Source organism: Kineococcus rhizosphaerae (assembly GCF_003002055.1).
GTDB classification, from domain to species: Bacteria; Actinomycetota; Actinomycetes; order Actinomycetales; family Kineococcaceae; genus Kineococcus; species Kineococcus rhizosphaerae.
This window is the reverse complement of sequence record NZ_PVZF01000005.1, coordinates 230,232-287,902: the sequence shown is the minus strand read 5'-3', so window position 1 is coordinate 287,902 and position 57,671 is coordinate 230,232. Positions and strand designations below refer to the sequence as shown.

Below are 57,671 nucleotides of genomic sequence, written 5' to 3'. Positions count from 1 at the left end.
GCAGGTCGAGGCGGTCGTCGCCACCGAGGACGGCCACCAGAGCGTGCGGCTGCTCGTCGTCGACCACGGCCCCGGCCTGCCCGGCGCCGCCAAGGAACGCGCCTTCACCCCGTTCCAGCGCCTCGGCGACCGCTCGACGGCCGGGCTCGGGCTGGGCCTGGCCGTCGCCCGCGGGCTCGCCGAGGCCGTCGGGGGCCGCCTGCAGGCCGAGGACACCCCCGGTGGCGGCCTGACGATGGTGCTGGACCTACCGTTGGCCGGTCACACCCACGAACTCGCGGAGGTCCGGCCGGCATGAGCCGAGTGCTCGTGGTCGACGACGAGCCGGGCCTGCGGCGGGCGTTGTCGATCAACCTCAGCGCGCGCGGGTGGGACGTCACCGTCGCCGCCGACGGGGCCTCGGCGCTGGAGGCGGCCGCCGCGACCCACCCCGACGTCGTCCTGCTCGACCTGGGCCTGCCCGACCTCGACGGGCTGGAGGTCATCGCCGGGATCCGCGGCTGGAGCCCCGTGCCGATCATCGTGCTGACGGCCCGCACCGCCTCGACCGACGCCGTCGAGGCCCTCGACGCCGGCGCCGACGACTACGTCACGAAACCCTTCGCGATGGACGTGCTGCTGGCGCGGTTGCGCGCCGCGGTGCGCCGGGGCGCGGTGAGCGACGCCGCCCCCGACGTCGTCGACGTGGGCGACCTGCACATCGACCTCGCCCGCCGCACCGTCACCCGCGACGGCGAGCCCGTGAAGCTCACCCCGACCGAGTGGCACCTGCTGCAGGTCCTCGTGACCAACGCGGGCCGGCTCGTGAGCCAGACCCAGCTGCTGCAGGAGGTCTGGGGCCCGAACTACGGGCGGGAGACGAACTACCTGCGCGTCTACGTCGGGCAGTTGCGGCGCAAGCTGGAGAAGGTCCCCGGCGCGCCCGTGCACCTCATCACCGAACCCGGGATGGGGTACCGGTTCGAGATGTGACGCGTCCGGACGGGCGTGACCGTTCCGCACCGCGACAGCGGTGGGGGCGGGACCGCGGCCGTCGACGCCGCGGGACCGAGGCTCCGCGCACCGGCGTGTTACGTTCCGGGCGTGCCCCTTCCCGAGGTGCCTCGCCTCTGCGGGCTCGACCCGGCCCCGCCGACGTCCTCCCGGCCGGGACGGTGAACTCCGCCGCAGCGGGGCGCCTGGCCCGGCGCGCGGCGCGCTCCCTCGTCGCGATGACGCTGTTCGGGACACCGCTGGTCCTGCTGACGTTCGCGGTGCGCCAGCGGTCGGACGCCGTGGTGGCCCTCGACGACGGCGTGATCAGAGCGGCGACGGACGTCGCGCGGGCTGCTCACCTGGTCGCGCCCCTGGTCGTCGTCCAGGAGGTGACCCAACCGGTGGTGGTCTACGCGGCCTCGACGCTGGTCGTGGTGCGGGTCGCCGTGGCGACCGGGGCCCGCAGGCGCGCGACCTGGGCCTTCGTGACCATGATGGCCGGCTGGGGTCTGGGGGCTCTCGCCAAGCTCGTCGTGAAACGGGCCCGGCCCGTCCTGGACTCCCCGCTGGCGCACCCGCACGGGTACTCCTTCCCCTCCGGCCACGCCCTCAACGCCACCACCGCCGCCGCCGTCCTGCTCGTCCTCGCGTGGCCGCTGATGTCGCCGGCCCGACGCCGGATCGCGGTGGCCGCCGCGGTGCTCGCGGTGCTCCTGGTCGACCTCGACCGGGTGCTCCTCGGGGCGCACTTCCCGTCCGACGTGATCGCCGGACACCTGATCGGGCTGGGTCTTACGCTCGCGTCGTGGACCGCATTCGTCCGGCCGACGGCCGTGACCTCCTCGTCCGAGCCGTCGCCCCCGGCGTCGTCCTCTGGGGGCTGATCGCGGGCTTCGGCCTCGCCCTGACCGGACCGCTGGCCGGGCTCTCCCACGCCGAGGAGGCCGTGAACGACGAACTGGCCGCGGACCGGACCCCCGGCTGGAACACCGTCACGCTCGTCTGGTCGCACCTGGGCAACACCGAGACCGTCATCGGCGTCTGCCTGGTCGTGGCGGGGCTGCTGCTCTGGCGGACCAGGGACTGGCGCCTCGCCGCCGTCCCCGCGATCGCGATCGCGTTGCAGGCGGTCATCTTCGCCACCGTCTCCAGCCTCGTCGGCCGGGACCGGCCGTCCGTGGCCAAGCTCGACGTCTCACCCCCGACCACGAGCTACCCCAGCGGGCACACCGGTGCGTCCACCGCCCTCTACGTCGCGTTCGCGCTCGTCGCCCTGCAGGTCCACCGGACCTGGCTGCGGCGGCTGACGGTCATCGCGTGCCTCCTCGTGCCCCTGCTGGTCGCGTTCGCGCGCCTGTACCGCGGGATGCACCACGTCAGCGACGTCGGGGCCGCCATGGTCATCGGGCTCGGCTGCGCCCTCCTCGCGCACGGCTGGTACCGGCACCGCACCCGGTCGACGACGAGCGGGACGCGGGCTGCCGGCCGGGTCCGGGGGCAGTACAGCTAGCGGGCGGGCGCAGGGCCGCCGCTGGTGGGAGCCGGGGCGTCACCGGTGCCTCGAGGCGTGACACGTACCCGGTCGGGTCGTGGGCACGGGTGTCTGGTTGCCTGGGTCCGTGCTCGTCACGCTGCCGCCGTCACCTCCGCTCACGTGGTCACCGGCCCGGCCGGAGGACGGGCCCGCCCTCGCCGAGCTGCGGGCCACCGTCCTGCGGCCGAGCCTGGAACGGCTCGGCCGCTACGACGACGTGCGGGTGCGCGAACGGTTCCTGTCGGGGTTCGCGCCCGAGCGCACGCAGGTCCTGCGCGGGCCCGCCGGCCCCGTCGGGTCCCTGGCCCTGCGCCCGGCCCCCGACGGCGTGTGGCTCGAGCACTTCTACCTGGACGTCCCGGTGCAGGGCCGGGGCGTGGGGACGGCCGCGCTGAGCGCGGTGACGCGCGCCGCCGACGCGAGCGGGACCACGGTGCGCCTCGACGTCCTGCAGCGCAGCGACGCCCGGCGCCTGTACGAGCGGCACGGGTTCGTGCTCGACCACGAGGACCCCGTCGACGTGTTCCTGGTCCGGGCGCCCCGTCCCTGAGCGACCCGACCGCTCGCCCGGCCGTTCACGCCAGTCCGGCCAGGACCCGCCGGGCCTCGGTGACGTTCCGGCTGCGCCCGCCGGAGGTGGCGAGGTCGGCTAGGCCGGGGACCGGCCGGTGTGGTCCGGTGCCGTGCGCGGCGTCGGCGGCAAGGGCCAGCAGGTCGGACAACCCGTTGCGCCGCAACGGGACCACGGGGGCGAGGGCGGCCAGCAGGTACCGGGCGGTGAACTCCCGGACCCCGCGCCGGTCGTCGTGGGCCAGTGGCGCCAGCGCCCGGGTGAGCCGGACGAGCTTGGCCTCGTCCAGCGTCAGCACCGCACCCAGCGCCGCGCCTGCCGCGGTGGCGTCGAGTCCGCCGCGGACGGCGAAGCCGTGCACGGCGTCGACCGCGCCGAGCCGGACCCGTTCGTCGGCGCTGAGCAGTCCGTAGGCCAGGGCCAGGTGGGTGGCGCGGCCAGTCGGACCGCCGGCCTCCGGCAGCAGCGCGAGCGTGGTGGTGGTCGCAGCGTCGTGCCGGTGCTCGAGGTCGACGAGGGGCGGGAGGAGTTCGCCGGCGGCGACCTCGCGGTGGGAGGGCAGCACGGCCAGCGTGGTGAGCGCGGCCAGCCCGCCCGACCACCGCTCCCGGACGACGCGCTCGGGCAGGTCCGCCCCGTCGAAGCCCCGCTCGACCAGCGGGGTGTCCACGACCGAACCCGTCAGGGACACCAGCGGCCAGTCCTGGTGCTCGGAGGTGTCCTGGTAGCCGTACCGCCTGCCCTGCAGGGCGACGGGGACGGGCTGGACCACCGCCTCCGGCAGGCCGCCGGGCGACAGGTGCTGCGCGAGCCGGTCCGCGGCCGGGGTGCCGACCGCGCGCAGCCGGGCGAGGTGCTCGTCGTCGGCCACGTCCCTGGGGTAGCGCAGCCAGGTCTGCTCCAGGTCCAGCGGGCCGGGGTCGACGCCGGTGGCGGCCGCGCGGCGCAGGTCCGCCAGCACCCGCCCCGGGTCGACGTGACCGAGGGCCGTGTCGGGGAAGGCGAGCAGCGGGGCGGCGACCCCGGCCCGCACCCGCTCCACCACCTCCCGGGCCCGCAGGGCGAGGATCCCGGTCCCGCCCGGCGGGACCGGACCTGGGCGCCCCGGCTTCTCCCCGCGCCAGCGCGGCGACCCCGGCCGCCGGGTGGCCGCGGCCAGGAACGGGTACGGCGCGAAGTGCGCGTCCCGCTCCCACCCCAGGCTGAAGCTCTCGGCGGCCGGGGCCAGCGCCGCGGCCAGCGCCTGGAGGTGCTGGGCCCCGAACCGCGCCAGACCGTCCAGCACCCGTTCGGCGTCGGCCGGGCGCCCGCGTCGCGTGTGCTCGGTGATCGCCACGACCAGGTCGGCCAGGTCCTGCACCCGGGGCGGGTGCGGGGCCGCCGGTGGGGCGGTGGCAGGTTCGCCCGGAGGTGCGGCGGCGACCGGCTCGCCCGGGACGGTCACGCCGGGGCTCCCACCCAGGACGCGCACCGCCTCGTCCTGCAGGTCGCGCGGCAGTTCCGCTGCCCGGTCCAGCAGGTCGGCCCGCACGGTCTCGGCGGCACCGGGCAGCAGCCGCTCCACCGCCGCCCACGCCAGCTGTGCCAGGTCGTGGTGCTCGTGGCCGAAGGCCTCAGAGAGGGCGGGCAGCACGACGTCGCGCAGCGCGGGGTCCTGCGCGGGCAGCCCCGCCAGCCACCGCAGGTGCGCCCGCACCACCCCCTTCTCCCGGCGGCGCAGCGCCTCCGCGGTCGTCTCGACGGCTTCGGCGACCGAGACCGCACCGGCGCCCACCGCCGCCCGGCCCAGCCTCAGCACGACGTCGGCGACCGTTCCCGCCGCCTCGGGCAGCAGCGCGCACAGATCGCGGAACCGCGCGGCTGTCTCCTCCGGTGTGGGGTCGAGGGCACCGAGCAGGTGCGCCAAGGAGTTCTGGTGCCGACCGGACCCCCCGAGCGCGAGCGCCGCGGTCAGGGCGTCCAGCAGCGGGTCACGGGCCAGGGTGCCGTCCGCGACGAGGTCGAGCAGGGCCTCGCGCCACCCGGGGGACCACCACTCCTCGGTGGGAGCCGCACGGGTGATCTGCAGTTCGACACCGATCTCGGGCACGGCCAGGACGGCCACCACCAGCGCGGTCGGGTCCGGTTCGCGGCGCAGCCGTTCGGCCCGGTCGAGCCCGTCCTCCTGCCAGGGCACGCCGAACCACTGGCCCACGGCCCACCGCAGGTACCCGGCACCCGTCGGCCGGGGCAGCGACAGCTCCCGCCGCAACCGCTCGGTCAGCACGTGGCGGCTGTCCCCCCAGCCGCGCACCTCCGCGTCGGCGAGCCGGACGACGAGGTCCGGCAACCAGTCGACCTGCCGCTGCAGCAGGACACGGGCGACGACGACCCACCCCGGGGCCCACCACGAGAACGAACTCGTCGAACCCTCGACAGGCTGATGCCCCCCGGGCATCCACGCCGTCCGCAACCGGCGGGCCACCGCCGCGGCCCCGCCCTCCAGGCCGGCGGCGGCGACCGCCCACGCCGGGCGTCCCAGGCCCTCGCGGTCCACCTTCAGCACGACGCGCAGGGCCGGGCGCTCGCGTTCGGGCACCCCGTCGAGCAGTTCGGCCACCCGTCGCGGGCTCTGCCCGGCGATGGCCTCCCGCAGGGCGTCGGCGAGGTCGCTCACGCCTGGACCGCCCGGTCCGCCGCGACCGCGGCGCGGTCCCGGACCTGCACGGCCAGCACGTGCTTGCACGGTCCCCGACTCCCCGCGTACGCCGTCCACCACGGGCAGGTGCAGGAGAACCCGTCGGCCGTGCGGCGCACGTGCCGGTCGCCGTCGGGGCGGTGGACCACCACGACACCGTCCACCGGATCGGACACGGCGCCCTCGGCCAGCAGGGCGCGGGCGGCCCGCAGCCGGGGGTTGTCGGCCTCGGCGCGGCCGGAGTCGTAGGGCAGTTCCCGGTGGAACCAGGCGCTCGCCGCCAGGTCGTAGCCCACCCGGCCCGACGTCCCCAGCCGGACCAGGGCCGCGCGGACCCGGGCGCCGGTCAGGCCCAGCGCGTCGGCGACGTCCTCGGCGGGCAGCCCGGGCGCCCACGACAGCAGGTCCAGGACCCGCTGCGCGTCTCCGTCGGCGTCCTCACCGCCGTCCGCGAGCGCCTCCAGGACCCCTCCCTCGCCGGAGAAGCCCCGTGAGGGTTCGGGGGACAGGACCAGGGTGTACCGGGCGCCGGGCAGGTCGACCTCCCAGGCGCTCGCGGTGGCGCGGCCCGTCACGGGGGCCGAGTGCACGCGCACGGCGCTCGCCCACCGCAGCAGCGGTTCCAGGGTCTCGAGCCGCCGGGGACCGGCCAGGCACACCGCGCCGGCGCCGGGTCGCGTGGTCACCCGCAGCCCGCGGCCGGCCGGTTCCAGCCAGCGGACGTCCTGGCCCGTCCCGCGCGGCAGATCGCGCAGGAACCGGCGGGCCTCTGCCGGCGCCAGCTCGGCCCGCAGGTCCATCCCGGCCAGCGAGATCGCGGCCTCGGCGAAACCCCGGACCCAGCGCGCCGGGAGGGTGACCTTCGGCTCGACGATCGAGGCGTCGTCCGTGGTGACCCGCAGTTCCTGCGGCCCGACGGCGAAACGCATCCTGTCCCCGTCCCCGACGAGGGCCAGCGCCCGGCGCAGGGGGTCGTTCACGTCGACGTTCGTGGTCCCGCGCTGGGCGGTCGGACCGTCGAGACCGGCGTCCAGCCCGTCGGGCAGCAGGTCGAGCCGGGCGTGGACGCCGCCGCAGGCGGAGAACGACTCGAACCGCAACGCGGTCCCGTCGGCCGTCACGACCGGGTCGTGGAAGGTCCGCGTCCGCGGTGTCCCACAACGGGTACGGGCCACCGCGGCGACCGCGAGCAGCCCGCGGGCGGCGACCGCCGGGTGCCGGACGGACCCCTCGAAGAACCACGGGTCGGCCACCGGGCCGGTCGGGCCGGTGCCGGGTCCGGTCGCCAGCAGCAACCCGTCGGGCGTCAGCGTGGAGACCCGGCGGGTCCCGGAGCGGGTGGGGTCGGCGGAGGTGAGCGCGTTCGGCACGGCGCGACCGTAGGGGCCGGGTCGGACACGAGGGGGTGGGCGCGGGTGGGACGACCCGGACGGCCCAGCGTGCTTCCGTCAGCGTGCCGGGGTGGTCACGCGCATCGAGCCCGCGGCCGCGAACCCCGCGACCATGACGACCGCGATGAGCCACAGCGCCGGCAGCAGCCCCGTGCCCTGCGCCACGAACCCGACGGTGGGCGGGCCGGCGAGGTTGGCGAAGTAGCCGATGGAGGCCACGACGCTGACGCGGGCCGCGGGGTTCGACCCGCTCGCCGCGGCCGCCGACATGCCCAGGGGGAAACCCATCGACACCCCCACGGCCCACAGCAGGACCCCGACCAGGACGAGGGCCGGGTGCCGGCCGAGGACGAACAGCGCGACGCCGACGATCCCGAGGGCCGTCGTGGCCCGCACGGTGGCGACCCGCCCGAACCGGTCGACGAGCGGGCCCCCGAGCAGGCGCGCGGTCATCTCGGCGACGGCGAAGGCCGTGAAGAACAGCGCGGCGGTGGCGGCGGCCAGGCCGTGCCCGTCCTTGGCGGCCAGCGTCAGCCAGTTGTTCGCCGACCCCTCGCCGAGTTCGGCGCCCAGCATGACCAGTCCGATGAGGAGCAGCTTCAGGTCGGCCCAGCCGCGCAACCACGTCAGCACCCGCCGGCCCGGGGACCCCTCCGGGGCGACCTCGCCGGCGCGGGCGCCCACCGGGACGGAGCGCGCGACGAACCCGGCGACCAGCACCAGGAGGACGGCCTCGCCGGTGAACTGGCCGGTGGGGGAGACCCCCAGCCCCGCGCACGCCGCGCCGATGCCGGACCCGAGGGCCGCACCCCCGGACCAGGCCGCGTGCATCATCGGCATGAGCGTCCGGCCGGCGGCGGCCTCGACGGCGGCCCCGTCGATGTTGATCATCACGTCGAGGCAGCCGATGGAGAACCCGGCGACGACGAACGCGACGGCCACCGCCGGCACGGAGTGGAACACCCCGGAGCCGACCCCGACCGCGGCGATGGCCAGCGCCACGAGCACGACGACGCCCGGGATCGCGCGGCGGGCGCCGAAGCGGGCGATGGCGGGGGCGGCGGCCAGCAGCCCGGCGACGGAGCCGACGGTGACCCCGGCGAGCAGGACGCCGAGGCCGCCGGTGTCGAGGTCGAGGTCGGCGCGCAGCGCGGGCAGTCGCGGTCCCCACGTCGACAGGGCGACGCCGCCGATGGCGAAGCAGGCGGTGACGGCACCTCGCCAGCGGTTGAGGGCGTGCCGGTCGAGGGTGGTGGTGCCGGAGGTCATCGTCGTCCTGGTCCGTCGAGGTGGTCCGTCGTGCGGTGGTTGCCGCTGGAAAGTTTCGGCGGACGGGTGACACCGCGTCAAGGAGGCGTCAAGACCCGGCGGGTCGAGTTGCCGGATCGCGGCGGCGGTGGGTCCATGACGAGCGTGACACCCCGTGAGTCGGCCCGTTCCTGGTTGCTGGAGGGCCTCGACGAGCGCCCGGCCGGCGGCGGGGCCCAGCACCCCGGCCCCCACCGTCGACCGCCGGAGGAACCCGAGGGCGAGCAGGGTCGCGAGCACGCGGGCCACCCGTGGTGGAAGGTCGTGTGCCTCACGGGGGTCGACTACTTCTCGACCCTGGGCTACCAGCCCGCCATCGCCTTCCTCGCCGCCGGCGTCATCTCGCCCATCGCCACGCTCGTCCTCGTCCTCGTGACCCTGTTCGGCGCGCTGCCCGTCTACCGCCGCGTGGCCCGGGAGAGCCCGCACGGCGAGGGGTCCATCGCCATGCTGGAGAAGGTCCTGCCGTGGTGGGGCGGCAAGCTGTTCGTGCTGGCCCTGCTGGGGTTCGCCGCGACCGACTTCCTCATCACCATGACCCTGTCGGCGGCCGACGCCACCAAGCACGCCCTGGAGAACCCGTACGTCCCGCAGTTCCTCGAGGGCCACCAGCTGGGCATCACGCTGTTCCTGCTGGCCCTGCTCGGCGCGGTGTTCCTGCGGGGTTTCTCCGAGGCCATCGGCGTCGCCGTCGTCCTCGTCGTGGCGTTCCTGACCCTCAACGCCGTCGTGGTCGTCGACGCCGTGCTCCACGTGGTCGGCCAGCCCGTCTCGGTGCACCGCTGGTGGGAGGCCGTGCTGGCGCAGGGCAGTTCACCGTTCGCGATCGTGGGGGCCGCGCTCATCGTCTTCCCGCAGCTGGCGCTGGGGCTGTCGGGGTTCGAGACGGGCGTGCTCGTCATGCCGCAGATCCGGGGGAGTTCGTCGGGGCCGGGGCTGGTGCAGCGGATCGCCGGCGCGCGGACGCTGCTGACCGTCGCGGCCCTGGTCATGAGCGCGTTCCTGCTCGCCTCCAGCTTCGCGACGAGCGTCCTCATCCCCGCGAAGGAGTTCCAGCCCGGCGGGTCGGCCAACGGCCGGGCGCTGGCGTACCTGGCGCACGAGTACCTCGGCAACGGGTTCGGGACGGCGTACGACGTGTCGACCATCGCGATCCTGTGGTTCGCCGGTGCGTCGGCCATGGCGGGCCTGCTGAACATCGTGCCCCGCTACCTGCCCCGGTACGGCATGGCGCCGCAGTGGACGCGGGCCGTGCGCCCGCTGGTGCTGGTGTTCACGGCCGTCGCGTTCCTCGTGACCTGGCTGTTCGACGCCGACGTCGACAAGCAGGGCGGGGCCTACGCCACCGGGGTGCTGGTTCTCATCACGTCCGCGACCGTCGCGGTGACGTTGTCGGCGCACCGGCACGGGCAGAAGGGGGCGCGCGCGTTCTTCGCCGTCGTCACGGTCGTGTTCGTCTACACGACCGTCGCGAACGTCGTCGAACGTCCCGAGGGGGTGCAGATCGCGGCGTGCTTCATCGCCGCGATCGTGGTCGTGTCGCTGGTCTCGCGGGCGTTGCGGGCGTTCGAGCTGCGCGCCAGCGGCGTCCGGTTCGACGACACGGCACGCCGGTTCCTCGACGAGGCCGCCGCCCGCGGAGCGCTGAACGTCATCGCCAACGAGCCCGACGCGCGCGACGAGGCCGAGTACGACGAGAAGATGTACGACGAACGCCGCGACCAGCACATCCCCGCCGACGAACCCGCCGTGTTCCTGGAGGTGACCGTCGCCGACGCGTCCGACTTCGAGACCGACCTGGTCGTCCACGGCGAGGAGCGGTTCGGCCACCACGTCCTGACCGTCCGCAGCTCGGCCGTCGCGAACTCCGTGGCCGCCGTGGCGCTCGCCGTGCGCGACGAGACGGGGGTCCTGCCCGACGTGTGGTTCGAGTGGTCGGAGGGCAACCCGCTCGTGAACATCGTCCGGTTCCTGTTCCTCGGCGTCGGGGAGGTCGCCCCCGTCACCCGGGAGGTGCTGCGCCGCGCCGACCCGGACCCGGCGACGCGCCCGCGCGTCCACGCCGGCTGAGGTGCGGGCCGGGGGTCCCGCCCGGCGCGGGGTTCAGTGCCGGATCCAGCCGAACGTGCGCTGCACGGCCTGCTGCCAGTCCTCCCAGCCGCGGTCGCGCACCTCCGGTTCCATCGCCGGGCGCCACTGCCCGGCCCGGTGCCAGCGCCGCCGCAGCGCGTCGAAGTCCGGCCAGAAACCCACCGCCAGACCCGCCGCGTACGCCGCGCCCAGGGACACCGTCTCGCTCACCATGGGGCGCACCACGGGAGCGTCCAGCACGTCGGCGACGGTCTGCATGAGCAGGTTGTTCGACGTCATCCCGCCGTCGACGCGCAAGGACGTCAGCCGCAGCCCCGCGTCGGCGTCCATGGCCTCGACGACCTCGCGCGTCTGCCAGGCCGTGGACTCCAGCGCGGCCCGCGCGATGTGCCCCTTGGTGACGTACGACGTCAACCCGATGAGCAGCCCCCGGGCCTCGGCGCGCCAGTGCGGGGCGAACAACCCCGAGAACGCCGGGACGAAGTAGCACCCCCCGTTGTCCGGCACCGTCCGGGCCAGCGTCTCGACCTCCGGGGCGGTGGAGATGAGCCCCAGGTTGTCCCGCAGCCACTGCACGAGCGCACCCGTCACCGCGATGGACCCCTCGAGCGCGTACGCGGGAGGTTCGTCCCCGATCCGGTGCGCGACCGTCGTGAGCAGCCCGTGCGAGGACCGGGTGATCTCCGAACCGGTGTTCATCAGCAGGAAGCTGCCCGTCCCGTACGTGCACTTCGCCTCCCCGGGGGAGAAGCACGTCTGCCCGAACAGCGCCGCCTGCTGGTCGCCGAGGGCGGCCCCGATCCGCGCCCCCGGCACCACCGCCCGCGCCTGCCCGTACACCTGGGAACTCGCGACGATCTCCGGCAGCGCCCGCCGCGGGATCCCGAACACCTCCAGCATCGCGGGGGAGTAGTCCAGGGTCCGCAGGTCCATCAGCATCGTGCGGCTGGCGTTCGTCACGTCGGTGACGTGCCGGCCGCCGTCCGGTCCGCCCGTGAGGTTCCACACCAGCCACGAGTCGATCGTCCCGAACAGCACGTCGCCGTTCTCGGCCCGCCGCCGCAGCCCCGCGTCCTGCCCGAGCAGCCACGCGATCCGCGGCCCCGCGAAGTACGTCGTCAACGGCAGCCCGCACAGTTCCGTGAAGCGGTCCGCCCCGCCGTCGGCGGCCAGCGCCTCCACGAGATCGGCCGTGCGGGTGTCCTGCCACACGACCGCGGGACCCACCGGGTCACCCGTGCGCCGGTCCCAGGCGACGACCGTCTCGCGCTGGTTGGCGATGCCGACGGCCACCACGTCCGCCGGGGTCGCCTCGACCTGCGCCATGGCCTGCGGCACCAGCCGGGCGACGTTGCGCCAGATCTCCGCGGCGTCGTGCTCCACCCACCCGGGCCGGGGGTAGTGCTGCCGGTGCTCGCGCTGGGCGACGGCCACGAGACGGCCCGCGTGGTCGAAGAGGATGCAGCGCGTGGAGGTGGTGCCCTGGTCGATCGCGACGACGTAGCCGCGGTGCTCGGGGCGCTGGTCGCTCACCCTCGCGCCCTCCCGTTCCCGCGCAGCGACTCCGTCGACGACGACAGCCGCGCGGTCCCGCGCGGCGACTGCGCCGGCGCGTTCCCGCGCGCCGGCCGCCGTCGCACCGCTGCGTCGCTCACGGCGCCATCCTGCCCCACGACCGGCGGGCGTCCAGGCTCCCTCACCCGTCCCGCGCGCCGAGCCCGCGCGAGATGGAGCGCGCGGCCTGCCGCACGGCGGGGACGAGCCCGGCGCGGGGCCGGCCGCGGCCGTCGACGATCCGCTCGGTCTCGCCCTCGATCCCGACGGCCCCGACCACGAGCCCCCCGAGGTCGCGCACGGGGGCCGCGATGCCCGCCACCCCCGGTTCGAGCTCCTCGACGTCCAGGGCCCAGCCCTGCTCGCGCACGGCCGCCAGGCTCTGGCGCAGGACGGCCGCCTCGACGACCGTGCGCGCCGTCATGGCGACCAGCCGCCCGCGGGGACGGACCGGGGCCGACGCCAGCAGCACCTTGCCCAGCGCGCACGCGTGGGCCGGCAACGACGTCCCGGTCCGCAGCTCCTGGGCGCTGTCGTCGGGCCGGAACACGTGGTGCACGACCAGCGCCCGCCCCTCCACGAGGGCCGCGAGCAGCACCGACTCCCCGGTCCGGCTGGCCAGGGAGTCGGCCCAGTTCACCGCCCGGGCCCGCAGGTCGTCGACCCCGATGCGCGGGCGGCCGAGGTCGGCGAGGTCGGGGGCCGCCCGGTAGTCCCCGGACTCGTCCTGGACGACGAAACCCACGTCGACCAGGGTGCGGACGATCCCGTGCGCCGTCGTCTTGGCCAGCCCGAGGGCGTTGCCGATGTCGACGACGCCGAGCGCCTGACCCGCACCGGCGAGCAGCCGCAGCACCGCGGCCGCGCGCTCGATGGACTGGATGGGTCCGGGCACCGCGCCATCCTCGCGCACCCGGGACCCGCGGCTGGCAGAGTTCGCCGGGTGCCCCGCTGGTTCCGCGTCGTCTGCGTCGTCGCCGCGCTCGGGAACACCGTGTACGCCCTCCTGGCCCTGTCCAGGGGCGACGCCGTGGCGTTCTTCGGCAACGGCATCACCGCGGGGTTCTTCTGGTGGCCGTTCGTGTCGTGGCTGCGCCACCGCCGGGAGCCGGAGGACGCCGGCCCAGTCGAGGGCGCGCCGGAGGACCTGCGGGCCCGGGGGCGCCGCGGCTGGGTCCTGCCCATCGTCCTGCTCGTGGTCGTCGGGGTCCTCGGGCTGAGCCGGGCCCCGAGCATCCTCCCCGCCTACGCGCTGGTCATCGCCGCCCTCATGGCCTGGATGCTGCGCACCGGGGGCGACGAGGTCGACTTCACCGCCGACGCCCTCGTCGTCCGCCACCCCCGCGGGGGCGAACAGCGGTACCCGTGGCAGGACGTGCTGGAGCTGTCCTGGGCACCGCTGGGCTGGCCCCGTCTGGGGGCCGGGCCGGTCGCCCGCGTGCGGGGCAGCGTCTACGCCACCCCGGGCCCGGCCTCGCCCGCCCAACTGGCCACCGTGGTCCTCGTCGGGGTGCCGGCTCGCCGCTGGGGCCGTCTGCAGGTGCGTCGAGCCGCTGCGCTGCACGCCATCCCGTTCACCGACGACCTCCTGCAGCTCATCGAGACCGGCAAGCGCCGCCCACGGCTGCCCGGTGAGATGTCCTGACCCTCAGCCCAGGACGACGTCCCAGACCAGTTCGGCCGCGCCCACGACCGGACCCTGCGCCCCCAGGGCCGAGGGCCGCACGGGCGGCGGGTCGGCGCGCCGGACGTCCATGAGACCGCGCGCGAACCCCGCCGCGAAACCGGGCGCGCCCACGAGGTCGGTGGCCCGCCCGCCCAGGGTCACCAGGTCGGGGTCGAGGGCGTTCACGATCCCCGCCGTCCCGCGCGCCAGGGCCGCCACCGCCGCCTCGTCCTGCCCGGCCAGCGCCGTCCCCCAGCAGCCGGCGGCCCCGCACCCGCAGCGGACGGCGGGATCGCCGAAGGGCAGGTGACCGAACTCGCCCGTCGCGGTGTGCCGGCCGTCCAGCAGCGAGCCGTCGCGCACGACGGCCCCGCCCAGACCCTCGGCGAGGTGCAGGTGGACGTGCAGCCCCGTGCGCTGCCCGGTCGCAGCGGCCTGGCCGCGCACGGCCTCGGCCAGCCCGGCGCACCGGGCGTCGTTGGCGTGCCGCACGACGCGGGTGGCGAGCCGGCCCGGCCACGCGGCGCGCAGGTCGACGTCGCGCCAGCCGAGCACGGGTGCGTCGAGCAGGAACCCCTCGCGCACGGGCCCGGGCACGGCCAGCCCCGCCCCCCGCAGCCGGTCGCCGAACCGGCGGGAGGCCCGGCGGGCCGCGGCTCGCACGGCCGCCAGCACGGGCGCGGGGTCGGCCCCGTCGTGGGTGCCGCTCTCCTCGGCGACGGTCCCGCCACCGAGTTCGGTGACCCGCACCCGCCAGTCGCGGTGGTCGACCTGCCCGGCGAGCACCAGCGGTCCGTCGGGGTGCGGCAGCAGGGGACGGGTGGGCCGGCCCCGACGGCCCTCTGAGCGCGGTTCGCCCTCCAGCAGCCGGTGCTCGGCGACGAGGGTCGCCACCGCGTCGGTCGCCGCACCCGACCCGGTCCCGAGGTCGCGGGCGGCCTGGGCGCGGGTGAGACCGGGGGTGCGGTGGACGAGCCGCAGGAGGTCGGCCCTGGTTTTGCTCACAGTGCGAGGATAATGTGGGACGGTGCCGCCCCGCAGGTCCCCGTCCCTCAGGTCTCCGTCTCGCAGGTCCCTGCCCGCCATCGCCCTCCTGTCCGCCGCGCTCTTCGCCGCGGTCACCACCGAACTGCTCCCCGTGGGCCTGCTGCCGCAGCTGGCCGACGCCTTCGGGGTCGACGAGGCCGGCATCGGCTGGTGGGTCACCGCGTACGCCGTCGTCGTCGCCCTCGGTGCCGTGCCGCTCACCTCCGCCCTCACCCGGCTGCGCCGCCGCACCGGCCTGGTCCTGCTGCTGCTCGCCTACGCCCTGAGCAACGCCGTGATCGTCCTCGCCCCCGGCTACGCCGTCGCGCTCGTCGCCCGGCTCATCGGCGGCCTCGCCCACGCCGGGATCTTCAGCGCCGCCGTCGCCACCGCCGTCGCGCTCGTCCCGGTGCAGCGGCGCGGCCGGGCGCTCGCCGTCGTCAACGGCGGCGTCGCCCTGGCCCTGACCCTCGGCGTCCCGCTGGGGACGGCCGTGGGTGAGGCCGCCGGTTGGCGGTGGGCGTTCGGCGGGACCTCCGTGCTGCTGCTCGTCCTGGCCGCCGGCGCGCTGCGCCTGGTCCCCGGCGACCTCGCCGCGGGTGGGCACGCGCCGGCCGTGCTGCCCGCCCTGCGTCGCCCCGGCCTGCCGGCCGTGGCCCTGGCCACCACCGCCATCACCCTCGGGCAGTACACCGTGTTCACCTACGTGACCCCCGTGGTCCTCGCCTCCGGCGTCCGCCTCGAGCACGTCAGCCTCGTGCTCTTCGGCTACGGCGCAGCCGGTTTCGCGGGTGTCCTGGTGGCCGGTCTCGTCGCCGACCGGCACCCCGTCGCCGGGCTGCGGGCCACCGTCGCGGTCCTGCTGGCCTGCGTCGTGGCCGTCCTGCTCGTCGGGGCCGCCGCCCCGACGGTCGCGGTGGTCGCCGTGTGGGGCGCGGCGTTCGGCGCGCTGCCCACGCTCGTCCAGACCGTCGCCCTGCGCGTCACCGACGGCAGCGACGCCGCCCCCGCCGTCGTCAACGCGACCTTCAACGTCGGCATCGGCGGTGGCGCCGTGCTCGGCGGCGCCCTCCTCGAGGCCGGGCCCGCCGGGCAGGCCGCCGTCGCGGGCGGGCTCGTCCTGCTCGGGCTGCTGCTCACGGGGGCTGCGCGCGCGGGCGGGGGCGGGCAGGCGCACGCTACCGGGGTCCGCAGTCCTGACGTGAGGAGAACCGTCCCGTGAGCAAGACCTGGTTCATCACCGGCACCTCCCGCGGTTTCGGCCGCGAGTGGGCCCTGGCCGCCCTCGAACGCGGGGACCGCGTCGTGGCGACGGCCCGCAACACCGACAGCCTCGCCGACGTCGTGGCCGCCCACGGCGAGGACGTCCTGGCCCTCGCGCTCGACGTCGACGACAAGGCCGCCGTGGAGCGCGCCGTCGCCGAGGCCGTCGAACGCTTCGGCCGCATCGACGTCGCCGTGAACAACGCCGGGTACGGCCAGTTCGGCATGATCGAGGAGATCAGCGAGGCCGAGGCGCGCGCGCAGTTCGAGACGAACGTCTTCGGCGCCCTGTGGGTCACCCAGGCCGTGCTGCCCGTCATGCGGGCCCAGGGGTCCGGGCACGTCCTGCAGGTGTCCTCGATCGGCGGCGTCTCGGCGTTCCCGAACATCGGCATCTACAACGCCTCCAAGTGGGCGCTGGAGGGTTTCAGCCAGGCGCTGGCCGCCGAGGTCGCCGACTTCGGCATCAAGGTGACGCTCATCGAACCCGGCGGTTTCGACACCGACTGGGGCGGGTCCTCGGCCAAGCACGCGACGCCGCTGCCGGCGTACGAGGAGTTCCGCGCCAAGGCCGCCGAGGCGCGCAAGGCCCGGGTCGCCTCGCCGGGGAACCCGGCCGCCACCCGGGGACCGGTCCTGGAACTCGTCGACGCCGAGAACCCGCCGCTGCGGGTGTTCTTCGGCACCGCGCCGCTGGGGATCGCGACGAAGGACTACGAGTCGCGGCTGGCCGAGTGGAACGCCTGGAACCGGCTGTCGCAGGAGTCGCAGGGCTGAGTCCCGACCGCGGCCGTCGTCCGACGAGGCCGCTCACGAGACGTCCGGCGCCACGCCGTCACGGACGGTGGTGCGCGTCGGACGCGGTGAACGTCTGCCCGTCCCTGCGGTAGAGCGTGGCCACGTGTTCGTCGGTCACCGGAGTTGCGGCGCCGTCGGTGAGCACGCGCAGCAACGTGCGGACCGCAGCTCGCCCGAACCGGTGAGCGTTCAGGTCGACCAGGACGTCGTGGGGGTACGCGGCTGCTTGCAGGTAGGTGTCGACGAGCGTGGCGACCCTCAGGTCCTTCGTCGACTCCCGACGCAGCATGACTTGGGCTCGATCGGCGATGTCCTGCCAGGCGAAGAACAGGCCGTCCGTCTCCGGCGGAGCCACGGCGGAGGCCAGGACGGCCTCCAGTTCGTCGTTGGTCGCGTGCGCGGGCAGCCGTTCGACCAGGGGAACCACCCCCTGGTCCCGGCACCACGTGGAGTAGGCGGTGACGATCAGCTCCGACCAGGCCGACGGGTCGCGCGGCGTCGGCACCAGGAGGGCGGGACGCCGGCTCCCCGTGCCCGCGAGCAGGTCGAGAGCGGCTGAGACGGTGGAGGGGTAGTCGATCTCGACCCGGCCTGCGCTCTCACGTCGCGGGTTCGCCAGCCGTCCAGCGGAGACCAGCGGCGTCGACACGTCGAACAGCGCGCTCAGGATGGGGTCGTCCGGCAAGGCGTCGATGACGATGGCGCCCGCCGACTGCCCCTCCCGCACGCCGTCGGCGTGCGTGATCAGGGTGACGTCCCGACCGTGGGCCGCTGCCTCCTCCATCGCGCCGAACGCGAAGGGCATGTAGAAGGGCATGCTGCGCACGTCGGCCCCGATGTAGAGGCTCACGGTGCTGGAGGTGCGGGAACGCAGGCGTCGCGCGGAGGTGTTGGCCCGGTACCCGGAGGCCGCGGCTGCTGCACGCACCCGTTCCCGCGTGCCCTCGGAGGTGCGGCCGGTGCCGTTCAGGGCGTCCGCCACGGTGGTCTTGGACATCCCGAGCTGACGCGCGAGGTCCACGATCGTCGGTGCCGAAGCCTTGCCCACGAATCTCCCTCCGCGAGGGTGCGAAGCCCTGCGCGTCTCACCCTTGACGTCCCCGCGGGTACGCACCATAGTGTGCCGGAACGTTCCGGCAAGGCATCGCTCCATCCGAGTCCCTGACCCCGAGGTGGCACCAGGTGAAAATCGCTCTGCTCCAGGCGACGGGACAGTCCGGGCAACCCGCGCGCAACCTCGAGACCCTGCGGGCCGCCGCCACGACGGCCGGACGTCGCGGTGCAGCGGTGCTGGTGACCCCGGAGCTGTTCCTCAGCTCCTACGACCCGGTCGGCGTGCACGACGTCGACGGGCAACCGGCCCGCGACGCCGTGGCCGCCGTCGCCCGCGAGAGCGCGCTGTGGCTCGCGGCGTCCACCGTCGAGCACGAGGCGGGTCGTCGCTTCATCAGCGCGTCGTTGTTCGACCCGGCCGGCGTCGAGGTCACCCGTTACCGCAAGCGGAACCTGTTCGGGGAGGGCGAGAGAGCGCTGTTCTCCACCGGCGAGGACCTGCCCGAGATCGTCGACGTCGACGGCTGGCCCACCGCGCTCGGGCTGTGCTTCGACGTGGAGTTCCCCGAGTTCGTCCGCGCAGCCGCCCTCGGGGGTGCAGAACTCCTGCTGGTGCCCACCGCCGTACCGGTGCGTCCGTGGCTCGACGGGCAGCCGCCGCTGCTGGACACCAGCGTCGTCCCCCTGACCGTCGTACCCACCCGCGCCTTCGAGAGCCAGCTCTACATCGCCTACGCCAACCAGTGCGGCAGCGCCTTCTGCGGGCGCTCGACCATCGCCGATCCCCTCGGCCGCCGTCTCGTCACCGCGGGCCGCGACGCTGAACTGCTCGTCGCCGACATCAGCGAGGACGTCCTGACGGCAGCTCGTGAGGCCGTCGACTACCTCGACCGCGTCCGGCGGGCGAGCCCCCTGCTCACCTGACCCGGTTCCCGGACCGACGACCCGGTCACGGCCGCTCCCGGACCCTCCGCACCACCTCGACCCCCGAGGCACCCCCGCGTCACCACCTCGACCCCACCGATCGGACGTGAGTCATGGACATGCTCATCGGCTACACCGGAGTAGCGCTCTTCCTGATCCTGGTCACCGTCGTCATGGAGAGGACCCGCCGCACCGACGCCGACTTCAGCGAGTACGCCACCGCAGGACGCTCCTTCGGTTCCTTCTACGGGACCGCCGCCTACCTGAACACCTTCCTGCCCGGGACCGTCTTCATCTCCTTCGCGGGTCTGGCGGCCGCCTCGGGCCTGATCGGCTTCTACCTCGTCGTCTACGCCGTGGCCGGCATGGTCCTGATGCACGTCCTGGCGCGCAACGTCCACACCTGGGGCGCCCGCTACGACCTGCGGACCCAGTCGGACCTGCTGGGCCTGCGGTACCGGTCCAAGGTCGTGCAGGTCGTCTCCGCGGTCATCGGGATCGTGGCGACGATCCCGTGGATCGTGCTGGGGATGCAGTCGCTGGCCCTGGTCTTCGACGTGCTCTCCTTCGGCGCGCTGGCCCCGCTGGGCGCCGTGCTGGTCAGCATCGCGGTGATCGCGGTGCGTCAGGTCTGGACGGTCCGCTTCGGCATGCGCGGCATCATCATCAGCGACCTGGTCCAAGGCCTGTTCGCCTACGGCATCGGGACGCTGGTGGCCGTCGGCCTGCTCGTGTGGCTGCTGACCCACGGCCACGGGTTCGCGCAGGTGCCGGACGGCTTCACCTCCCTGCCGGGTCCCGGCAGCGACCTGGGGCCGCTGTACGCACTGTCGCTCACCCTGACCGGAGCGCTGGGAACGTGGTGCTGGCCGGACATCTTCATGCGGCTGTTCACGGCGCGCAGCGTGCGCACCGTCCAGCGCACGGCGCTGCAGGCAGCGCCCGTCCTGCTGGTCTTCAGCACCGCCGTGCTCCTGGTCGCCTACCTCGCCTCCAGCCTCCCGGGCGTGGCCGAGGCACCCGACCGGGTCTGGTTCACCACCGCCGAGGTCGGCGGCGTCCTGTTGCTGACCGTCGCCGCCGTCTGCGTGGTCGCCGCCACCATGGGCAACGTCGGAGCCAACCTGCAGGCGGTGGGCACCCAGGCCGCGAACGACGTGGTCGGCGTCATCGCCGGGACGCGCGTGCGCAGCGCGCGGGCGGGGAAGGTGGCCGTCGCGCTCGTCACGCTCGTCTCCGCGGTGGGAGCCTTCTTCACGGTCGGCACCACCTCGGGCCTGGTGGTGCTGGCGCTGGTCTCCTACCAGGGCATCGTGCAACTGGCCCCCACGCTGCTGCTCGGGGTCTTGTGGAAGCGCGGCAACGCGGTCGGAGCCACCGCCGGCATGGTCAGCGGTTTCGTCACGGCCGCGGTCCTGCAGGTCCTCCACCCGGTGTCCGTCCCCTGGGCCGGCGGGCTGACCTCCGGCGTCGTCGCCCTGGTGGTCAACACCGCGGTCTACGTCACCTGCGCCTACGCCCTGCCCAGCCGCAGCCAGCGGGAGCACGTCGACCGCCTGTGGTCCGAGGGTGCCGCGAGCGCGGGCGACGGTGCCCCGGCGGTCCACGACGTGAGCGCGTGACGGCCCGTGCTGACGGGCCGCGCTGACGATCCACGTCGTCACCGCTCGAACGCTCGGTCGACGGCGCCACCCACCGATGGGTGGCGGCGGCGACTTCCCCCCAACACCGGCACCCGGACACCCCTCGCGTCACCCGATTCGGAGACGGACATGCTGCTCGACACCATCCTGGGCGGTGGTCGCATCACCACCATGGACCCCCGCCACCCCCGGGCCCGCACCATCGGATTCCTCAACGGCCGCGTCGTGGGCCTGGACCAGGACCTCGCCGGTGTGCGTGCGCGCTCCTACCTCGACGTCGGTGGACGCCACGTCGTCCCGGGTTTCATCGACGCGCACTGCCACACCGCCTGGTTCGGCCTGGGTCTCGTCGAACCGACGGTGAACTCCTGCACCTCCCTGGCCGAGGTCGTCCACGTCCTGCGCGTCGCGGCCGACGACCTCGCCGAGGTCGAGACCGGCTCGTCGTCGCGCGGCTGGCTCGTCGTCTCGGGTTTCGACCACGACCGCTTCGGAGGGCGGTTCCCACCGCTGAGCGACCTCGACGACGCCACCGGCGACCACCCGTTGTTCATGCGGCACGTCTCGGGACACCTCGCCGTCGTCAACACCGCGGCTCTGCGTCGGACGGGCGTGCTGAGCGGCAGCGTCGCGGTCCCCGTGGGAGGTCGTCTCGCGAAGGACCGGACGGGAGCCTTGACCGGCGTGGTGGAGGAAACCGCGCAGAACCTGTTCCAGGGCGCCTTCCAGCCGCGGCCCCTGTCCCTGCTGGGTCCGGCCGTGCGGGCAGCGACCGGTGTCTACGCGCAGCAGGGCATCACGAGTTTCACCGACGCCGGTGTCGGCGCCGGCTGGATCTCCCAGAGCCCGGTGGAGGTCGCCGCCTTCCAGCAGGCCGCCGACGACGGCGCACTGCTCTCCCGGGCTCAGTTGATGCCCACCCTGGACGCGCTCACCCCCCTGGACGCGCACCCTGCCGACGGTTTCGGTCGTGGACTGGGGCTGGGGGTACGCACCGGGTTCGGGTCGGAGATGCTCTCCTTCGGGCCGGTGAAGGTCTTCCTCGACGGCTCCCTGCTGGCACGAACCGCCGCCGTCCACGATCCGTACTGCGCGCACGGGGACGCACCCGGGTCCGGGACCGGCTACTTCCAGGAGGACCCCGAGCGACTGCGGTCCGCGATCGAGGACGCCTACCGGTCGGGGTGGGCCGTCGCGGCTCACGCCATCGGGGACCGAGCCGTCGACCTGGCCCTCGACGTCCTGGAGGACCTCCAGCGCCGCTGGGGACGGCGGGTGTGCCCGAACCGCGTCGAGCACGCGACGCTCACCCGGCCCGAACACCTCGGCCGGCTCGCCGCGGCCGGTGTCGCCGTCACGCCCCAAGCCAGTTTCTTCCGCGACAGCGGGGAGGCGATGAGCGCCTCCCTGGGTCCCGAGCGGGTGCGCTGGGCCTACCGGGCAGCCTCCTTCCTCGCCGCCGGGATCACGGTGGCGGGAAGCTCCGACAGGCCGGTGGCCGACGGTGACCCTCTGCGCGGCATGCAGGCCTTCGTCGATCGGAGGACGTCCCGCGGGACCGTGTTCGGTGCCCCGGCGGAGCGCCTCACCCCGTTCCAGGCCTTGGCCGCCTACACCTCCGGGGCGGCCGCCGCGACGGGAGCCGGTCGCCACAAGGGCAGCCTGACGCCCGGCAAGCTCGCGGACGCCGTGATCCTGTCCGGTGACCCGCTGAACAGCCCCGACATCGGTGCGCTGAGCGTCGAGGGCACGCTCCTGGGGGGTGAGGTCGTCCACTGGCGGCTGTGAACCCGGGGCCTTCCGGGCGGGGTGCAGAACGGGCTCTCCCGCATCGTGCCCCCGAAGGCGTCGCCCCGGCGACCGCGCCCCTCAGCGGGCCGCCGGGGTGGGGTGCGGGCGGAGCCGGCTCAGGCCGTCGGCAGGTCCTCGGCCGTCGCGTCGGCGTCGACGACGATCTCGACCCTCCCCGTCCGCACGTCGTAGATCCCGCCCGCGACGGGCATCTTCGGCGGCAGGAACGGCCAGGACCGGATGCGCTGCACGTCGTGGACGAGGGTCGCGCGCTGGTCGGAGATCGTCCGGAAGTCGATGCTGCGGGTGTCCACGCCCGCGGCCAGCACCTTGGCGTGCACGGCGGCGTCGGTGTTCTTCGTCATGCCGCAGTCGGTGTGCGCCAGCAGCAGGACGCGCTCCACGCCCAGCAGGTAGTGGGCCAGGACGAGCGTGCGCAGGGTGTCCCCGGTGACGCGCGCGCCCGCGTTGCGCAGGATCTTGGCGTCACCCGGGCTCAGGCCCAGCATCTCCAGCGGGGAGATGCGCGAGTCCATGCAGGTGATGACGGCGAGCCCGACCCCGGCGACCCCGGGGCGTCCGTCGTCGACGAAGGTCTCGGCGTACTCGGCGTTGGCGGTCAGGACGTCGGCGAAGGGATCCACGGGGGACATCTCACCACTCCACGCGGGGGACGTCCGAGCCCAGGGTCACCCGCCCCCGGCGCCCGTCGGCGAAGACGGCGGTGACGGTCTGGCCGTCGACCGCGACGGCGGGCGCGGGGCCGGGGCCGGCCGCCGACAGGGCGGCCACGACGACGCCGAGAGCGCCCGGAGCCCCGAGGGTGCCGCGCAGCCGGGGCACGAGGGCCCAGTCGCCGTAGGCGGTGCCCGCCGGGGCCCGCACGAGGTCGGCCCGGTCGAAGCCGGTCACCGCGGCCAGCCGGGAGGTGAGCGCGCCGTCGCCCAGGACGACCGCGGTCCCCTCGACCGTCGAGGGCAGGTCGGCGGGCCCGCGGGCGGCCAGCGCCCACCCCGTGACCGCGACCGGCGTACCCGCCGGGACGGCGTCGAAGCGGAAGACCCGGACCTCCCACGCGTCGTGGGCCAGGACCAGCGACAGGACCGCGGCCTGGGGCAGCTCGCCGCCGGTGAACTCGGGCCGGTGCCGGCTGGCCGCCCACCCCGGCCCGGTGCCCAGCGGCTCGAAGGAGTTCCGAACGCCGGTCCGGCCGCGGTCGGTGACGGTCACGGAGTTCTCCGCGACGTTGCCCGCCGACGTCGGGCCCGTCCGTGTGGAGTACGCCAGCCGCGCGTAGAGCGGGTCGACGGCCGCGAGGTGACTGGGGCGGTGGTGGTCCGACCCGTGGTTGTGCACGCGGACCAGGCCGTCGGGCGTGGACTGCACGAGCCACCCGGCGGGCGGGACCGGGGTCGTGGCCGCCGGACCGGCGGCGGGCACGGGTTCCTCGGTCGCGGTCCACAACGGGTGGTCGGGGCCGGCGAGCAGCGCCGTGAACGCCTTGGACGACCAGTACGGCGACGCGGGCCCGGAGTAGGGCTGGACGGTCGCCGCGTGCGGTCCGTACCAGCCGCGGGTCTGGACGCCGTCGGGGGTGGTGCTGCGCCCGGTGAAGTGCTTCAGGGCTCCCGACAGGACCGCCCGGCTCACCCCCGGCGACCACGGGGTCGCCCCGGTCAGGGCCCCCACCGCGACGGAACCGACGGCCGCGTACCGGTAGGTGAGCGACCGCCCCTGGTGCAGGGGTGAGCCGTCGCCGTCGAACGTCAGGACGAACGTCGCCAGGAACTCCTGCAACCGCGCCCCGAACCGCTTCGCGAGGTCGTCCTCGGCCCGCAGGTGCGCGTACAGCACCGGGTACAGGTGCATGGCCCAGCCGACGTAGTGGTCGAACATCCGCCCGTCGCCGTCGGAGTACCAGCCGTCGCCGCGGTACCAGCCCTCCAGCAGTTCCAGGGCCCGCTCGACCGCCCGTGCGGTCTCGGCGTCCCCGCGCCCGACGCCGGTGAGGAACGAGGCGACCGACAGGGGGAACAGGTACCAGTTGTTGGGTGCGGGTTCGTGGCGCAGGGCCTCGCGCAGCCAGTTCTCCACCTGGTCCTGCTCGTCCTCAGACAGCCTGTCCCACAACCACTCGCGCGTGAAGTCCAGGGCCAGGGCGATCGAGGCGGACTCGACGATGGGCTGCCCGCCCTCGTGGATCGACCGGATCACGGGCCAGCTCTCGGCGTCGTCCGCGCCGGGCGTCCGGGTGCCGGCGACCAGGCCGCGGCGGTAGTTCTCCAGGTGCCCGTGCGGGTCGTCGCCGCCGGACCCGGCGACCCGGAACGCGGCCGTCAGGAACGTGCGGGCGAAACCCTCCAGACCGTCGGAGACCCACCCGGCCCGGGCCGGTTCCCCGGGCAGGTCGATGCGGGCGAACCCCGGCGTCGCCCACGGCCGGACGGCCAGCAGCAGGTCGTCGGCAGCGGCGACCCAGTGCTCGCGGGTCCAGCCGGTGACGGGGGACAGTTCCCGGTCCTCGGGGACTGCGGACAGCGGTGGCACGGGTGGTCCTCCAGGGTCGGGCGGTGCGGGTCAGGTGGTGCGGGTCGGGCGGTGCGGGTCAGGCGGTGCGGGACAGGGCGGTCCGGGTCACGGGGTGGGCGAAGGGCCGCCCGGCGGCGAACCGTTCGACCTCTTCGGCGGCGCAGTCCGTCAGGCGGCGCAGCTCGTTGCCGAGGGAGCCGGCCACGTGCGGGGTCAGCAGGACGTTCCGGCACTCCCACAGCGGTGAGTCGGCCGGCAGGGGTTCGGGGTCGGTGACGTCCAGGACCGCCGACAACCGGCCCGAGAGCAGTTCGGCGGTCAGGGCGCCGGCGTCGACGACGGCCCCGCGGGCGGTGTTGACGACCGTCGCCCCGTCGCGCAGCGCGGCCAGGACGCGCGCGTCGACCAGGCCCCGGGTCTCCGGCAGCAGGGGGGTGTGGATGCTGAACACGTCGCTGCGCGCGGCGAGCTCGAGCAGGCCGACGGGTTCGGCGCCGAGCGCGCGCAGTTCGCGGTCGGGGACGTGGGGGTCGTGGACGAGGACCTCGAGGTCGAAGGGCCGCAGCAGGTCCAGGACCCGCCGGCCCACGAGGGAGGCCGACAGGACCCCGACGGTGGCGCCGTGGTTGCCGCCGCGTTCGGCGACGGCGGTCGCGGCGCGGCTGCGCAGCCGCCGGTACTCGTCCGCGGCGGCCAGCACCCTCTTGCCGGCCAGCAGGACGACGGCGAGGGTGTACTCCGCGACGGGGACGGCGTTCGCGGCCGCGGCCGAGGACACGGCGACGCCCCGGTCCCAGGCGGCCTCCCCGACGTGGGCGCGCACCGACCCGGCGGCGTGGACGACGGCCCGCAACCGGGGTGCGGCGGCCAGGACGGCGGCGTCCAGCCGCGGGCACCCCCAGCTGGTGACGAGCACCTCGACGTCGGCCAGGACGGCGCGGGCGGCGGGGCTGGAGAACTCGGTGAGCACTCCCGGGGCGAGCTCGACCGTGCGGCGCAGCCGGTCCAGGAAGTCGGCGTCCACGACCCGGTCGTGGCTCGTGCGGCTCATCGCGAGCGCGGCGCGGATCATGCGGACAGGTTCCCGGCGCCGCGACCGCAGGGTCAAGATCGATCGATCACCGCTGCTCGACCGGTCGGACGCTGTGCCGCTCCACGAGGTGCGGGGCGATCTCCAGGTGCCGGCACGGGGCGTCGGGGGCCGAGGCCCGCCAGGCGAGCAGGTCCACCGCGGCCCGCCCGACCTCCCGCTTGGGCGGGGCCACGGCCGACAGCCGCACGTCCCCCAGCCCGGCCACGACGTCGTCGTAGGCGACGACGCTCACGTCGTCGGGCACCCGCAGGCCCGCGCCCACCAGCCGGGGCACCAGGGACAGCGCGTCGGTGTCGGAGTGGACCAGCAACGCCGTCGCCCCCAGCCGCCGCACGGCCTCGGCCGGGTCGGGGGCCTGCGCGCGGTGGGCGGGGTCGGCGCCGTCGGAGCTGAGCAGCGGCTCGGACAGCACCGGCAACCCCAGCGAGCGCAGCGCCTCGGGGAAGCACCCGCGCAGCGTGCGGGCCGTGGGGGAGTCGTCCCGGCAGAACGCGACGATGCGCCGGTGGCCGTTGGCGCGCAGGTGCGACAGGGCCTGGTGCACGCCCGTCGCGTGGTCGCTGCGCACCGCGTCGCGTTGCGCCAGCAGCGATCCGCGCGGGGCGAAGCGCTCCACCAGGACCAGCGGGACGTGCGGGGGGCACGTGCGGGCGACGACGTCGGCGGCGAGCTCGTCGGGGGTGCGCCAGCGCGGGGCGTACAGGATCCCCGACACGTCCGGCGCCCCGGCCGCGCGCTCGACCGCGGCCCGGGTGGAGGCCTCGTCGCGGGCCACCTCGAGCACGTACCGCCCGCCGTGCGCCGCCACGGCCGCGTCGGCGCCCCGCAGGATCTCGCCGAGGTACCCGCTGGGTTCGCCGATCGCCACGACCCGCCCCAGCGCGGTGGCGTCCGGCCGGGCCGCGCTGACGACCCCGTGCCGGCGGTGCAGGCGCCCGGCCAGGGCCAGCGCCTCGACGTCGCGGCGCACCGTGACGGGCGCGGCGCCCAGCTCGGCGGCCAGGTCGGAGACCCGGGCGGTCCCGCGCGCGGCGACCAGCGCCGCGATCCGTTCCCGCCGGGCCAGCGGACCGTCGGGGGCCGGTCCGGTCGTCTCGGTCATCTCCGGGCTCCTGCGCGTCGGGCGGGGCGTCGACCGGCACTGGTCGATCGATCGGGCCCCACGAACGGTAGCCTCACGACGTGTCGATCCTCGTCGTCCGCCACGGACAGACCGCCTGGAGCCTGTCGGGCCAGCACACCGGCAGCACCGACGTCCCGCTCACGGCCGCGGGGGAGGAGCAGGCGAGGAACCTCGCACCCGTCTTCGCCGGCCGCTCGATCGGGGCCGTCCTCGTCAGCCCCCGCCAGCGCGCCCGGCGCACCGCCGAGCTCGCCGGCCTCACCGGTGCGCGGGTGGACGAGGACCTCGTCGAGTGGGACTACGGCGGCTACGAGGGCCGGACCACCGAGGAGATCTCGGCCGGGATCGGCCGGCCCTGGTCGGTGTGGCACGACGGGGTCGTCCCCGGCGACACCCCGGGTGAGACCGTCCACGAGGTCGCCAACCGGGCCCGTGCGGTCCTGCGCCGCGCCAACGCGCTGGACGGGGACCGCGACGTCGTCCTCGTCGCCCACGGCCACTTCCTGCGCGTCCTGCTCGCGACCTGGCTGGGCCTGTCGCCCACGGCCGGGGCGCTGTTCGCCCTCGAGGCCGGGACGTGGGGGGAGCTGGGGCACGAGCACGAGCGGCAGGTCCTGGTGCGCTGGAGCGTTCCCCCGGTCGGCTGACCCGGTCGGCTCAACTCCTGACGCTGCGTGCCGATGGAGCGGGGTGAGTGCAGCCACCTACGCCTGGGCCTTCGCCGTCCTGGTCACCGTGGTGTCCGCGCTCGCCCTCACCGTCGTCGTGCGCCAGCGCGACCGCGTCCGCGCCGAACTCGTGCGCACCGACCCGCTGACGGGTCTGGGCAACCGCCGCGCCCTGCACGAGACCGCCGAGCCGCTGCTGGCCCGCGGCGCCGGCCTCGGCCTGCTGCTGCTCGACCTCGACGGGTTCAAGGACGTCAACGACACCCTGGGCCACGCCGCGGGCGACGAGGTGCTCGTCCAGGTCTCGCGGGTGCTCGCGGGAACCCTCGGGGACCGCGGCACGATCACCCGCCTGGGCGGGGACGAGTTCGCCGTCCTGGTCCCCGGACCGGACGGCGACGCCGATCTGGAGGTCGTGGCCAAGCGGCTGCTGGCCGGGCTCGCGGTCGGGGGTTTCCACGCCGGGGTGGTTCCGCTGGACCTGCAGGGCAGCATCGGGATCGCCGTGGCCGGCCCCGACGGCCGCACCCTCGGGGAACTGCTGCAGCACGCCGACATCGCCATGTACGCCGCGAAGCGTTCTCGCGTCGGCGTCCTGCGCTACGACGCCGCCACCGACCCGCACTCCGCGGGCGGGCTGGAACTCCTCGGGCAGTTGCGCACGGCCATGGAGGAGGACCACCTCACCCTGCACTACCAGCCCAAGGTGTCCGGCGACGGCGCCCGGCTGCTGGGTTTCGAGGCGCTCGTCCGCTGGGAGCACCCCACGCGGGGTCTGCTGCAGCCGGCCGACTTCCTGCCGTTCGTCGAGCGCACGCACCTCATCCACGCCCTCACCCGCTGGGTCATGATCACCGCGCTGCGTCAGGGCGCGGCGTGGCGGGCCCAGGGGCTGCACACGTCGATGGCGGTGAACGTCTCGGCCGTGAGCCTGGACGCCGGGCTGCTCGGCATCGTCGAGGAGGCGCTCGCCCTGACCCGGTGGGCCCCGCAGGACCTGGTGCTGGAGATCACCGAGACCGCGATCATCCACGACCCCGCCGGGGCCCGGGCCACGGTCGCCGCCCTGCGCGCCCGCGGGGTCCGGGTCGCCGTCGACGACTTCGGGGCCGGGTCGACGAGCCTGGTCCACCTGCGGGGCCTGGCCGTGCACGAGCTCAAGATCGACCGGCAGTTCGTCTCCGAACTCGTCCTGCACCCCGAGGACGACGTCATCGTCTCCTCCGTCATCGCCCTGGCCCACCGGCTCGGTCTCGTCGTCGTGGCCGAGGGCGTCGAGACGCTCGCGACGGCCGACCGGTTGTCGGCCCTGGGGTGCGACGAGCTGCAGGGGTTCTTCTTCGCCCGGCCGCTGCCGCCGGCCCAGGCCCTGGCGTGGGCGCGGGCCGAGGGGCTGGCCGCGGCGGTCGTCGAGCTCCACTGACCGCACGAGGTCGCCCAGAGCGTGACGGCCGCCGCCAGGCAGGCGAGCAGCCGGACCGTGTTCCACCGGCCCCAGGCCCGCGCCCACGCCGCGAAGTCCGGCACGGGGCCCCGGGCGAGCGCGTCGTCGAGCGGGACGTTGCCCGCGATCGTGACCCCCAGGCACCCGAGCAGGTGGAGGGCGCAGCCGAGCGCCGGCCACGGCCGCCCGGCGACGAGGGTCAGGACGGCCAGCAGCAGGCAGCAGGCCCCGGTGCCGAACAGCGCCACCACGAACGGCGCCCGGACGGCGGCGACGTTGACGGCCCGCATCGTCGCGGCCGCCTCCGCCGCGCCGGTGCGGGCGAGGGCCGGCAGCACCAGCCAGGTGAACGCCGCGAACACGCCGGCCACCAGGAGGCAACCGGCGCCTGCGAGCGCGGTGAGGGTCTGCAAGATCCCGGTCACGGGAACCAGTCAACCGTCACCGGCGCCCACGCACGAGGACCGGCAGGCTCAGCCGAGCACGGCGAGCGCGTCGATCTCGACGAGCATCTCCTCGCGCGGCAGACCCGTCACGACGGTGGTCCGGGCGGGCAGGACCCCGGAGGCGCAGTTGCGCGTCACGTACTCGCCGTAGGCCTCGTTCATGGCCGCGAAGTCGTCGCGGGTCGTGAGGTAGACGCGCAGCATGACCACGTCGTCGAACGTGGCGCCTCCCGCGCGCAGGACGGCGTCGACGTTGCGCAGGGTCCGCAGCGTCTGCGCCCTCACGTCGCCGGGGTGCAGGTACTCGTTCGTGGCGGGGTCGACGGGCCCCTGGCCCGAGACCTGCAGGAACGGGCCCTTGCGGACGCCCTGGGAGAACGTGTGCGCAGGTGCCGGGGCGTCGGTGGTCGTGACGGCGGTGCGGTCGGTCGGGCGGTCGCTCATCGTGGACTCTCCTCGGGGGGTCGGTACCCGCAGGCGCGGGAGATGTCCGCGGTCGCGGACAACAGCGGGGGCACGAGCGCCAGCACGGCCTCGTGGGGCAGCAGCACGTCCGGCACGGAGATGGACACCGCGGCCAGGACCCGGCCGTCGGGACCGTGCACCGGGGCGGCGACGCAGTTCACGAAGGTCTCGTTCTCGGCGTGGTCCTGCGCCCACCCGTCGGCGCGCACCGTCTCCACCTCGCGCAGCAGGTCCCCGACGTCCACGAGCGTGCGCGGGGTCAGCCGGGGGCGTTCGACGGCCGCCAGCAGCGCGGCGGCCTCCTCGGGCGGCAGGGCGGCGAGGAACACCTTGCCGACCGCGGTGCAGTGCAGGAGCACGGGGTTGCCGATGCGCGAGGCCATCCGGACGGGGGCCTCGCGCGGTTCGAGCTTGTCGACGTACGTGGCGCGCCGGCCGTCGAACACCGCGACGTGCACGGTCTGGCGCACGGTGTCGCGCAGTTCCCGCAGCCGCGGGGCGGCCGTGGAGCGCACGTCGAGGTCGTCGAGGGCCTGCGCGGCGAGCCGGAACAGGTGCGGGCCCAGGACGTAGCGGTGGTCCGCGCCGTGCTGGACGAGGCCGTGGTCCTCGAGGTCGCGCAGCAGGCGCAGGACGGTGCTCTTGTGGCTGCCCGTGGCCTCGGCGAGGTCGGTCAGCGTCGACGTGCCGTCGGCGACGAGGTCGAGCAGGCGCAGGGCGCGGGCCAGGCTCTGGCTCACCGGGGGACGTGTTCCGGCCGGTCGCCGCGCACGACGAGAGCGGCTGCGGCGCAACGGTGCCCCAGGCGGACGGCGTCGTCGACGGGGAGTTCGCGGACCAGGCCCGCGAGGTAGCCGGCCGCGAAGGCGTCGCCCGCGCCGACGGGTTCGACGACGTCCACGGCCAGGGCGGGCACGTGCCGGTCGGGGGTCCCCGGTTCCAGGACGAGGACCCCGTGCTCCTCCTGCTTGAGCAGGACCCGCCGGGCGCCGGGGAACAGGGCGCGCAGGTCCGCGGGGTCGTCGGTGCCGAACACGGCGCGGGCCTCGTCGGCGCCGAGCAGCAGGTCGTCGGCGGCCCGGGCGAGGTCGCGCAGCGGGGTGTCGTCGCGGTCGCGCCACAGCGCGGGGCGGTGGTTCAGGTCGACCGACAGGACGGCGCCCGTGCCCCGGACCCGCCGGGTGAGCTCGGCGCAGAACCGGGCGGCGGAGTCGGACAGGCCGGCGGTGATCCCGCTGACGTGGACGGTTCCCGCCGCCGCGAGCAGACCGGTCACGACGTCCCCGTCGAGGAACCCGGGGGTCAGGGCCGAGGCGGCGGAGCCGTTGCGGTAGTAGTGCATGCGCGAACGTCGGGATCCGTCCGGCGCGGTGCCGGGGGCCTTGACGTACAACCCCGTCGGGCGGTGCGGGTCGCGTTCGACGGCGCCGACGTCGACGGAGTTCTCGCGCGCGAGGTCCAGGACGTGGTCGCCGAACCCGTCGTCGCCGAGGCGGGAGAGCCAGGCGACGTCGACGCCGAGGCGGCCGAGGGTGAGCGCGACGTTGAGCTCGGCCCCGCCCACGGACCGGACGAAGGTGTCCGCGTCGGCGAGGGGGACGTCGTGCGCGGGGGTCAGGACGACCATCGCCTCGCCGACGCAGACGACCTTTGACCGGGACACGCGGCGATGCTAGAACGAGGCGTCCAAGAGACGCAACGCGCGTTGTGCAGCGTGCAACGGAGGAGTTCGATGGTGTACGACGCGGACGTCCTGGGCGCCCTCGACCCCCGCTTCAAAGCCGTCCCCGTGACGGCCTGGGGCCGCGACGCCGCCGAGTTCGCGGCGAACCGGCCGGGGCTGGCCGACCTGCCGACCCCGCTCGTGACGCTCGACGCGGGCGCGTTGACCTCCAACGTCGAGACCCTGCAGCGGTGGACGCGCGAGGTCGGCGTCGACCTCGCCCCGCACGGCAAGACGACCATGGCTCCCGCCCTCTGGCGGGCGCAGCGCGAGGCCGGGGCCCTGGGCCTGACGGTCGCGACGCCCTGGCAGCTCACGGTGGCGCTGCGCGAGGGTTTCGACTGGGTCATGGCGGCCTACCCGGTGCTCGACCCCGCGGTGCTGCGCTGGCTCTCCTCACCCCGTTCCTCCCGCGTGCTGGTGTGGGCGGACTCGGTCGACGTCGTCGCCGCGATGGCCCCGCACGTCGCCGGCGCCGCGCAACCCCTCGACGTCCTCGTCGAGCTCGGCGGGTTCGGCGGGCGCACCGGGGCCCGGTCCACCGCCGCCGCCGTCGAGGTCGCCCGCGCCGTGGCCGGCACCCCGGGGCTGCGGTTGGCGGGGGTGGCCGGGTACGAGGGCGCCTTCGCGCACGACGCCTCGCCCGCGAGCCTGACCGTGGTGCGCACGTACCTGTCCGACCTGGCCGGGCTGCACCGCCGCCTGCTCGCCGAGGGGCTGTACCCGCCCGTGCCCGGCGGGATCGTCGTGTCCGCCGGGGGCAGCGCGTACTTCGACCTCGTCGCCGACGTCCTCGCCGGGCTGCACGACCCGGCCGGCGGCGTGCGGGTCGTGCTGCGGTCGGGGGCGTACGTCGCCCACGACGACGGTTTCTACCGCTCCATCACGCCGATGGGCCGGCTCGACGCGGGGGAACTGCGGTCGGCGGTGCACGGCTGGGTGCGCGTCGTCTCCCGGCCCGAACCCGGCCTCGCCCTGGCCGACGCGGGCAAGCGGGACCTGCCCTTCGACGAGGGGCTGCCCGTCGTCCAGGCCGTCCGCCGCGCCGGTTCCGGCGACACGGTTCCCGTCGAGGAGTTCGCGGTGAGCGCCCTGAACGACCAGCACGCGTTCGTGCGGTTCCCCGCCGAGCTCGACCTGCGCGTCGGGGACGTGCTGCGGCTGGGGTTGTCGCACCCCTGCACGACGTTCGACAAGTGGGGGCTGCTGCCCGTCGTCGACGACGCCCGCGCGGCGCAGCCCGTGCTCGTCGACTGGGTGCGCACGGAGTTCGGGTGAGGGGCGCCGCGTGAACCTCCTCGTCCGCGGGGCCTCGGTGGTCGACGGGACCGGATCGCCCGCCCGCCGGGGGGACCTGCTCGTCGTCGACGGGCGCATCGCCGAGGTCGGCACGGTCGAGACGGCCGGGGCCCGGGTCCTCGACGCGTCCGGGCTCGTCCTGGCGCCAGGTTTCATCGACCTGCACGCGCACTCCGACCTCGCCGTCCTCACCGACCCGCAGCACCTGGCGAAGACGACGCAGGGCGTCACCACGGAGGTCGTCGGGCAGGACGGGCTGAGCTACGCCCCCGTCGACGACGCGGCCCTGGACGTGCTGCGCGAGCAGCTCGCCGGCTGGAACGGGGTCCCCGACCTCGACTGGGACTGGCGCACCGTGGGGGAGTACCTCGACCGCGTCGACGCCGGGACCGCCGTCAACGTCGCGTACCTCGTGCCGCAGGGCACCGTGCGGATGGTCGTCGTGGGCACCTCCGACCGCGCGGCGACCCCGGCGGAACTCGTGCGCATGCAGGAGCTCGTGGCGGCCGGGATGGCCGAGGGGGCCTTCGGGATGTCCAGCGGTCTCACCTACACCCCCGGGATGTACGCCGACACCGACGAACTCGTGGTGCTGTGCGAGGTCGTCGCGCGGCACGGGGGTTTCTACGCCCCGCACCAGCGGTCCTACGGCCGGGGCGCGCTGGAGGCGTACGCGGAGGTGGTCGAGGTGGCCCGCCGGTCCGGGGCCGCGCTGCACCTGACGCACGCCACGATGAACTTCGCGGTCAACGCCGGGCGCGCGCCGGAGTTCCTGGCCCTGGTCGACCGGGCGCTGGCCGAGGGGATCGACGTCACCCTCGACACCTACCCCTACCTGCCGGGATCGACGACGCTGGCGGCCGTGCTGCCGAGCTGGGCCTCGGCGGGCGGGCCGTCCGAGACCCTGCGCCGGCTGGACGACCCGCAGGCGCGGGAACGGATCCGGGACGCGCTGGAGGTCACCGGGTCCGACGGGTGCCACGGCGTCGTCGCCGAGTGGGACACGCTGCAGGTCTCCGGGGTGCGGCACCGCGAACTCGACGCCGTGGTCGGGTCCACGATCGCCGGCCTCGCCCGCGAGCGGGGCGCGGAACCGTTCGACGTGTTCGCCGACCTGCTGCGCCGCGACCGGCTGGGCACGACGATCCTGCAGCACGTCGGCCACGAGGAGAACGTCCGCGCCATCATGAGGCACCCCCGGCACACGGGCGGCAGCGACGGCCTGCTCGTCGGCGCGAAACCCCACCCCCGCGCCTGGGGGACGTTCGCGCACTACCTGGGCCACTACGTGCGCGAGGAGCGGGTCCTGGGGCTGGAGGAGTGCGTGGCGCACCTGACCTCGCGGCCCGCGCGCCGGCTGGGGTTGACGGACCGGGGGGTGCTGCGGCCCGGCGCCGTCGCCGACCTGGTGCTGTTCGACCCGTCCACGGTGGCCGCGGGCGCGACGTTCGAGCACCCCCGGCGGCAGGCCGTGGGGATCCCGCACGTGTTCCTCGGCGGGGTTCCCGTGGTGGCCGACGGGGTGCGGACCGACGCCGTGCCGGGGCGGTCGCTGCGGCACGGCCGGGAGTGTTGACGCCCTCCTCGCGGCTGCCCCACACTCGTCGACGCGAACACGATCCGCCATCCACTGGGTTCCACTGCGACGGCCGGGTGCGCCCGGGGTCTGGGGAAGAGATGGTCGAGCAGGGCAGGACTCGTCGTCGAACCGCACGCACCGCCTCGGGGGTCGTGCTGGTCCTCCTCGGGCTGGCGCTGGCGCTGCTGCCGGAGGACTGGATCGAGAGGACCCTGGGGTTCGCACCGGACGCCGGCTCCGGGGCGCTCGAGGTGCTCCTGGTGCTCGTGCCGCTCGTGCTGGGGGTGCTGCTGCTCACACCCCCGCTCGTCCACCGGGTCCGGCGCGCGGCACGGTCGGGGCGCTGACCCGCCGTGGCCGACGACCCGACCATCCGGTGGCACCAGGCGACGCTGTCGGGCATCTCGATCGACGAGCCGGCCGACGCCTGGCACTCGGGGCACGTGAGCGACGTCGTGCAGTTGAGCGACACCCCGGACGGCGTGGTGATCGCCACGGAGACCGGCGGCGTGTGGGCGGTCGTGGGTTCGGGCAACGGGCTGCCCCTGAGCGACACCTGGGACACCCCGGACGTCGAGGCCCTGGCCGTGGGGCCGGACGGCCCCCGGCACCTGTTCGCCGGCTGCTCCAAGCGGTACTCCAGCGCCGAGGACGGCGCCGCGGGCGTCCTGCTCGAGACCGACCCGGGAGCCACTGCGGCCCTGCTGAGCTGGAGCGTCGTCCCGGGGTTCCCACCCGACGCGGGGCTCGTCCGGCGCATCGTCGTGCTGCCCGCGCGCCGCACGATCGTCGTCGCGTGCTCCGCGAGCCCGAACGGCACCGGCGGCGTCTTCTGGGCGGTCGTGCCCGCCTCGCGCCTCGCGCCGGGAGACCCCCCGCGAGCGCCGTACACCTGGCGCGCCGCGACGTTCGACGTCCCGTGCGCCACGGGGTTCTGGGACGTCGCGGTCGCCTCGCGCAGCGGGCGCACGGAACGCGCCCGGCTGGAGGACCCCGACGACATCCTCGTCTCGGCGGCCGGTTCCGGCGGCGGTGGCCTCTACACCGGTCGCTGGGTGGCGGGAGAACTCGCCTTCGAGCGGGCGCAGGTCGCCTACGACGACGGCACCGACGCCGGCCCGGTCTTCTTCGCGAACTGCGGGACGTCGTCGGTCTCCTCCTGCGCCGGGCGCCCGAACGTCGTGTGGTCGTGCACCGCCTGGCCGGACGGCCGGCTCAGCTCGGTCCAGCGCTCGACCGACGGGGGGCGGAACTGGACGTACTGCGACGCCCTGATGGTCGACGCGACCGGGCCCCTGGACCTGCTGCACCTGCGCGCGGGGGACCAGGGCGGGGACTGGAACAACCGGATCGCCGCGCACCCGGGCAACGTGGGGATGGCGGCGCTCGGCTGGCGCGCCGGTCCCTTCCTCACCCTCGACTCCGGGGCGACCTGGCGGCTCGTCACCGACCCGGTCCACAGCCACTCCGACCTGCACGCCCTGCTCTTCACCCAGGACGTGCCCGACTCCATCGGTTCCCTGCTCGTGGGCAGCGACGGCGGCCTGCTGCGGGTGGACCTCGACCGCTTCCTCGGGCTGCAGCCCGACGCCTTCAGCAGCGCCGCGAACCGGGGCCTGCCGACCCTGCAGTGCTACTCCGGCCTGATCCGCCAGTTCTACGGCTCCGCGGGGGCCTCGGCCGCGCTGCCCGGTGTCGTGGCCACCGGCCTGCAGGACAACGGCAACGTCACCTGCACGCTCCAGCCGCTCACGCCGTGGCGCAAGGTCGACGGTGGGGACGGCGGGTGGAACGCCGTGCTCGCCGACGGGGCCCTCGTGCGCAACGTCATGGGCACGGCGGTCGCCGACGCGGCGGGAACGGTGCCGGTGACGCGCCCCGCGCCCGATCCGGGTGGTGTCGTCGGACCGGTGGGCGAACCCGTCCTCGTCCCGACCCGCCGCAACGCCGACGGGTCGCTCATGCTCGCGGTCGTCGCGACCGGCGTGGCCGTGTACGGGCTGTTCGGGGACGGGGCCACGCCTCCCGTCCACACCCTCGAACTGCTCGGGACGCTGCCGGCGGGGCAGTCCGCCACCGCGCTCGGCTCGGTGCTCGGGTTCCAGGTCCTCGTGGGTACGCAGTCCGGGAAGCTGTACGTCGTCGACCCCGCCGCCGGCACCGTCACCGAGCAGACGGTGACCCTGCCGAAGACCGGGCCCGGCCGGGTCATGGCCGGCGGCGCCGTCGTCCGGGTCGTGGGGTTCAGCGACGGGACGCAACTCGTGGTCCTCGTCGGGGCGGTGGAGACCCGCACCGGTCCGGTGGGCCCCCTGCCGCCGCTCCCGCTGCCCGTCCCGCCCACGACGTACGTCCTCGCCAGCGACGGCACCTCGTGGAGCCCGACCCTCGGTCTGGGCCTGCCCAACGAGCCGGTCTACGGCTGCACGACCGTCGAGGCACCGGGCACCCGGCTCGCGCGCGGGGTCCTCCTCGCGCTGGACTCCACCGCCTACGTGAGCAGGGACGACGGGCAGACCTGGCAGCGGGCCGGTGAGGGACTGCCGGCGCGACCGCACTGCGCCGACCTGCGCTACGCGGCGCACCCCGCGGACATCGGCGGGACGATCCTCCTGACGACCTACGGCCGCTCGCTCTGGCGCGCCGACCTGGGCTGAGCGAGGGGCCCGTCCACCGCAACGACGGCGCCGCCTCCGGCCGGTGCACCCCAGCACCGCGATCGAGGACGGCCGCACCGCCTTCGACGCACTGAACTCCCTCGATCGCCGTGGCGGGTTCCTCGATCGCGGTGGGGGCGGGGTCAGGTCGGAGACAACGCCGCCTCCGGCCGGTGCACCCCGCGGGGCCGGTACCCGAGCACGTCGGAGAACCCGCACAGGTCGGCCAGCAACCACACGATGGCCAGCCACATCTCGGTGCCCTGCAGCCCCGGTCCGCGGCCGACGGCGAAGGCGAAACCCTGCCCGTCGCGCCAGTGCCGCAGCGCCTCGGCGAGCAGGCCGCGGGCCGCCTCGACGACCTCGGCGCGCCGGTGGGCGGTCTGCTTGCCGGCCAGCCACAGCGGGTGGGCGACGTCGAGGACGTTGCAGGCGTTGCGGCGGTCGGGGGCGAACACCTGCTCGTCGCGCAGGTGGGCCAGGACGGTGTCGACGAGGCGCTCGGGGTGGGGCAGGGGCACCCCGAACTGCGCGAACGTCCCGCGCGAGGCGCGGTAGAAACCGTTGACGACCTGCAGCGCCCCTTCTCCGGCGGCCGCGGTGCCCCAGGCGCCCGTGCGCGGGTCGGCGTGGAGGGCGAGCCAGCCGAACAGCGCCTCGAGGGTGCCGGGCGCCCCGGGTTCGTCGCGGGCGAGGTTCCAGCGGAACGCCGTCCCGATCGCGTCGACCCAGGCCCCGGCGCCCCAGGCGCGCGTGGTCCACGGCAACGCCGCCAGGTGCGCCAGGAGGTCGGCGGGGGTCATCTGCGCGACGTACCGCACGGGGTGCGCGAACTCCCGGCCGTGCAGGTCGAGCGCGTACCCGACGCACAGGAGGTGGTAGAGCACGTTCCCGTCGCCGGGGTCGGGGGTGCCCGGGACCGGGTGCCCGTCGGCGTCGAACAGCGCGACGAGCCCGTTCCCCGGGTCCTGAAGCCCCTGCAGCCGCGTCAGCTGCTCCTCCAGCGGCAGTTGCGGGGGTGCGCCGTCGAGCAGGTACGCCGCGACCTCCAGGGCGTCGCACTGGGCGCGCACGGTGGGGCCCGCGCCGGGGCGGTCGACGAACTGCCCGCCCGGCAGCGCGGGGTCCCAGCACCGCGCGAGCACGTCACCGGCCTGGGACCGCGCCCGCCGTTCGAACGCGGTCAGCGCGGCGGCCAGGTCGTCGGAGGACCCGGCGGGGGGAACCCGCCAGCGGATCCGGCGGGCGGGGTTCCCGCCGACGATCGCGCCCGCGGGCACGTCCTTCGTCACGACGGCCCCGGCCGCGAGCACCGCGTGGTCGCCGACGTGCACGCCGTCGAGGACGACGACGTGCGACCCGATCCACACGTCGTCGCCGACGACGATCCCGCGCGAGCTGAGCGGCTGCCGGAACACCTCGGTGCCCGGCTCGATGCCGTGGTTGAAACCGAGCAGGGACGTGTGGGCTCCGATGCGGACCCCGTCGCCGCCGGTGACGTTCCCGCGCACGACGGCGCCGACGTTGACGGTGGAGTCCGCACCGAGGCGCACCGACCCGCTGACGTAGGCGTTGGCGGCGACGTAGGTGCGCTCGCCGAGGGTGAGGTCTTCGGTCTCGACGGCGGCCAGCGGGGAGACGAAGCAGTCCTCACCGAGGGTCCAGGCGTGCGCGGCCGTGAACTCGCGCTGGGCCGCGCGTTCCGCGTCGGTCGCCTCGCGCCGGAAGCGCCAGGGCTCGACGTCCAGACCGTGCGCCCCGCGCGCGGGTGGGCCGCTGCGGGAGGTGCTGTCCGGGGTGCTGAGGTCGATGGTCACCGGGTCCTCCACCGTTGGAGTCGGGAAAGCGTTTGCCGCCACGCTAGCACCAGGAGCCCGTCCTTGACAGGCAAGTTCGTACTTGCCTAACTTCGTGAACGGTGGACGAGGTGTTCAGGGCGCTGGCGGACCCGACCCGTCGCGCGATCCTCGACGAGCTGACCGCGCGCAGCGGGCAGACGCTCTTCGAGCTGCGGGTGCGGCTGATCGAGAACCACGGCTCGGGGTCGTCCCGGCAGGCGGTCTCCCAGCACCTCGCGGTCCTGCAGGAGGCCGGGCTCGTCGTGGCGCGCCGCGAGGGCCGCTACACCTTCCTGAACTTGGACACCTCGCCGCTGGAGGAGTTCGTGCGGGACGTCGAGCAGAGGTGGAGGCCGTCGTGAGGATCGCGTACACGAGCGTGTTCGTGCAGGACCAGGACCGGGCGCTGGAGTTCTACACCGGGGTCCTGGGCTTCGTGAAGAAGGTCGAGGTGCCGCTGGGGGAGCACCGGTGGCTGACCGTCGTCTCGCCCGAGGACCCGGACGGCGCCGAGCTCGTCCTCGAGCCGGACGAGCACCCCGCCGCCCGCGCCTTCGCCGCCGCCCTGGTCGCCGACGGGATCCCGTGCACGTCCTTCGTCGTGGCCGACGCGCGGGCCGAGGCGGCACGGCTGGCGGCCCTCGGGGTCGTCTTCACCCAGCCGGCCACCGTGCTGGGGCCGGTCACCACGGCCGTCCTCGACGACACCGTCGGCAACCTGGTCCAGATCCAGTCGGTGAACCCGTAGTCGCCCACCTCTTCACTTCCGCACAGTAGCGATATATCGTTGAGGCATCGCGAGGCACTCGGCCCCGTGATGACACGGAGGTGCAGCCATGAGAGGCGACAAGTTCGCACGAGGGTTCCCCGGCGGCTGGGGCGGGCAGTTCGAGCACGCCCGCGGCCACCGGCCCGGTGGGGGCGGCCCGTTCGGCGGGTTCGGCCCCGGTTTTCCGTTCGACCTGGGCGGGTTCGGCTTCGAGGGCCGCGGCCGCGGCGGTCCCGGGCGCGGCGGGGGCCGGCGCCCGCGCGGCGACGTCCGCGCGGCCGTCCTCGTCCTGCTCGGCGAGGGCCCCAGCAACGGGTACCGCATCATCGGCGAGGTCACCCGCCGCAGCGAGGGGGAGTGGAAGCCCAGCCCCGGCTCGGTCTACCCGATCCTGCAGCAGCTGCAGGACGAGGGGCTGGTCGCGGCGGACCCCGCCGACCCCAAGCAGTTCACCCTGACCGACGAGGGCCGGGCGTACGTCGAGCGGGAGTACGGCGACACCCCGCCGCCGTGGGAGACGCTCGACGGCGGTCCCGACCGCGAGCGGGTGCACGAGTTCCGTCGTCAGCTCGCGGCGCTGGCCATGACGTACAAGCAGATCGAGGTCTCCGGCCGGGCGGGCGACGTCCGGCGAGCGGGCGACGTCCTGGAGAAGGCGCGCCGGGAGCTGCTCGCGATCCTGGCCGAGGACCTCAGGGAGACGCCGGAAGGATGACCCTCGGGGTCGCCACGACGGGGCTGAGGGCGTGCACCAGCGGCACCTGCCGCCCGTCCCGCAGGAGCGCGGGCAGCAGGTCGGCGCGCGCCGCGAGGTTGACCGCCACCTCGTGCACCGGTCCGCCCCCGCGGACGGGGCCGGTGGAGGCCCTCGCGCCGTCGAGGTGGTGGCGCACGTGCTCGGTGACCCACTCGGGGGCGACCACCACGTCGGTCGTGGTGGTCAGCACCACGGTCGAGCCCGCGTGCCGGACGCGGGCCGCCAGCGCCCGGGCCGACCGGGCCCGCAGGTCGCCGCGGCCCGTCGCCCCGTGGTGGTGCCGGACCGTGAGCTCGACGTCGTCGAGCAGGTTCACCAGCGGCGCCCAGCTGCGCAGCACGGGCCGCAGCGCCGCGGCGCCGGCCGAGGTCGACACGACGATCGTCGTGGGGGTCCCGGCGGCGGCGCTCTCGTCCGCGGCCGCCACCAGGTGCTCGAGGCACGTCTCGAGGACCGGCAGGTCCGCCGGGGTCGTCGGGAGCACGACGTAGGCCCGGGTCACCGGCACGACGCACACCGCCCTTCTGGCTTCCGCTGGAGCACTGCTCTGTCCACTCAGCGTTGGTGTCGGTGATCAGGGGCCGGAGCTTGAACGTCCGTGCGCGACCCGTCCCGCGGGTGCCCGCGCGTTCGCTCAGCGTGCGCCCGCCCGACACCCGGCCGTCACCCGCGGCGGGGCGTCGTGTCGGAGGACGGTGCCAGGCTGGCGGGGTGAGCGAGACGGAGCTGGGCACCGGGATCGAGATCAGCCGCGCCGACGCGCCCGACCTGCGGGGGCGGGCGGGCTACGACCCGCGGTTCCTCGCGCCGGGACCGTACGTCCCGCTGCCCGAACCGCTCGACGGGGCCCGGGTCGAGGTCCTGGACTACACCCACTTCTCGGTCGTCCACCGTCCGGACCGGCGGCTGGCGGCGGCCACCGTCGTCGCGATCGACGGGTCCGCCCTGGTCGACGTCCCCCGCAGCGACGACCGGTGGTTCCTCGACCCGCGGATCGGGCCGGATGAGCAGGCGGGGGCCGAGCTCTACGCCCGCAACGACTTCGACCGCGGGCACCTCGTGCGCCGGCGCGACCCCGGCTGGGGGCCCGAGGCCGGGCGGGCGAACGCGGACACGTTCTCCTACGCCAACGCCGCGCCGCAGGCCTCGACGTTCAACCAGTCGATGGAGCTGTGGCTCGGCCTGGAGGACCACGTCCTGGCCTACGCCCGGCGGTGGGACGCCCGGCTCGTCGTCGTGACCGGGCCGGTCTTCGCCGACGACGACCCGGAGTACCGCGGGGTGCGGGTCCCGCGGCGCTTCTACAAGATCGCCGCCTACCTGCTCCCGCAGCCGGCCGACCTCGACCCCGACGAGGAGGTGTCGGTGCTGGCGAGCGCGGGTTTCGTCCTCGACCAGACGCCGCTCGTCGAGCAGATCGTCGGGGCGCGCAGCGCGCAGCAGGTCGAGCTCGGCGGGTTCCGCACGTTCCAGGTGCCCGTGGCGGACATCGGGGACCTGACCCGGCTCGACCTCGGCCCGCTCGTGGCGGCCGACCGGCTGCCGGTCCTCGTGCCGGCCGCGGCCGGCGACGAGGTCCCCGCGTGGCGCCCCCTCGCGGGCGCGGGGGACCTCGTGCTCTGATCCACCGTGTGACGGCGGAGTGGTGGGAGAGGTCGCGGGCGGCGGAGACGGCGCGGGCGCGCGAGATGCTGCGCGGGTTCGCCGCCGAACTGCTGCGTCGCGGCCTGGACCCCGGCCCGTTGAGGGCCCGTGCGGGCTCGGCCCGCTACCGCACCGACGTCGTCGGCTGGTACCTGCGGGCGAACGGTTCCCTGGGGGTGGGGCCGGCGGGGGAGTACTACGTGCTCGACGTCGCGCCGAGCCTGGCGGCGCGGTTCCGCGGGGTCCACGTGGACCCCGCGGAACCGCCCCTGCAGGTCGGTCGCGGGGCGAGGGACGGCGAGTCGGTGGAACTCGCCGAACTCCTGCGCCTCAGGCTCGCCGAACTGTGACCCTCAGCCCTTGCGGAACTGCACCACGGCCCAGCTCAGCGGGGGCAGCACGACGGTGGCGAGGCCCTCGGTGACGGTGACGTCGTCGAGGGTGCGCAGCCCGACGGCGGTGTGGTCGCCCTCGAGGTTCGTCGTGTGCCGGTCCTGGCCCTCGGCCGCGGCGAGGTACTTGGCGTTCGAGACCCGGTCGACGCCGAAACCGCGCAGCGGGACCTCGACGGAGGCCGAGTCGGCCTGGTCGCGGTTGGCGAGGAACACCGTCAGGGTCTCGTCGTCGTAGGTCGCCGAGGCGTCCACGACGTCGACGGCGTCGAACTTCGCGGTCTCGTACTTGTCCGACGTGGTGACGACCTGGAGCACGTTCCCGGTGGCCAGGCGGCGGACCTGCTCGAAGGGGTGGGCGATGGTCTGCTTCCACGCCTCCTTGCCGGGTTCGCTGCGCAGCAGGCCGATGACGTTCACGAGCTGGGCCTGGGCGCCGATGTGGACGCGGTCTGCGTGGCGCAGCAGCGAGTTCAGCAGGGTCCCGACGACGACGGCGTCGGTGACGGAGTACTCGTCCTCGATGACGCGCGGCGCCACGTCCCACGGCTGGACGCCGGGGGCGTGGTGCGGCTTCGACTGGTACCAGACGTTCCACTCGTCGAAGCTCAGGTTGATCTTCTTGGTGTGCTTGCCCTTGGCGCGCACGGCGTCGGCGGTGGCGACGACCTGGTCGATGAACAGATCCATGTCGACGGCCGAGGCCAGGAAGCTCGCGGCGTCGCCGTCGTGCTCCTGGTAGTAGGCGTGCAGCGAGACGTAGTCGACCGCGTGGTACGACAGTTCCAGGACGGTCTGCTCCCACTCCCCGAACGTCGGCATGGCCCGGCTGGACGAACCCACGGCGACGAGTTCGATGTCGGGGTCGATCGAGCGCATGGCCATGCCCGTCTCGGCGGCCAGCCGGCCGTACTCGGCGGCGGTCTTGTGCCCGGTCTGCCAGGGGCCGTCGAGCTCGTTGCCCAGGCACCACAGCTTGATGTCGAACGGGTCCTTCGAACCGTGCGCCTTGCGCAGGTCGGCGAACTTCGTGCCGGAGTCGAGGTTGGCGTACTCGAGCAGGTCGCAGGCCTCCTGCAGGCCGCGGGTCCCGAGGTTGACGGCCATCATGGTCTCGGTGCCGACCTTGCGGGCCCAGGCGTCGAACTCGGCGAGGCCGAACTGGTTGGTCTCCACCGAGCGCCACGCGCGGTCGATGCGGCGGGGGCGGTCCTCGCGCGGGCCGACGGAGTCCTCCCACTCGAAACCGGAGACGAAGTTCCCGCCGGGGTAGCGCACGACCGTGGGGCCGAGTTCACGGGTGAGTTCGAGGACGTCGGTCCGCAGCCCGTCCTCGTCGGCGCTGGGGTGGTCGGGTTCGAAGATCCCCGTGTACACGCACCGGCCCATGTGCTCGACGAACGAGCCGAACAGCCGGCGGGGGACGGGACCCACGGTGAAGGCGGGGTCGAGGGCGAGTCGGGCGGTGCGCACGGTGGGCTCTCCTGGGGTCGCGTCACGTCGGTGTGAGGTCTTGCAACGTTGGAAGGCAGTCAACGCGAAAGGCGCAGCCCCGTCAAGACGTCCGGTGGCACAATGCGCCGATGCCCCCCGCAAGCACGTCCAGACGCGCTCAGCGCCCCACGACCCTCCGGGACGTGGCCGAGGCGGCGGGGGTCTCGATCAAGACGGTCTCCAACGTCGTCAACGACCACCCCCACGTGCGCCCCGAGATGCGCGCCAAGGTGAAGGCCTTCATCGCCGAGCTCGACTACCGCCCCAACGGGATCGGCCGCCAGCTGCGGCAGGGTCGCACGGGGCTGGTGGCCCTGGCGCTGCCGGACGTCACGAGCCCGTACTTCGGGGAGCTCGCCTCGGCGCTCGTCAACGCCGCGCGCGAGCGCGGCCTCACCCTGCTGGTCGAGCAGACCGACGGCGACCCCGACCGCGAGCGCGAGGTCGCCACCGGGTTCCCGGTCCGGCTCGTCGACGGGTTGGTGTTCGTGCCGCAGAGCCTGCCGGTGGAGGAGCTGAAGCAGCGCCGCGACTCCACCCCGGCCGTCCTCATCGGGGAGTACGGGCAGGGCTCGGACTTCGACCGCGTGACGATCGACTCGGTCGACCTCGGCGACCAGGCGTCGCGGCACCTGCTCGACCTCGGGCGCCGGACGGTCGCCCTGCTGGGCGACAAGGCGCGGGGCGAGGTGCGCCCGCCCGTCGTGGCCCAGCGCGTCGAGGGGTACCGCCGGGCGCTGCGCCGGGCGGGGGTGGCCTTCGACCCGGACCTGCTGCGCCCGCTGCCGGAGTGGACGCGCCAGCACGGCTACGACGGCACGCTGGCCCTGGTGGCCGACCGCCCGGACGTCGACGCGATCTTCGCCGCGAACGACCTCGTCGCCTTCGGGGCCCTGCACGCGCTGCGGCGCCTGGGGTTGCGCGTGCCCGAGGACGTCGCGGTGGTGGGGGTCGACGACGTCGAGCAGGCGCAGTTCGCCGCCCCGACCCTGACCTCGGTCGCGCTCGACCGCTCCGAGATGGCCCGGCTGGCCCTGGGGCTGCTGGCGGACCGCCTCGCCGGGCACGACGGCCCCGAACGCCTGCTGACGGTGTCCGGGCGTCTCGTCGTCCGCGAGAGCACCGCGGGCTGAGCGCCCCGGAGAACTTCCCCACGGTGGTTGACGTCAGTGTTGACTACGTAGACACTCGCTCCTGACAAGGTAGTCAGAACCTGTGGAGGAGGTGGCCCCGTGGCCGATCGACGTCCTGCCGGCATCGAGGTCGCCCGGCTCGCCGGGGTCTCGCAGAAGACGGTGTCCCGCGTCGTCAACGGGGAACCCAACGTCTCCTCCGAGGTCCGCGACCGCGTCCTGCGCGTCGCGGAGGAGCTCGGCTACCGCCCCAACAAGGCCGCCCGCGCCCTGCTCACGGGCCGCCACCAGCGGCTCGGGGTCGTGTGGACCGGGGCCAACCTGCACGGACCGACCCAGACGCTCGTGACGGTCGAACTGGCCGCCCGGGCCCGCGGGTACTCCGTGAGCGTCACGTCCGCCGGACCCTCCGGGGACCTGTCGGCCGCCGTGGACTCCCTGCTCGCGCAAGGGGTCGACGGCATCCTCGTCGACGAGCCGGTCGACGACCACCCGCTGCTGGCCAGCCCCCCGCCGCTGCCCGTGCTCACCCTCGGGCACGACGGGGACGTCGACGGCAGCGACTGGATCGCGGCCGTCGCCGCGGCCGTGCAGCACCTGCTCGACCTCGGGCACCGCACGGTCCACCACGTCGGCGGCCCCGTCGAGTGGTGGACCGCCCGGGACCGGACCGAGGGCTGGCGCCGGGCCCTGCAGCACGCCGGTGCCGTCGTCCCCGAGCCCCTGACCGGCGACTGGTCGGCGGCCTCGGGCCACCGCGCGGGTCGGCGGCTGCTGACCGACCCCTCCGTCACCGCCGTGTTCTGCGCCAACGACGAGATGGCCCTCGGCGTCGTCCGCGCGTGGACGGAGGCCGGCCGTCGCGTGCCGCAGGACCTGTCCGTGGTCGGGGTGGACGACATCCCCGTCGCGGAGTTCGTCAACCCGCCGCTGACGACCCTGCGGCAGGAGTTCCAGCTCACGGCCGACCGGGCCGTCAGCACCCTGATCGACCGCATCGAAGGACGCGCCGCCGCCGGCGACCGCCTCCGTGCCGTCCCGTCGCTCGTCGTGCGGGCCTCGACGGCACCACCCCCCTGAGGACCCCTTTCGCACGGAGAGGACAATGATGTCGCCCACGGGAATCAGCCGCCGGCAGGCGCTGAAGCTCACCGGGTCGGCCGTCGGTGGAGCAGCCCTGCTCGCCGGCTGCGGATCCGGCCTCGCCGCCCCCGTCACGTCCGGAGACGTCACGCTGGACTTCTGGACCCACGACGAGGGGTACGAGACGTTCTTCCGGGACGGGATCCCGGACGCCGACGCGGCGACGGACTTCCGCTACACCCTGGACGCCACGCGCGCCGGGGCGCAGGACCTCGTCACGAAGCTGCTGGCCCAGGCCGTCGCCGGACGCGGGAAACCCGACGTCATCGGCATCGAGATCGGGCAGTTCGCCCGCCTGCAGCGCGGCGACCTCGCCGAGCGGCTGCTGTACGACTGGACCGACCGCGTGGCCGGCCTCGGCGACGACCTCATCGCCGCGCGCAGGGCGCCGTACACCAAGGACGGCAAGCTCTACGCGCTCGACTCCGACACGCCGATGGTCGTCTACTACCAGCGCGAGGACCTGTTCTCGCAGTACCGGCTGCCGACCGACGTCGGCAGCTGGGAGGAGCTGGCGCAGGTCGGGGCGCAGGCGGCGCAGCAGCACGGGGTGGCCCTGGGCGTGCTCGCCGCCGGCAGCGACCTCGGTCAGATCGTGCAGGGTTTCCAGATGCTGCTGCTGCAGCGCGGCGGGGCGTTCTTCGACGCCGACGAGAACCTCGTCCTCGATTCGCCCGAGGCGGTCGAGACCCTGCAGTTCGTCGTCGACGGGCTGAAGGACGGCTGGATCACCACGGTCAACGACTTCTACGGCGCCAGCGTCCAGGCCGGGCTGAAGTCGGGGAAGATCGCCGGGATGTGGATGGCGAGCTGGTACTCCGCCTTCGGTCTCAAACCCAACGTCCCCGAGCAGGCGGGGGCGTGGCGGCTGCGGGCGCTGCCGGCCTGGTCGGCCGGCGGGTTCGCGACCGCCGCGGCCGGCGGGACGGGTTTCGCCGCGACCGTCGACCAGTCGGGCACCGAGGCCGCCGCGGAGTTCATCGCCTCGACCTGGATCACCCCCGAGGGGCAGGTCCGGCGGTTCCAGGAGCTGACCTACCTGCCGACCCTGCGCTCGGTGTTCGACTCGCCCGAACTCGAGGTCGCCGACGACTACTTCGGCGGCCAGCAGGTCATCGACGTCTACCGCTCCATCGTCGACGACGTCCCGGACTACTACCAGAGCCCCGACTCGTCCATCCTCAACGACGTCCTGTCCGGCCACCTCGTCAGCGCCTACCGCGGCGACGAGTCGCCGGCTCAGGCGATCCGGGGTGCGGCCGAGGACTTCGCCAACCAGGCAGGGAGGTGATCGCGGTGGCCACTCAGGAGACCCTCCCGGCGCCGACGAGCACGCGCACCGGAGCACCCCGTCCCCGCAGCACGACCGCGACCCGGGCGCCGTACGCCTTCATCGCCCCGTTCTACGTCCTGTTCGTCCTGTTCATGCTCGTCCCGATCGTCGCCTCGCTGTACCTCAGCCTCACGAGCTGGGCCGGGCTCGGGGCGCCGGAGTGGATCGGGCTGCGCAACTACGCCAACCTCTTCACCGACTCCAGCTTCCACAAGGCGCTCGTCAACACGCTCCTCTACGTCGCGGTGGCCGTCGTCGTCATCGTGCCCGTGTCGCTGCTGCTCGCCACGGCCCTGAACGCCCGGGGCCTGCGGGCCCGCGACGCGTTCCGGGTCACGTACTTCGTCCCGATGGTCGTCTCGCCCATCATCGTCGCGCTCATCTTCAGCCTCGTCTTCGACCAGAACTACGGCCTGGCGAACTCGCTGCTGCACGCGCTGTTCGGCCTCGGCGGCGTCGACTGGCTCGGCGACCCGACCATCGCCAAGGTCGCCATCTCCCTGGTCATGCTCTGGCGCTGGGCGGGGTACCTGACGATCTTCTTCCTGGCCGGTCTGCAGAACGTGCCGAAGGACCTCTACGAGGCGGCCGCCCTCGACGGCGCCGGCTGGTGGCGCAGCTTCACCTCCGTGACGCTGCCCGCGCTGAAACCCGTCACCGCGTTCGTCGCCGTCACCTCGTTCATCTCCGCGGCGCAGATCTTCGACGAGCCGTTCCTGCTCACCCAGGGCGGCCCGAGCGACCAGACGCTGTCGGTGGCGATGTTCATCTACCGCGCGGCCTTCCAGCGCCAGCAGTTCGGCTACGCCGCCGCCGGCGGCGTCGTCCTGTTCGTCGTCGTGTTCCTCGTCAGCCAGGGCTTCAACCGGCTGCTCGGCATCGGGAGGTCCTCGTGACCACGTCCACCCTCACCCGCCCGGCCCCGCCGAGCACCGGAACCCGCCGCTCCCGGCCCTCCGGTGGACGGGTCCTGCTCTACGTCACCCTGACGGTGCTCGCGCTGGCCTTCCTCGCCCCCTTGCTGTGGGCGGTGTCGGGGTCGTTCAAACCGCGCGGCGACATCTTCTCCGTCCCGGTCCAGGTCCTGCCGAGCCACCCGACGCTGGAGAACTACCGGAACCTGCTGACCACCCAGCCGTTCTGGGCCTGGTTCGGCGTCTCGACCCTCGTGGCGGTCGTGGCGACCGTCGTGTCGGTGTTCGTGTGCGCCATGGCCGGTTTCGGCTTCGCGAAGTACACCTTCCGCGGCAAGCGGCTGCTGTTCTCGGTGATGTTCAGCTCGCTGTCCGTCCCCTTCGCGGTCATCCTCGTGCCGCTGTTCGTCCTGCTCGTCAAGACCGGGCTCGGCAGCCCGTGGTTCGCGCTCATCGTCCCGTGGGTCGCCCCCGCGTTCGGGATCTTCATGATGCAGCAGTACATCGTGCAGTCCGTGCCCGACGACGTCCTCGAGGCGGCCCGCATCGACGGCTGCGGCGAACTGCGGACGTTCCTCACCATCGTCCTGCCGCTGCTGCGGCCCTCGCTGGGCGCGCTGGCGGTGTGGACGTTCCTGCAGAGCTACAACAGCTTCCTGTGGCCGCTGGTCATCGTCTCCGACACCGACCGCGCCACGATCCCGCTGGGCCTGCAGACGCTGTTCCTGTCCGAGAACCGTTCCTACGACCTCGTGCTGGCCGGCGCGGTGCTCGCCACCGTGCCGACGATCCTGGTCTTCCTGCTGCTGCGCAAGCAGTTGCTGGAGGGCCTGGCGGCCGGCGCGGTGAAGGGCTGACCCCGTGTACACCTCACCCGAGAGCGTGCGCTTCGGCGCCGCGTACTACCACGAGTACCAGCCTGCCTACCAGGACTCGCCCAAGCTGGCCGAAGACCTCGACCTGATGGTCGAGGCCGGGTTCACCGTCATCCGCGTCGGGGAGTCCGTCTGGTCCACCTGGGAACCCGAGGACGGCCGGTTCGACCTCGACTGGCTCCAGCCCGTCCTCGACGGCGCCCACGAGCGCGGCATCGACGTCGTGCTGGGGACCCCCACCTACGCGGTCCCGCCGTGGCTGGCCCGCGCGTACCCCGAGATCGCAGGGGAGACCGCGACCGGGGTCCGGACGGGCTGGGGCCAGCGCCAGGAGGTCGACTACACCCACCCCGCGTTCCGGTTCCACGCCGAGCGGGTGGTCCGGAAGGTCGTCGCCCGGTACGCCGACCACCCCGCCGTCGTCGGGTTCCAGGTCGACAACGAACCCGGGATGCAGCTGTTCCACAACCACGGCGTCTTCCAGCGGTTCGTCGACCGGTTGCGCCGGCAGTACGGCGACGTGGAGACCCTGAACCGCGAGTGGGGTCTCGTCTACTGGTCGCACCGGCTCTCGGACTGGGCGGACCTGTGGCGTCCGGACGGGAACGTGCAGCCGCAGTACGACCTGGCCTGGCGGCGGTTCCAGGCCGACCTGACGACCGAGTTCATCGCCTGGCAGGCCGACCTCGTGCGCGAGTACGCCTCGCAGGACCAGTTCGTCACCACGTGCATCGCCTACGACCGGCCCGCCGTCGAGGACGACGCCCTCACCGCCCGGCTCGACGTCACCGCCGGGAACCCCTACTACACGATGCAGGACGGTCTGCAGCTGCCGGCACCCGCCCGCGAGCGGCAGGGCTGGACGACGAACGGCGTGTGGGCGCTCTACCAGTCCGCGGACCGCATGTGGTCCTCGAAGCAGTCGAACTACCTCGTCACCGAGACCGACGCGCAGGCCATCGGCATGCCGTGGGTGAACCGGCCGGGTTTCGACGGGCAGTGGAAGCAGGCGGGGTGGGCCCTGGTCGCCCGCGGGGCCGACATGGTCGAGTACTGGCACTGGCACACGCTGCACTTCGGCGCCGAGACGTACTGGGGCGGGGTGCTGCCGCACTCGGGACGGCCCGGGCGGGTGTTCGCCGAGATCGCCGAGCTGGGCGCGCAGTTCAAGGCCGCCGGCCCGCTGGTGACGGGTCTGCGACCGCACCACGACGTGACCCACCTGTACTCCAACCCCAGCAAGTGGTCGATGGCCGAGGCGCCCCCGCTGGCGACGGCCGACGGGGGACCCGACGAGCGGGCCTACCAGGGGCTGTTCGAACCCTTCTACCGCGGGGCGTTCGACGCGGGAGCCCAGCAGCGCCTGCTGCACGTGAGCCAGCTGACGGGGTCCGTGGAGGAGTTCGTCGCCCGGAACCCCGTGCTGGTCGCGGCGGGGTTCTACGTGGCCGACGACGCGACGCTGGAGTTCCTGCGCCGCTACGCCCTGGCCGGGGGGCACCTCGTGCTCGGGCCGCGCACCGCGTACGGGGACACCGAGAACCGGGCCCGGGCCGAACGCCAGCCCGCGCGGCTGCACGAGGTCGCCGGCGTCAGCTACGACGAGTTCTCCAACCTCGTGCGCGACGTCCCCGTCACGGGACTGGCCGGCACCGCCACCCGGTGGGCCGACGGGCTGCAGGTGGCCGAGGGGACCGACGTGCTCGCCACCTACGACGACCCGCACTTCGGTCGCTGGCCCGCGGTGACCACCCGGGCCACGGGGGCGGGACGGGTCACGACGGTGGGGACGGTGCCCGACGCCGACCTCGCCCGCGCCGTCTTCGAGCGGGTCCTGGCCGGTGTCGACACCTCGTGGCGGGGCACGTCGGGGACCGTGACGGCCACCTCGGCCACCGCGCGCGACGGGTCGGTCGTGCGGTTCCTGCACAACTGGTCGTTCGAGCCGGCGACGGTGGACCTGCCGGCCGCCGTGCGGGACGTCGTGACCGGCGAGGAGCTCGGGGCGGGCACGTCGCTGGCGCTGGGCGCGTGGGACGTCCGGGTGCTCGCGGAGGTCTGAGCGGGCCGTCGGCTCCCCGGCCCCGGCGGACGGGACCGGGGCCGGCGTCCCGCGGTGAGGGCCTCAGCCGCGCCGGGCCTCGCGGCTGAACCTCGGGTGGGGGCGGCGGCCGGCGTCGGCCGGGGTGAACGTCGTGCCGGGCGGGACGATCTCGTCGATCCGGTCGAGCACCTCGTCCGGCACCTCGAGGTCGGCGGCACCCAGCTGGCTCTCGAGCTGCTCCAGCGTGCGCGGCCCGATGATGGCGCTCGTCACGCCGGGGTGGCGCAGCACGAAGGCGATGGCCAGGTGGACCAGCGACACCCCGACCTCGTCGGCCAGCGCCCCGAGGGCGTCGGCGGCCTCGAACTTGCGCTGGTTGCCCGGGTCGGTCAGGTCGTAGCGGGCGGGGAGGCGCTCCGACCGGCTGCTGGCCGGGGTGTCGGCGCCCTTGCGCCAGTTGCCGGACAGCCACCCGCCGGCCAGCGGGCTCCACACCAGGGTGCCCATCCCGAACTGCTGCGTCACGGGGAGCAGTTCCTCCTCGATCCCGCGCACGAGCATCGAGCAGGGCGGCTGCTCGGTGACGAACCGCTCGTGCCCGCGCCGTTCGGCGACCCACTGCGACTCCACGACGAGGCTCGGCGGGAACGTCGAGGACCCGATGGCCAGGACCTTGCCCGCGCGCACGAGGTCGGTCAGGGCGCCGAGGGTCTCGTCGAGCGCGGTGGTGCAGTCCGGGCGGTGGACCTGGTAGAGGTCGATGTGGTCGGTGCGCAGCCGCCGCAGGCTGTCCTCGACGGCGCGCACGATCCAGCGGCGGGAGTTCCCGGAGCGGTTGGCGCCCTCGCCCACCTGGTTGTGGAACTTCGTGGCGAGGACCACCTCGTCGCGCCGGCCCACGAGGGCCTCGCCGACGATCTCCTCGCTCTCGCCCTGGGAGTAGACGTCGGCGGTGTCGACGAAGTTGATCCCCGCGTCGAGGGCGCGGTGGACGATCCGCTGCGAGTCCTCGTGGTCCCGGTTGCCCCAGGCGCCGAACATCATGGCGCCGAGGCACAGCCGGCTGACCTGGATCCCCGTCGTGCCGAGGGTGCGCACCTGCACGGGCGCGACGCCACGTCTGCTGGCAGGCTGCCGCCCGTGAGAGCCGTGCAGGTCGAACGGACCGGAGGACCGGAGGTCCTCACCGTCGCCGACGTCGCCGCCCCCGTGCCGGGCCCGGGTCAGGTCCTGGTCGACGTGGAGGCCGCGGGCGTGAACTTCATCGACACCTACCGCCGCAGCGGGGTGTACCCGCTCGAGCTGCCCTCGGTGCTGGGCAGCGAGGGCGCCGGCCGGGTGGCCGCGCTCGGACCCGGCGTCGAGGACGTCGCCGTCGGCCGGCTCGTGGCGTGGAAGGAGGCACCGGGCAGCTACGCCGAGCAGGTCGTCGTGCCCGCGGGCGAGGTGCTGCCCGTCCCCGACGGGGTCGACGCCCGCACCGCGGCGGCGGCCCTGCTGCAGGGCCTGACGGCGCACTACCTCGCCACCGACACCCACCCCGCCGGGGAAGGCACCTGGGCGCTGGTCCACGCCGGTGCCGGCGGGGTCGGGCTGCTGCTCACCCAGGTGCTGAAGCTGCGCGGAGCCCAGGTCCTCACCACGGTCTCCACCCCGCAGAAGGCGGAGCTGTCGCGCGCCGCCGGGGCCGACGAGGTCGTCGGGTACGCCGAGGCCACGGCGCGCGCGAAGGAGCTCACCGGCGGCCGGGGCGTCGACGTCGTCTACGACAGCGTCGGCAAGGACACCTTCGACGCGAGCCTGCAGGCGCTGCGGCCCCGCGGGCTCATGGTCCTGTTCGGCGGCTCCAGCGGTCAGGTGCCGCCCTTCGACGTCCAGCGGCTCAACGCGGGCGGGTCGCTGTTCCTGACCCGCCCCACCCTCGCCGGCTACACCCTGACCCGCGCCGAGCTGCTCGGTCGGGCCCGCGAGCTCTTCGGCTGGATCGCCGCCGGGCAGCTCGACGTGCGCGTCGGGCACACGTACCCGCTCACCGACGCGCGGCGCGCGCACGAGGACCTCGAGGGCCGGCGCACGACGGGCAAGCTCCTGCTCGTCCCCTGAGCGACCGCCCTGCGCGCGGCCGGCCTCAGCGCGGGTCGGCCAGGACGCAGAACTCGTTGCCCTCGGGGTCGTGCAGCGTCGTCCAGCCCGCCCCGGGGACGGCGGGCGCGAGCACCGCCCCGGTGGCCAGGGCCTGCCGCAGGACCGCCTCGCGACCGGGCCCGGAGCGGGTGGCGCGCACGTCCAGGTGCACGCGGTTCTTCACGCGGTGCGGGGTCGGGGAGGCCACGAACTCCAGGAACGGCCCACCGTCGCCGCGCAGCGCCGCCACCCGCGCCGAGGTGCGCACCGGTCGCATGCCGACGAGGGGGGCGTAGAACTCCGCCAGCAGCGCCGGGTCGCGCGCCAGGCACACGACCGCGGCCAGGCGCCCGGTGCCGTCGTACTCCGGGCGCGGGTCCAGCACGCAGAACTCGTTGCCCTCGGGGTCGGCCAGGACGACCCAGGGGGCGTCGCCCTGCCCCACGTCGACCCGCGAGGCGCCGAGGTCGAGCAGGAACGCGACCGTCTCGCGCTGGTCGGCGGGGGAGGTGGAGTCGAGGTCGAGGTGCACCCGGTTCGGCCCCTGCTTGGGGTCGGCGACCGGGACGAAGACGAGCTCCACCCCGGGTTCGCCCTCGGGCGGGACCACGTCGACCTCGTGGTCGTCGCGGTAGCCCGGGCGCCAGTCCAGCGCCTGCCGCCACCAGTGGGCCAGCGCGCTCGGGTCGGCCGAGTCCACGACGACGTTCTCCAGACGGCTGTGCACGCCCCGACGGTAGCCCGCTCGGCCCAATCGCGACCGCTCGTGCCGGTGTCCGTCCCACCGCGCGCGGGCCAGCCGCTAGCGTGTGGCCATTCACTCGTCCGGAGGGGGGACGGCCGTGGCGGACGACGCTGTGGCGGAACGGGTCGAGGCACCGCTGACGGTGGCCCCGGCCGTCGTCGACCGCACCCGGCTCTCCTGGCCGGACGCGGCCAAGGCGGTCTGCATCCTGCTGGTCGTCGTGGGTCACGTGTCGTACCTGCTGATCGAGGTCCCCGATCCGCGCTGGTTCGTCCACGCCGGGTCGCCGCATGTCTGGAACGCGGTCGACGTGCTGCTGCGCCCGGTCCGGATGCCGCTGTTCTTCGCCGTCTCCGGGTTCTTCGCCGCGTCCGCGCTGGCCCGGCCGTGGGCCGCGACGCTGCGGCCCCGCGTGGGCCAGAACCTCTACCTGCACGTGCTCTGGCTGCTCATCGGCTTCGGCGTCTCGGTGGCCGTCGGCATCGACACGTACATGGCGCCCCCCACGGCCCGCCAGCTCCCCGAGGCCCTGCTCACGGCGTCCTACGGGCTCTGGTACCTGTTCGCGCTGGCGTTCTACTTCCTCCTCGCCCGGCTGACGCGGTCGTGGCCGGCGTGGGTGCCCGTGGCCCTCGCGGCGGTGCTGGCGGTGGTCTCGTTCACCGGGGTCCTGCCGGGCGACAAGGACGGCGACACCCACTCGGTGCTGGAGAACCTCGTGTGGTTCCTGGCCGGGGCCCGCTTCCCGGACACCGTCCGGCGGCTGTCCGCGCGCCGGCGGCCGGTCCTGGCCCTCGGGCTGGGGGCGCTGCTGGTCGTCGTGCTCGTCGGGCTCCGGTTCGTGCACCCGCCGACCGTCGTCCAGGCCTTCCTGGAGATCCCCACCCGCGCCGGCGCCGTCGTCGTGGGCGTCCTCGTCGCCGTCCTGTTCACGTCCCGCTTCCCGCGGCTGACCGAGCCGCTGCTGAGGCTGGGCCGGCGCACGCTGCCGGTCTACGCCTTCCACGGCATCCTCCTGATGGTCCTGCAGCGACCGCTCGCCGACGTCGCCGAGCCGCTGTTCTCCCGGCTGCCGAAGCTCGCGGTCTGGGGGGTGGTCCTGGCCTACCCGATCGTGCTGACGGCCGCCTTCACCTGGCTGTGCCTGGCGTTCCAGACGCTGACGCGCCGCCTCGGGGCGGGCTTCCTGTTCGCCCTGCCCGCTCCGCCCGCCCGCCGGACGGTCCGCCCGGGAGCGGCCCAATAGACTCGCGGGCATGACCAACGTCCTCTCCGCCGTCGCGTGGCCGTACGCCAACGGCCCGCGTCACATCGGCCACGTCGCCGGCTTCGGCGTCCCCTCCGACGTGTTCAGCCGGTACATGCGGATGGCGGGGCACGACGTCCTCATGGTCTCCGGCACCGACGAGCACGGGACCCCGATCCTGGTCCAGGCCGAGCAGGAGGGGCTGACCCCGCAGGCGCTGGCCGACCGCTACAACCGCGTCATCACCGAGGACCTGCAGGGCCTGGGGCTGTCGTACGACCTGTTCACCCGCACCACCACGGCCAACCACTACTCGGTGGTGCAGGAGATGTTCCGCACCGTGCACCGCAACGGGTACATGGTCGCGCGCAAGGGCATGGGCGCGATCTCGCCGTCCACCGGGCGCACCCTGCCGGACCGCTACGTCGAGGGCACCTGCCCCATCTGCGGGTACGACGGCGCCCGCGGGGACCAGTGCGACAACTGCGGCAACCAGCTCGACGCGATCGAGCTGAAGAACCCCCGCAGCCGCATCAACGGCGAGACGCCGGTGTTCGTGGAGACCGAGCACTTCTACCTCGACCTGCCCGCCCTCTCGGAGGCGCTCGGGTCGTGGCTGCAGACGCGCGCCGCGACGGGCCGCTGGCGGCCCAACGTCCTGAACTTCTCGCAGAACCTGCTGGAGGACCTCAAGCCGCGGGCCATGACGCGCGACATCGACTGGGGCATCCCCGTCCCGCTCGCGGGCTGGGAGGACAACCCCGCCAAGCGCCTGTACGTCTGGTTCGACGCCGTCATCGGCTACCTGTCGGCCTCGGTGGAGTGGGCCCGCCGCTCCGGCGACGACGACGCCTGGCGCAGGTGGTGGACCGACCCGTCCGCGGAGTCGTACTACTTCATGGGCAAGGACAACATCACCTTCCACTCCCAGATCTGGCCGGCCGAGCTGCTGGCCTACGACGGGCGCGGTGCGCGCGGTGGCGAGCCGGGCACGTTCGGCAACCTGAACCTGCCCACCGAGGTCGTCGCCAGCGAGTTCCTCACCATGGAGGGCAAGCAGTTCTCCTCCAGCCGCGGCGTCGTCATCTACGTGCGCGACGTCCTGGCCCGCTACCAGCCGGACGCGTTGCGGTACTTCATCTCCGCGGCCGGCCCGGAGAACAACGACTCCGACTTCACCTGGCAGGAGTTCGCGACCCGTGCGACGTCCGAGCTCGTCGCCGGCTGGGGGAACCTGGTGAACCGGACGGCCTCGCTCATCGCCAAGAACGTCGGCGAGATCCCCGCCGCGGGTGAGCTCACCGACGCCGACCGCGCGCTGCTGCAGACCACCCGGGCCGGGTTCGCGACGGTGGGGGAGCTCATCGAGCACCACCGCCAGCGCGCCGGTCTCGGCGAGGCCATGCGCGTGGTGGGTGAGGTCAACAAGTACCTGACCGACCAGGAACCCTGGAAGATCAAGAACTCCGACCCCGAGCGGATGCGGACCGTCCTGCACGTCACCGCCCAGGCCGTCTCGGACTGCCGCACGCTGCTGTCGCCGTACCTGCCGCACTCGGCGCAGAAGGTCCACGAGGCGTTCGGGGGTTCGGGCACCGTGTCCCCGCTGCCGGAGCTGCGCGAGGTCACCGACCTCGACGACGGTCGCCCGTACCCGATCCTCACGGGCGACTACCGGCGCGGGCAGACCCTCCCGGCCTGGGGCTCGCACCCGATCGTGCCGGGCACGAAGGTCGAGCCGCCGACGCCGATCTTCACCAAGCTCGACGTCGCCGCGGTCGTCGAGGAGGAGCTGGAGCGGCTGAAGCGGTGAGCCGTCCCCGCGAGCGTCCACCGGCACCCGAACCGCTCGCGGTCCCGGTCGTCGACAACCACACCCACCTGGACTCGGAGACTCCCGAGGACGTGGAGGTGCTGCTGGCGGCGGCC

The 57,671-nt window shown here is 74.5% G+C and carries 52 protein-coding genes and 1 pseudogene (2 of these 53 cut by a window edge); 33 read left to right on the top strand and 20 right to left on the bottom strand.

All coding sequences use genetic code 11. From position 1 onward, the window contains the following. From CLV37_RS12265 to CLV37_RS12245, 5 genes are all read left to right on the top strand, one after another. Positions 1-298, top strand: partial view of a DUF4118 domain-containing protein gene (locus CLV37_RS12265; RefSeq protein WP_106210637.1) — the 3' portion only. It extends 2,225 nt beyond the left edge of the window; 298 of the gene's 2,523 nt are visible here — the last part of the coding sequence; its start codon lies beyond the left edge, outside the window; the stop codon is at positions 296-298. Next, positions 295-972, top strand: coding sequence for a response regulator (locus CLV37_RS12260; RefSeq protein ID WP_106210635.1), 678 nt, complete (start codon positions 295-297; stop codon positions 970-972). Before CLV37_RS12265 ends, CLV37_RS12260 begins: the two co-directional genes overlap by 4 nt. 182 nt (positions 973-1,154) lie before the next feature. Continuing rightward, complete coding sequence (locus tag CLV37_RS12255) at positions 1,155-1,859, top strand: phosphatase PAP2 family protein (RefSeq protein WP_106210633.1); 705 nt, start codon at positions 1,155-1,157, stop codon at positions 1,857-1,859. Then, positions 1,781-2,485: a phosphatase PAP2 family protein gene (locus CLV37_RS12250; RefSeq protein WP_106210631.1), complete on the top strand. Its 705-nt coding sequence runs from the start codon at positions 1,781-1,783 to the stop codon at positions 2,483-2,485. The genes CLV37_RS12255 and CLV37_RS12250 overlap by 79 nt, the downstream gene beginning before the upstream one ends. A 109-nt stretch (positions 2,486-2,594) precedes the next feature. Further along, entirely contained in the window at positions 2,595-3,059 is a 465-nt protein-coding gene (locus CLV37_RS12245) for a GNAT family N-acetyltransferase (protein ID WP_211298588.1), read from the top strand. 25 nt (positions 3,060-3,084) lie between these two features. On the opposite strand, the gene CLV37_RS12240 is transcribed toward CLV37_RS12245, so the two are convergent. The 3 genes from CLV37_RS12240 to CLV37_RS12230 all read right to left on the bottom strand — a co-directional run bounded on the left by CLV37_RS12240 (position 3,085) and on the right by CLV37_RS12230 (position 8,417). After that, on the bottom strand, positions 3,085-5,736 hold the full coding sequence (locus tag CLV37_RS12240) for a DUF6493 family protein (RefSeq protein ID WP_106210629.1): 2,652 nt from the start codon (positions 5,734-5,736) through the stop codon (positions 3,085-3,087). Next, the gene (locus CLV37_RS12235; RefSeq protein ID WP_106210627.1) at positions 5,733-7,127 is read right to left on the bottom strand and encodes an SWIM zinc finger family protein; all 1,395 of its coding nucleotides are present in this window, start codon (positions 7,125-7,127) and stop codon (positions 5,733-5,735) included. The genes CLV37_RS12240 and CLV37_RS12235 overlap by 4 nt, the downstream gene beginning before the upstream one ends. A gap of 78 nt (positions 7,128-7,205) precedes the next feature. Continuing rightward, entirely contained in the window at positions 7,206-8,417 is a 1,212-nt protein-coding gene (locus CLV37_RS12230; protein ID WP_106210625.1) for an MFS transporter, read from the bottom strand. A gap of 135 nt (positions 8,418-8,552) precedes the next feature. Between CLV37_RS12230 and CLV37_RS12225 the strand changes: the two genes are divergently transcribed. Next, complete coding sequence (locus CLV37_RS12225) at positions 8,553-10,526, top strand: APC family permease (RefSeq protein ID WP_106210623.1); 1,974 nt, start codon at positions 8,553-8,555, stop codon at positions 10,524-10,526. Between the two features lie 33 nt (positions 10,527-10,559). On the opposite strand, the gene glpK is transcribed toward CLV37_RS12225, so the two are convergent. Together glpK and CLV37_RS12215 are read right to left on the bottom strand one after the other, a co-directional pair. Then, on the bottom strand, positions 10,560-12,080 hold the full coding sequence (glpK, locus tag CLV37_RS12220) for a glycerol kinase GlpK (protein ID WP_106210621.1): 1,521 nt from the start codon (positions 12,078-12,080) through the stop codon (positions 10,560-10,562). A 163-nt stretch (positions 12,081-12,243) separates the two neighbouring features. After that, on the bottom strand, positions 12,244-12,996 hold the full coding sequence (locus CLV37_RS12215; protein WP_106210619.1) for an IclR family transcriptional regulator: 753 nt from the start codon (positions 12,994-12,996) through the stop codon (positions 12,244-12,246). A gap of 48 nt (positions 12,997-13,044) precedes the next feature. Here CLV37_RS12215 and CLV37_RS12210 point away from each other — a divergent pair, with 48 nt between their 5' ends. After that, a complete protein-coding gene (locus CLV37_RS12210; RefSeq protein ID WP_106210617.1) occupies positions 13,045-13,746 on the top strand; it encodes a hypothetical protein in 702 nt (233 codons plus the stop codon). A 3-nt stretch (positions 13,747-13,749) separates the two neighbouring features. On the opposite strand, the gene CLV37_RS12205 is transcribed toward CLV37_RS12210, so the two are convergent. Continuing rightward, positions 13,750-14,772: an ROK family protein gene (locus tag CLV37_RS12205; protein ID WP_245885374.1), complete on the bottom strand. Its 1,023-nt coding sequence runs from the start codon at positions 14,770-14,772 to the stop codon at positions 13,750-13,752. A 22-nt stretch (positions 14,773-14,794) separates the two neighbouring features. Between CLV37_RS12205 and CLV37_RS12200 the strand changes: the two genes are divergently transcribed. Next, a complete protein-coding gene (locus CLV37_RS12200; protein WP_106210613.1) occupies positions 14,795-16,015 on the top strand; it encodes an MFS transporter in 1,221 nt (406 codons plus the stop codon). After that, on the top strand, positions 16,012-16,833 hold the full coding sequence (locus CLV37_RS12195; protein WP_106210611.1) for an SDR family oxidoreductase: 822 nt from the start codon (positions 16,012-16,014) through the stop codon (positions 16,831-16,833). Before CLV37_RS12200 ends, CLV37_RS12195 begins: the two co-directional genes overlap by 4 nt. Before the next feature lie 58 nt (positions 16,834-16,891). Here the strand turns inward: CLV37_RS12195 and CLV37_RS12190 are convergent, their stop codons facing one another. Continuing rightward, a complete protein-coding gene (locus CLV37_RS12190) occupies positions 16,892-17,902 on the bottom strand; it encodes a LacI family DNA-binding transcriptional regulator (protein WP_170127219.1) in 1,011 nt (336 codons plus the stop codon). 134 nt (positions 17,903-18,036) lie between these two features. Here CLV37_RS12190 and CLV37_RS12185 point away from each other — a divergent pair, with 134 nt between their 5' ends. The 3 genes from CLV37_RS12185 to CLV37_RS12175 all read left to right on the top strand — a co-directional run bounded on the left by CLV37_RS12185 (position 18,037) and on the right by CLV37_RS12175 (position 22,262). Further along, on the top strand, positions 18,037-18,831 hold the full coding sequence (locus CLV37_RS12185; protein ID WP_106210607.1) for a nitrilase-related carbon-nitrogen hydrolase: 795 nt from the start codon (positions 18,037-18,039) through the stop codon (positions 18,829-18,831). Between the two features lie 113 nt (positions 18,832-18,944). Next, complete coding sequence (locus CLV37_RS12180) at positions 18,945-20,453, top strand: sodium:solute symporter family protein (protein WP_106210605.1); 1,509 nt, start codon at positions 18,945-18,947, stop codon at positions 20,451-20,453. Positions 20,454-20,603: 150 nt separating this feature from the next. Continuing rightward, positions 20,604-22,262, top strand: coding sequence for an amidohydrolase (locus CLV37_RS12175; RefSeq protein ID WP_106210603.1), 1,659 nt, complete (start codon positions 20,604-20,606; stop codon positions 22,260-22,262). 119 nt (positions 22,263-22,381) lie between these two features. Here CLV37_RS12175 and CLV37_RS12170 read toward each other — a convergent pair whose 3' ends face one another. Genes CLV37_RS12170 through CLV37_RS12155 form a run of 4 tightly spaced genes read right to left on the bottom strand, consistent with a single transcriptional unit; the run spans position 22,382 to position 26,989 of the window. Beyond that, complete coding sequence (locus tag CLV37_RS12170) at positions 22,382-22,918, bottom strand: beta-class carbonic anhydrase (RefSeq protein WP_106210601.1); 537 nt, start codon at positions 22,916-22,918, stop codon at positions 22,382-22,384. A gap of 1 nt (position 22,919) precedes the next feature. Then, a complete protein-coding gene (locus CLV37_RS12165; RefSeq protein ID WP_106210599.1) occupies positions 22,920-24,812 on the bottom strand; it encodes a DUF2264 domain-containing protein in 1,893 nt (630 codons plus the stop codon). A gap of 58 nt (positions 24,813-24,870) precedes the next feature. Next, positions 24,871-25,866 carry a hydroxyacid dehydrogenase gene (locus CLV37_RS12160; protein WP_106210597.1) on the bottom strand — a complete coding sequence of 332 codons (996 nt, stop codon included), beginning with the start codon at positions 25,864-25,866 and terminating at the stop codon, positions 24,871-24,873. 46 nt (positions 25,867-25,912) lie between these two features. Then, positions 25,913-26,989 (bottom strand): substrate-binding domain-containing protein, encoded by a 1,077-nt coding sequence (locus CLV37_RS12155; RefSeq protein ID WP_106210595.1) that lies wholly within the window; start codon positions 26,987-26,989, stop codon positions 25,913-25,915. Positions 26,990-27,069: 80 nt separating this feature from the next. Here CLV37_RS12155 and CLV37_RS12150 point away from each other — a divergent pair, with 80 nt between their 5' ends. Both CLV37_RS12150 and CLV37_RS12145 read left to right on the top strand, forming a co-directional pair. Then, on the top strand, positions 27,070-27,657 hold the full coding sequence (locus CLV37_RS12150) for a histidine phosphatase family protein (protein ID WP_106210593.1): 588 nt from the start codon (positions 27,070-27,072) through the stop codon (positions 27,655-27,657). A 43-nt stretch (positions 27,658-27,700) separates the two neighbouring features. Then, entirely contained in the window at positions 27,701-29,101 is a 1,401-nt protein-coding gene (locus CLV37_RS12145) for a putative bifunctional diguanylate cyclase/phosphodiesterase (protein ID WP_106210591.1), read from the top strand. A gap of 35 nt (positions 29,102-29,136) precedes the next feature. On the opposite strand, the pseudogene CLV37_RS29000 reads toward CLV37_RS12145, so the two are convergent. From CLV37_RS29000 to CLV37_RS12125, 4 genes and pseudogenes are all read right to left on the bottom strand, one after another. Continuing rightward, a pseudogene (locus CLV37_RS29000) lies at positions 29,137-29,412 on the bottom strand (anthrone oxygenase family protein); the annotation flags it as partial. Positions 29,413-29,595: 183 nt separating this feature from the next. Next, the gene (locus CLV37_RS12135; RefSeq protein ID WP_106210590.1) at positions 29,596-30,012 is read right to left on the bottom strand and encodes a RidA family protein; all 417 of its coding nucleotides are present in this window, start codon (positions 30,010-30,012) and stop codon (positions 29,596-29,598) included. Continuing rightward, complete coding sequence (locus CLV37_RS12130) at positions 30,009-30,773, bottom strand: IclR family transcriptional regulator (RefSeq protein ID WP_106210588.1); 765 nt, start codon at positions 30,771-30,773, stop codon at positions 30,009-30,011. The genes CLV37_RS12135 and CLV37_RS12130 overlap by 4 nt, the downstream gene beginning before the upstream one ends. Further along, positions 30,770-31,696: a sugar kinase gene (locus CLV37_RS12125; RefSeq protein ID WP_146149381.1), complete on the bottom strand. Its 927-nt coding sequence runs from the start codon at positions 31,694-31,696 to the stop codon at positions 30,770-30,772. Before CLV37_RS12125 ends, CLV37_RS12130 begins: the two co-directional genes overlap by 4 nt. A gap of 69 nt (positions 31,697-31,765) precedes the next feature. Between CLV37_RS12125 and CLV37_RS12120 the strand changes: the two genes are divergently transcribed. The 4 genes from CLV37_RS12120 (at position 31,766) to CLV37_RS12105 (ending at position 37,291) form a co-directional block, all read left to right on the top strand. Next, the gene (locus CLV37_RS12120; protein ID WP_106210584.1) at positions 31,766-33,034 is read left to right on the top strand and encodes a type III PLP-dependent enzyme domain-containing protein; all 1,269 of its coding nucleotides are present in this window, start codon (positions 31,766-31,768) and stop codon (positions 33,032-33,034) included. 10 nt (positions 33,035-33,044) lie between these two features. Then, positions 33,045-34,631, top strand: a complete 1,587-nt coding sequence (locus CLV37_RS12115; RefSeq protein WP_106210582.1) for an N-acyl-D-amino-acid deacylase family protein — start codon at positions 33,045-33,047, stop codon at positions 34,629-34,631. A gap of 155 nt (positions 34,632-34,786) precedes the next feature. Further along, on the top strand, positions 34,787-34,981 hold the full coding sequence (locus CLV37_RS12110; protein WP_106210580.1) for a hypothetical protein: 195 nt from the start codon (positions 34,787-34,789) through the stop codon (positions 34,979-34,981). Positions 34,982-34,987: 6 nt separating this feature from the next. Beyond that, entirely contained in the window at positions 34,988-37,291 is a 2,304-nt protein-coding gene (locus CLV37_RS12105) for a beta propeller repeat protein (protein WP_106210578.1), read from the top strand. Positions 37,292-37,434: 143 nt separating this feature from the next. On the opposite strand, the gene CLV37_RS12100 is transcribed toward CLV37_RS12105, so the two are convergent. Then, entirely contained in the window at positions 37,435-39,108 is a 1,674-nt protein-coding gene (locus tag CLV37_RS12100; RefSeq protein ID WP_245885372.1) for an acyltransferase, read from the bottom strand. A 101-nt stretch (positions 39,109-39,209) separates the two neighbouring features. On the opposite strand from CLV37_RS12100, the gene CLV37_RS12095 reads away from it, so the two are divergent. The 3 genes from CLV37_RS12095 to CLV37_RS12085 all read left to right on the top strand — a co-directional run bounded on the left by CLV37_RS12095 (position 39,210) and on the right by CLV37_RS12085 (position 40,613). Beyond that, positions 39,210-39,491, top strand: a complete 282-nt coding sequence (locus tag CLV37_RS12095) for an ArsR/SmtB family transcription factor (RefSeq protein ID WP_106210576.1) — start codon at positions 39,210-39,212, stop codon at positions 39,489-39,491. Continuing rightward, entirely contained in the window at positions 39,488-39,877 is a 390-nt protein-coding gene (locus CLV37_RS12090) for a VOC family protein (RefSeq protein WP_106210790.1), read from the top strand. Before CLV37_RS12095 ends, CLV37_RS12090 begins: the two co-directional genes overlap by 4 nt. 88 nt (positions 39,878-39,965) lie before the next feature. Beyond that, positions 39,966-40,613, top strand: coding sequence for a PadR family transcriptional regulator (locus CLV37_RS12085; protein WP_106210574.1), 648 nt, complete (start codon positions 39,966-39,968; stop codon positions 40,611-40,613). Here CLV37_RS12085 and CLV37_RS12080 read toward each other — a convergent pair. Continuing rightward, on the bottom strand, positions 40,591-41,163 hold the full coding sequence (locus tag CLV37_RS12080) for a hypothetical protein (RefSeq protein WP_170127218.1): 573 nt from the start codon (positions 41,161-41,163) through the stop codon (positions 40,591-40,593). The two genes, CLV37_RS12085 and CLV37_RS12080, sit on opposite strands and share 23 nt — an antisense overlap. A gap of 203 nt (positions 41,164-41,366) precedes the next feature. Here CLV37_RS12080 and CLV37_RS12075 point away from each other — a divergent pair, with 203 nt between their 5' ends. Then, positions 41,367-42,278 carry a DNA/RNA non-specific endonuclease gene (locus tag CLV37_RS12075; protein WP_106210570.1) on the top strand — a complete coding sequence of 304 codons (912 nt, stop codon included), beginning with the start codon at positions 41,367-41,369 and terminating at the stop codon, positions 42,276-42,278. An 8-nt stretch (positions 42,279-42,286) separates the two neighbouring features. Continuing rightward, on the top strand, positions 42,287-42,649 hold the full coding sequence (locus CLV37_RS12070; RefSeq protein ID WP_211298586.1) for a hypothetical protein: 363 nt from the start codon (positions 42,287-42,289) through the stop codon (positions 42,647-42,649). Between the two features lie 3 nt (positions 42,650-42,652). On the opposite strand, the gene arfA is transcribed toward CLV37_RS12070, so the two are convergent. Continuing rightward, positions 42,653-44,164 carry an arabinosylfuranosidase ArfA gene (gene arfA, locus CLV37_RS12065; RefSeq protein WP_106210566.1) on the bottom strand — a complete coding sequence of 504 codons (1,512 nt, stop codon included), beginning with the start codon at positions 44,162-44,164 and terminating at the stop codon, positions 42,653-42,655. 164 nt (positions 44,165-44,328) lie between these two features. Between arfA and CLV37_RS12060 the strand changes: the two genes are divergently transcribed. The 6 genes from CLV37_RS12060 to CLV37_RS12035 all read left to right on the top strand — a co-directional run bounded on the left by CLV37_RS12060 (position 44,329) and on the right by CLV37_RS12035 (position 51,645). Continuing rightward, a complete protein-coding gene (locus CLV37_RS12060) occupies positions 44,329-45,318 on the top strand; it encodes a LacI family DNA-binding transcriptional regulator (protein ID WP_170127217.1) in 990 nt (329 codons plus the stop codon). 99 nt (positions 45,319-45,417) lie between these two features. Continuing rightward, positions 45,418-46,398, top strand: a complete 981-nt coding sequence (locus CLV37_RS12055; RefSeq protein WP_106210562.1) for a LacI family DNA-binding transcriptional regulator — start codon at positions 45,418-45,420, stop codon at positions 46,396-46,398. Between the two features lie 28 nt (positions 46,399-46,426). After that, complete coding sequence (locus CLV37_RS12050) at positions 46,427-47,752, top strand: ABC transporter substrate-binding protein (protein WP_106210560.1); 1,326 nt, start codon at positions 46,427-46,429, stop codon at positions 47,750-47,752. A 5-nt stretch (positions 47,753-47,757) separates the two neighbouring features. Further along, positions 47,758-48,690: a carbohydrate ABC transporter permease gene (locus tag CLV37_RS12045; protein WP_211298585.1), complete on the top strand. Its 933-nt coding sequence runs from the start codon at positions 47,758-47,760 to the stop codon at positions 48,688-48,690. Then, positions 48,687-49,565, top strand: coding sequence for a carbohydrate ABC transporter permease (locus tag CLV37_RS12040; RefSeq protein WP_106210558.1), 879 nt, complete (start codon positions 48,687-48,689; stop codon positions 49,563-49,565). Before CLV37_RS12045 ends, CLV37_RS12040 begins: the two co-directional genes overlap by 4 nt. A gap of 4 nt (positions 49,566-49,569) precedes the next feature. Continuing rightward, a complete protein-coding gene (locus CLV37_RS12035) occupies positions 49,570-51,645 on the top strand; it encodes a beta-galactosidase (protein ID WP_211298584.1) in 2,076 nt (691 codons plus the stop codon). Positions 51,646-51,708: 63 nt separating this feature from the next. Here the strand turns inward: CLV37_RS12035 and CLV37_RS12030 are convergent, their stop codons facing one another. Further along, the gene (locus CLV37_RS12030; protein ID WP_106210556.1) at positions 51,709-52,731 is read right to left on the bottom strand and encodes an aldo/keto reductase; all 1,023 of its coding nucleotides are present in this window, start codon (positions 52,729-52,731) and stop codon (positions 51,709-51,711) included. A gap of 36 nt (positions 52,732-52,767) precedes the next feature. Between CLV37_RS12030 and CLV37_RS12025 the strand changes: the two genes are divergently transcribed. Beyond that, positions 52,768-53,730, top strand: coding sequence for a quinone oxidoreductase family protein (locus tag CLV37_RS12025; RefSeq protein ID WP_106210554.1), 963 nt, complete (start codon positions 52,768-52,770; stop codon positions 53,728-53,730). 25 nt (positions 53,731-53,755) lie between these two features. Here CLV37_RS12025 and CLV37_RS12020 read toward each other — a convergent pair whose 3' ends face one another. Continuing rightward, complete coding sequence (locus CLV37_RS12020; RefSeq protein ID WP_106210552.1) at positions 53,756-54,478, bottom strand: VOC family protein; 723 nt, start codon at positions 54,476-54,478, stop codon at positions 53,756-53,758. A 115-nt stretch (positions 54,479-54,593) separates the two neighbouring features. Between CLV37_RS12020 and CLV37_RS12015 the strand changes: the two genes are divergently transcribed. The 3 genes in view from CLV37_RS12015 to CLV37_RS12005 are tightly spaced (at most 10 nt apart) and all read left to right on the top strand, a layout consistent with a single transcriptional unit that may run on beyond the window. Then, on the top strand, positions 54,594-55,742 hold the full coding sequence (locus CLV37_RS12015; RefSeq protein ID WP_170127216.1) for an acyltransferase family protein: 1,149 nt from the start codon (positions 54,594-54,596) through the stop codon (positions 55,740-55,742). 10 nt (positions 55,743-55,752) lie between these two features. Then, complete coding sequence (metG, locus tag CLV37_RS12010) at positions 55,753-57,555, top strand: methionine--tRNA ligase (RefSeq protein ID WP_106210548.1); 1,803 nt, start codon at positions 55,753-55,755, stop codon at positions 57,553-57,555. Then, positions 57,552-57,671 carry the start of a TatD family hydrolase gene (locus tag CLV37_RS12005; protein WP_106210546.1) on the top strand. 708 nt of this gene lie beyond the right edge of the window, so 120 of the gene's 828 nt are visible here — the first part of the coding sequence; the start codon lies at positions 57,552-57,554; its stop codon lies off the right edge, out of view. The genes metG and CLV37_RS12005 overlap by 4 nt, the downstream gene beginning before the upstream one ends.

What these genes read in the sequence shown, in the direction of transcription:
- CLV37_RS12260 (WP_106210635.1), top strand. Translation starts at nt 295, where the DNA reads ATGAGCCGAGTGCTCGTGGTCGACGACGAGCCGGGCCTGCGGCGGGCG.
- CLV37_RS12230 (WP_106210625.1), bottom strand. Translation starts at nt 8,417, where the DNA reads ATGACCTCCGGCACCACCACCCTCGACCGGCACGCCCTCAACCGCTGG.
- CLV37_RS12225 (WP_106210623.1), top strand. Translation starts at nt 8,553, where the DNA reads ATGACGAGCGTGACACCCCGTGAGTCGGCCCGTTCCTGGTTGCTGGAG.
- CLV37_RS12180 (WP_106210605.1), top strand. Translation starts at nt 18,945, where the DNA reads ATGGACATGCTCATCGGCTACACCGGAGTAGCGCTCTTCCTGATCCTG.
- CLV37_RS12175 (WP_106210603.1), top strand. Translation starts at nt 20,604, where the DNA reads ATGCTGCTCGACACCATCCTGGGCGGTGGTCGCATCACCACCATGGAC.
- CLV37_RS12170 (WP_106210601.1), bottom strand. Translation starts at nt 22,918, where the DNA reads ATGTCCCCCGTGGATCCCTTCGCCGACGTCCTGACCGCCAACGCCGAG.
- CLV37_RS12160 (WP_106210597.1), bottom strand. Translation starts at nt 25,866, where the DNA reads ATGATCCGCGCCGCGCTCGCGATGAGCCGCACGAGCCACGACCGGGTC.
- CLV37_RS12155 (WP_106210595.1), bottom strand. Translation starts at nt 26,989, where the DNA reads ATGACCGAGACGACCGGACCGGCCCCCGACGGTCCGCTGGCCCGGCGG.
- CLV37_RS12135 (WP_106210590.1), bottom strand. Translation starts at nt 30,012, where the DNA reads ATGAGCGACCGCCCGACCGACCGCACCGCCGTCACGACCACCGACGCC.
- CLV37_RS12120 (WP_106210584.1), top strand. Translation starts at nt 31,766, where the DNA reads ATGGTGTACGACGCGGACGTCCTGGGCGCCCTCGACCCCCGCTTCAAA.
- CLV37_RS12085 (WP_106210574.1), top strand. Translation starts at nt 39,966, where the DNA reads ATGAGAGGCGACAAGTTCGCACGAGGGTTCCCCGGCGGCTGGGGCGGG.
- CLV37_RS12050 (WP_106210560.1), top strand. Translation starts at nt 46,427, where the DNA reads ATGTCGCCCACGGGAATCAGCCGCCGGCAGGCGCTGAAGCTCACCGGG.
- metG (WP_106210548.1), top strand. Translation starts at nt 55,753, where the DNA reads ATGACCAACGTCCTCTCCGCCGTCGCGTGGCCGTACGCCAACGGCCCG.